Origin of the sequence: Halomonas sp. YLGW01 (assembly GCF_014840935.1) — a bacterium.
Taxonomy (GTDB): Bacteria; Pseudomonadota; Gammaproteobacteria; order Pseudomonadales; family Halomonadaceae; genus Onishia.
The window spans coordinates 2888453-2944139 of record NZ_CP062005.1; the positions used below are offsets into that span (position 1 = coordinate 2888453).

Below are 55687 nucleotides of genomic sequence, written 5' to 3' on the forward strand. Positions count from 1 at the left end.
CGCGGCGAATCAGCAGATGCGCCGAGACCCGCAGGCCGGCGACCTGGGCGAAATAGGGATGGGCCTGCGGATCCAGGCGATTGGTGAACAGCCGTTCGATGGCATCCCCCGAGAAGACACCCGGCGGCAGGCTGATCGAGTGCAGCACCAGCGCCGAGACCTCGCCCGCGGGACGGGCGTTGTGGTTGGGTGACAATACCCGGCGTGCCGGTGCCCAGTAGCCCTGTGTGATACTCATGCAATGCCTCTCGTCTGACGGTTCTCCAGCGCGACCGGGGGACGCGCGCCGGGCGAGCAGCCTCATGTGACGCTCGAGGCCCGGATTCCCTATAATGGGGCATTGTCGCATCGATTCATCCGTCAGGCACCGCTGCCCCGCGCCGGTGCTGCCCACGCCAGGGAGCCCAGGCCCGCCATGCATTACCACGAAGCCCTCGCCGAAGAGATCCGCACCAGCGCCGCCCGGCTGTTGGCCGAGGACGTCGGCCCCGGCGACATCACCGCCCAGCTGATTCCCGAACGCCAGTGGGCCACCGCCCGGGTCATCACTCGCGAGCCCGCCGTGCTGTGCGGCGTGGCCTTCGTCGATGAGCTGTTCCGCCGCCTGGATTCCCGGGTGACGCTTCACTGGCAGCATGCCGACGGCGACCGGCTCGCCCCCGGCGATACCCTGCTCGAGCTCGAAGGCCCGGCCCGCAGCCTGCTGACCGGCGAACGTGCCGCCCTGAACCTGCTGCAGACGCTCTCCGGCACCGCCACCCGCACCCGCGCCTACGTCGATCTGATCGAGGACACCGGCGTGCGCCTGCTGGATACCCGCAAGACCCTCCCCGGCCTTCGCCTGGCCCAGAAGTACGCGGTGACCTGCGGCGGCGGCCACAACCACCGGGTCGGCCTCTATGACGCCTTCCTGATCAAGGAAAACCACATCGCCGCCTGTGGCGGGATCGCGGCGGCGGTCAAGGAGGCCCGCGGCATCGCCAAGGAGCTGCCGGTCGAGGTCGAGGTCGAGACCTTCGACGAGCTCGACCAGGCGCTGGCGGCCGGCGCCGACGTGGTGATGCTCGACAACTTCTCGCTGGACGACCTGCGCGAGGCGGTCAAGCGCAACGACGGTCGCGCCACCCTGGAAGCCTCCGGCAACGTCAGCGACGCCACCCTGCGCGCGATCGCCGAAACCGGCGTCGACTGCATCTCCAGCGGCGCCCTGACCAAGGACGTTAAGTCCATCGACCTGTCGATGCGCGTCCTGGACAGCGAGACCCGCTGAGGCGACCGCCCGCACCGCCCCCACTTCGGGTCTCGGCGCGGCAGGCTCCATCTCGGCCTGCCCGCCGCCCATGACGGGGCCCGCCATATGACCGAACCTGTCACATGACCGAGTCCGTAATAAGAAAGACCCCGTCCGGCGATACCGGGCGGGGTCTTTCGTGAGACGACGGCACAGGTATCGGGCCGGCTTCCGCCCGCGCGCTAACCGGTCGAGAGGAGGCCGCTCAGGTCTCCAGCAGTTCCAGCCGCTTGACCAGGCGAACCCGCGGCAGACGCTCGCCGCCGCGCTCCACCCACTCCTCGCCCTCCTGCTGCCAGCCGCGCTGGGTGAGGCGGGCGGCGAGCATCAGGCTCGCCTCGATACGCAACCGGTCAAGCCCCTGTTCCCGAAACACCCTCTCCGCATGCTGAAGCAGGGTGCTGCCGATGCCCCGCCGGCCAAGCGACGGCCAGACGTAGAGCGTCTCGATGCGCCCCTCGCCGTCGCCGCCCTGACCCAGCTCCAGAAAACCTACGCAGCGCCCGTCGCAGGCCGCCACCAGGGTCGGATGGAGCAGCTGGCGGGCGGCCCAGGCGCTGCCTTCCCGGGGCAGCGCCGAGGCCCAGGCGCGGCGCTGCTCGACGCTGTAGTGCTCGGCCGCACCCTGCATCACCGCGTGATGAAAGACCTCGGCCTGATCGGCGCCGTCGGCGGGCAGGGCATCGCGGTAGACGATGCGCGCCTTCCCGGCGCGGGGTCCCGTCTCAGCCACGCTCATCGTGTCCTCCTGTCGTGCGTCTAGTCCTGTCGTCCCTGGCGTCAGGCGACGCCCCGTCGAGGCGCACCTCGTCGAAGCTCGCCGCCAACGGGTGATCGCCGGTGGTCATGCCGCTCTCTCGTACCAGCTGGCAGGTGACGAGCCCGGCCACGCGGGCGGCGTCGAGCTCGGCGACCACATCCGACAGAAAGAGGATCTCCTCAGGCGCCCTGCCGATCGCCTCGACGATGCGTGCATAACTCGCGGCCTCGCGTTTGGGGCCGGTGGTGGTGTCGAAGTAGCCCGCGAACAGCCCCGTGAGATCGCCCAGGTCGCTATGGCCGAACAGCAGTTGCTGGGCCTTCACCGATCCCGAGGAATAGACGTAGAGGTCGCGCCCGGCGGCCTGCCAGCGCGTAAGCGCCTCGGCGGCGTCGGGATAGACGTGCCCGGTGAAGTCGCCGGCCCGGTACCCCGCCTCCCAGATCATGCCCTGCAGTGCCTTGAGCGGCGTGGCCTTGCGATCCTCATGGATCCAGCCCTCGAGAATGACGATCAGCCGATCGAGATCCGCATCCGGCTCACCGGCCTCCTCGCGGGTCGCCTCGAGCTGCTTGGCGACCTCGTCCTCACGATGGTGACGGCGCAGGAAATCGCCGAGATGCCGGCGGGCATAGGGGAAGAGCACCTCATGGACGAAGGCGATGGAGCCGGTGGTGCCCTCGATGTCGGTGACGATGGCGCGAATCATGCCACGCCTCCCTGAGCCTTTTCCGCGGCCTCGGCCTGGCCGGTCGGCAAGGCCTCGAAACGCGGGAAGCGCGCGGCGATGGTCTCACCGGTGAAGTTCGCCACCCAGCCCTCGGGGTTGGTGAACAGGCGAATGGCGGTGAAGTGTGGCGCCGGCCCCATGTCGAACCAGTGCGGCGTGCCTGCCGGCACCGACATCAGATCCCCCTGGGCGCAGCCCACCGCATAGACCCGTTCGCCGAGGTGCAGGTAGAAGATGCCCTCGCCACGCACGAAGAAGCGCACCTCGTCCTCGCCGTGGCGATGCTCGTCGAGAAACTTGGCGCGCAGTGCATCCTTGTCCGGATGCTCCGGGGTCAGGCCGATCACGTCGGCGGTGGCGAAGCCGTTCTCGGCCTTGAGCCGATCGATCTCCTCGGCGTAGGCGGCGAGCACCACGTCGGGATCGGCGTCGGGCGCCAGGTCGGCCTTGGTGGCCCAGCGCTCGAAACGGATGCCGTGCGCCGCGAGCTCAGCGGCGATGCGCTCGCCGTCACGGGTGGTCAGCAGCGGCTGGTCGGGGTCATGATCGGAATAGACGTTGAGAAAGCTCATGGCAGTGCTCCATCGGGCAAGGCGAGCGGGCAGGCCGTGGCTTGCCGTATCGCGGACCGCCCCGGTTAGCGGGCGCGGCGCATCATCAGTTCACAGTCGAAAAGGAAATCCAGCGCCTCGACCTGGCGCAGGCAGCCGGTCATGTCCCGGGCCCAGGTGTAGAGGCCGTGGCCGCGGATCAGGTAGGCGCGGGTGTCGAGGCCCTCCAGGCGCTCGCGCACGATGTCGGCCAGCGCGGCGATGTCCTGGCTGTTATCGACGATCGGCACCGCAAGCGCCGTGTCATGGCTGCTGACGCCCTCGATCGCCTTCTGCAGCTCGAAGCCCTCGAGCCACAGGGTTTCACCCCCGACCAGGCGCGACAGCACGGTCGCCGCCCGGGAATGGGTGTGCAGCACGGCGCCGGCTTCGGGCCGGTCCTCGTAGAGCTGGCCGTGCAGGCGCGCCTCGTCGGAGGGCTTCTGGGGGCTGCCGACGGGCGTGACGGCGAAGTCGGTGACCATGACGTCGGCCGGCGTCAGCCGCCCCTTGTGGCGGCCCGAAGCGGTCACCGCCATGTGAGTCGCATCCAGGCGCACCGAAAAGTTGCCGCCGGTGGCCGGCACCTGGCCGGCCCGGTACAGCTCGTCTCCGGCGGCCACGATGGCCTGCTGGGCGCGGGCCAGTTGCTCGAGATCGATCACCGCTTTCTCTCCTGTGATTAAGCCGCCAGCCTACCGAAGCCGCGCGCCGTCGCCAATCTTCCCGATACCGCAGGACGCGCCGTGCGCCGCCCGGGCAGGCACGGCATAATGGCGCCCATGACTGCTCATCCCGCCTCCCCCGCCAACCGCTTCGCCCTCACGCCCATCGGACGCATCGAGAGCGACTACCCGGACAAGTTCGGCATCCCTCGCCAGCCGGGACTCGCCCCGGCCGCCCGCGCTCGCCTGGTGCTGCTGCCGCCCTATGACGACCCGCTCTCGGTGCGCGGCCTCGAGGCCTTCAGTCACCTGTGGCTGACCTTCGTCTTTCACCACAGCCCGGAGCGCTGGACGCCGCTGGTGCGCCCGCCACGCCTGGGCGGCAACGCCAGGGTCGGGGTCTTCGCCAGCCGCAGCACGCACCGTCCCAACCGCCTGGGGCTGTCGCTGGTCGAGCTTCGGGGCATCGACACCGGCAACGGCGGCGTGGCGCTCGAGCTTTCCGGCCACGACCTGCTCGACGGCACCCCGGTACTCGACATCAAGCCCTATCTGCCCTGGGCGGAGGCGCGGCCGGAGGCCAGCGCCGGCTTCGCCCCTGCCGCCCCTGCCCGTTGTCCGGTGGCCTTCTCCGACGAGGCCGCGGCGGCGCTTGAGCGGCGCGATGATGCCGCCTCGCTGCGCGCGCTGATCACCCAGGTCCTGGCCCAGGACCCGCGTCCCGCCTATCGCCGTGGCGCCGAGGCGCGGGTCTACGGGGTGCGGCTTCGCGATGTCGACGTGCGCTTTCGCGCCGAGGAGCACGAGGGCGGCACACGCCTGCGGGTGGTGGCGCTGGTCGAGGACGGCGGCTCCCCATGACGACCGCGACCGGGGTGGCGACACCGGCTGAGGCGGGTAAGGGCTTCCCCGCCGCACCTCGCCTCCCCCTCGCAGACGACGGCCACACAGGGGCTCCGTCAAAGTGTGATGAACCAAAAAAGGGGCCCGCGGGCCCCTTGCTCTGTCTTGCTCTACTTGCGTGCTATCGCTCGGTTCGCCGGACTCAATCGAAGCTGACACCGATGCGACGGCCGACTTCCTCGTAGGCCTCGATCACGCCGCCCAGGCCTTGGCGGAAGCGGTCCTTGTCGAGCTTCTCGCGGGTCTTGGCGTCCCACAGCCGGCAGCCGTCCGGCGAGAACTCGTCGCCGAGCACGATCTGGCCCTTGAAGACGCCGAACTCGAGCTTGTAGTCGACCAGCAGCATGCCACCCTCGGCGAACAGCGCCTTGAGCACATCGTTGACCTTGAAGGTCAGCGCCTTCATTTCCTTGAGCTGCTCCTGGGTGGCCCAGCCGAATGTCTCGGCCAGCGACTCGTTGATCATCGGGTCGTGCTGGGCGTCATTCTTCAGGAACAGCTCGAAGGTCGGCGGCGTCAGCGTCTGGCCTTCCTCGACGCCGAGGCGCCGGCACAGGCTGCCGGCGGAGATGTTGCGCACCACGCACTCCACCGGCAGCATGTCGAGCTTCTTGACCACGCATTCGGTGTCCGAGAGCAGGCCATCGAAGTGGGTCGGAATGCCGGCGTCCTGCAGCTTGCCCATGATGAAGGCATTGAACTTGTTGTTGACCATGCCCTTGCGCGCCAGGGATTCCATGCGCTCGCCGTCGAAGGCGCTGGTGTCGTCGCGGAATTCGAGGATCAGGCGATCCGGGTCATCGGTGTGGTAGACCGACTTGGCCTTGCCGGCGTAGAGCTCTTGACGCTTTTCCATGAGGGGTCTCCGAATGGGGAGGTGGCTTGAAGGGGCTGCAAACAGGGATGGTGAAACGGTGCCATGAACGAATACTAGCGGATGGTCTGCCAATCCAGGCCCTGGTCCTGGGCGGCCACCACCAGCCGTGATTCATCGCCATCGAGCAGCGGCACCAAGGCCTCCAGGGCAAGCTCGGGGCGGTTGTTGTGTTCGGACAGGTGCGAACAGACGATGCACTGCAGCCGGTCGAGCCCGACCCCCGCCAGCAGCGTCGCCGCCTGCGGGTTGGCCAGGTGCCCCCAATCACCGCCGACACGGCGCTTGAGACGCGGCGGGTAGGGGCCATCGGCCAGCAGCTGCCGATCGTGATTGCACTCGAGGATCAGCGCATCGCACCCCACGAAGGCCCGGATCACATGGGCACTGGGATGGCCCAGATCGGTCACCACGCCCAACCGCCGCCCGTGGGCGCTGAGGTGGAATTGTACCGGTTCCCGGGCATCGTGGGGTACGGTCACCGGCATGACCTCGATCCCGCCGACGGCGAAGGCCGCCTGGGGCGTGATCCACTCGTGGCGCGGCACCTGCTTGAGGCGCCCGGACAGCCAGGTGCCCGGGGTCAGGTAGACCGGCATGCCGTAGCGTCGCGCCAGGGGCCCGACGCCACCGATATGATCGCCGTGCTCGTGGGTCACCAGCACCGCCGCGACCTGCCTGGGATGCAGGCCCAGCCGGGCGAGCCGCCGCTCGGTCTCGGCCAGGCCGAAGCCGCAGTCGATGAGCAGGTGGGTCTCGCCGTCGCTGACCAGGGTGGCATTGCCCTTGCTGCCGCTGCCCAGCGACGCGAAGTGCAGGGCGCGTGATGCCGGTGGCATCAGCGCAACAGCGAGGCCAGCCGGCCCAGCAGGTCACGCTCGCCGGCATCGTCCAGCGAAGGCTCACCGGCACTCTCGACCGTGAGGCGCGCCTGGCCCTCGGCCGCCGGCACCACGCTGAGTCGCGCCCGTCGCGGCGTCTGGTCGCCGAACAGCCGACCGAGGATCCCGGCATGGCGCTCGGCCAGCGGCAGGTAGGCGACCAGGAAGGAACCGGCGCCGGCGTCCTGATCCAGGAGCTCCTGCTCGGGCCGGTCGAAGTCCCGCTCGAACAGGTGGCTGAGCTCCGCCCAGGCCTGATCGGGGGCGGCATCGATCAGCAGCGCACGCTCGCCGGCACTGCCGACCAGGCGCGCCGCTGCCGCGCCCACCGTCTCCTGACGGGACAGGTTCGAGGCCATGGCGGTCTGACCGCGGGCGCTCAGGTAGCCGGCCAGAGCATCCAGGCAATCGTCGAGGGCCGACCCGTCCTGCTCGCAGCGCACTTCGCTGGTGGCCCCCAGGCCTTCACGCACCGCGATCACGCCCTCGGGCGTGGTCAGCCGGCGCGCCTGGTCGTCGCGCTCCCTGACGCTCAGCCGCTGGCGCTCGCCGAACTCGACGATCCGAGGCCAGACCTGGGCGGGCGGCTCGTTGACCACCAGCCAGCTCGCCTCGCCCATGCGGCGACGCTCGATATAGTCGCGCACCGCCGGCAGGGGCCTGGGCGCGGTGAAGTCGTCATCCCTCTGGCGGAAGGGCCGGTTGGCCTGGGGCACCGGCATCGCGGCGCGGCCGTCGCGGAGTTCGCTGTCGGCCGGCAGCGTCAGGGGCGTGATGCTCTCGGCCTCGACATAGGCGTCACTGCGGTCGTCGTAATAGCCGCCACTGGTGCAGCCGGCCGTTGCCAGAGCAACGGCCGCCACCAGCGGCATCCAGTTCGTGGCAGCTCTCATGCATCCACCTTGGTTGTCAGTCAGCGAAAGCGCGTTCAGTCGTCGCTGGCACCGGCCAGCTGCAGCGCCTCGCCGACCGTGGAATGGTATTTCTCGGACAGCCAGGTCAGCGGCAGACGGATGCCCTGCTCGGCATAGCCCATATGATGGAGAGCCCACTTGACCGGAATCGGGTTGGCCTCGATGCCGAGCTGGGTGTGCAGCGGCATCAGTCGGGTGTTGATCTGATGCGCCTTGTCCGCATCGCCAGCCACCGCAGCGGCACACAGCTCGTGCATCGCCTTGGGCACCACGTTGGCCGTCACCGAGATGTCGCCGTGGCCGCCCATCAGCATGAAATCACAGGCAGTGGCGTCGTCGCCGGAATAGAGCATGAAGCCCGTGCCCTTGAGGCGCTCGATCAGATCCTCGGCGCGCTCCAGGTTGCCGGTGGCGTCCTTGAGGCCGACGATGTTATCGACCTCGGCCAGACGCACCACCGTCTCATTGTAGATGTCCGAGCAGGTGCGGCCGGGCACGTTGTAGAGGATCACCGGCAGGTCGCTGGCCTCGGCGATGGCCTTGAAGTGCTGGTACAGCCCTTCCTGGGTCGGCTTGTTGTAGTAGGGCGCCACCGTCAGGCAGTAGTCGGCACCGACCTCCTTGGCGTAGCGAGTCAGCTCCACCGCCTCGGTGGTGTTGTTCGAGCCGGTACCGGCGATGACCGGGATACGGCCGCCGACCTCTTCCACCACGGTACGAATGACATCGAAATGCTCGGCGAAGGACATGGTGGTCGGCTCGCCGGTGGTGCCGGCGGCGACGATGGCATCGGTGCCGTTGTCGAGATGGAAGGTCACCAGGCGACGCAGCGCCTCCCAGTCGATCTCTCCGTTGGCCTTCATCGGCGTCGCCAGGGCGACGATACTGCCTGTGATCATCTTCTTTCCTCTACAAACGCCTGAGCATCAGCCGCCGCAGATGATGGCGCTGATGGGTCTACCGGGAAATGGAGCCAGGGGTTAGATGGTACTCAGGCCGCCAGAGCCTGTACAGAACCCAGCGCAAGGACTTTGCCCCCGGCCGCCTCGCCTTCGACACGCCTTTACAGCGCCGCCACGCTGGCGTGTAATCCTTGCACAAGTTATGGGCGCGGCCACGCCAGTGACCGGCGCCGCCCGTCCGGCCCCGCCGGATCCACGACACCACTCAAGGAGCCCCTCATGAGCCTAAGCCTCGGCCAGCCCGTGCCCGACTTCACCGCCACCGCCACCGGCGACACCACCGTGACCCTGTCCGAACTGAAGGGCAGGCAGGTGGTGGTCTACTTCTACCCCAAGGCCAGCACCCCGGGCTGCACCACCGAGGGCGGCGACTTTCGTGATCGCAAGGACGCCTTCGACGCCGCCAACACCGTGATCCTCGGGGTCTCCCGGGACGGCATTCGCGCCCAGGAGAACTTCAAGGCCAAGCAGGCCTTCAACTTCGAGCTGATCTCCGACAAGGACGAGACGGTCTGCCGGCTGTTCGACGTGATCAAGCTGAAGAAGCTCTACGGCAAGGAGCACCTGGGGATCGAGCGCAGCACCTTCCTGATCGATGCCGAGGGCAAGCTCGCCCGGGAATGGCGGGGCGTCAAGGTCAAGGGCCATGTCGAGGAGGTACTCGAGGCGGCAAAGGCCCTGCACGCAGGCTAAACCCTGGAAAGCCCCCGCCACTTCCTTCGAAGCCCCCGCCGCCTCTCAGGGGCGGCGGGAAGCCCTGGCGGGCTGTCCTCACGGCTCGGGCAGCTCACCGCTCAGCGGCTGCTCGACGTGTTCCTTGATGCCCCGCGGCCAGGCATAGACCAGCGCCTTGAGCAGGGTCGCCAGCGGAATCGCGAAGAAGATCCCCCAGAACCCCCAGATGCCGCCGAAGAACAGCACCGCCAGGATGATCGATACGGGGTGCAGGTTGACCGCCTCGGAGAACAGGATCGGCACCAGCACGTTGCCGTCCAGGGCCTGCAGCACGCCGTAGGCGAGGATCACGTACAGGAACTGATCACCGATCCCGAAGTGGAAGCCCGCGACCGCCGCCACCGGCAGGGTCGCCACGGCGGCGCCGATGAAGGGGATCAGCACCGACAACCCCACCAGCATGCCCAGCAGCGCCGAGTAAGGCAGGCCGAAATAGGCGAAGGTCAGGAAGCCGGCGCTGCCGACGATCACGATCTCGATGAACTTGCCGCGCACATAGTTGGCGATCTGGGCATCCATCTCGTGCCAGATGCGAGTCATCAGATCACGCTTGCGGGGCATCAGCCACAGGGTGAAGCCGACCAGCCGCTCCCGGTCCTTGAGCATGAAGAACACGAGTATCGGCACCAGCACCAGGTAGATGATCAGATCCATCAGGTTGCCCAGCGAGGCCAATGACAGGGTCAGGGCCCGCTGGCCGACCTGGGTCAGCTCGCGGCCGGCGGCGTCGATCCAGGCCTGGATCTGGTCCGGGGTGACCAGGTTGGGGTAGCGCAGCTGCAGCTCGTCGAGGAAGCGCTGCCCGCTGGCGAACATGCGCGGGATCTCCTGCACCAGGCTGACCAGCTGATTCCAGATCAGCGGCATGACCACCAGCGCCATCGCCAGCAGGATGCCAAGGAAGCCCACGAACACCACCAGCACCGCCATGAAGCCCGGTACATGGCGCCGGGTCAGCCAGTTCACCGCCCCCTGCAGCAGGAAGGCGATCACCAGCGAGGTAAGGAAGGGCGCCAGCATGCCGCCCAGCCACACCACCGCGGCGGTGCCGACGATCAGCAGCATCAGCAGGATCACCGCTTCCTCGTCGGAGAAGTAACGTTCGAGCCAGCCCGAGAACAGCGTCTTCAGCGTCATGCCGAGCGCTCCCGGTCGCCCTTGCGCAGCCAGTAATGATAGACCTCGCCGCGGGCTTCCCGGGCGGGCATCTCGTGGGCGCTCTGAGCAACAAAGGACTCGAAGTCCCGCCAGGAACCGGCATCGGTCGCGAGCACCTCGAGCACCTGCCCCGCCGTCAGCCGCGACAGCGCCTGCTTGGCCTTGAGCAGCGGCAGCGGGCAGGGCAGGTCACGGGCGTCGAGTACATCGTCTGCTTGCAAGGTCATGCCGTCTCCCGAAACAATGGGAATGAAGGTCGGGCCGCCCGACGGCCCTCAGTACACGGCACTTTAGCGGATCGGCGGCGGTCGGAGAAGGAGGCACGCCTCACCCGAGCGCCCACGCACAAGGAACATCATGCCATTACCCCGGAAGGCCTGGCGACACGCCACCACCGCACTGATCCTTGCCGGCGCCCTGATCACGACGCCGGCCCCAGCCATGGCGTTCGATCTGCCACAACTGGGATCGGCCACCAGCGGCGTCAACCCGAGCGAAGAATACCGCCTGGGTCGGACCTGGCTCCGGCAGTTCCGTGCCCGGGCGCCACTGTGGCAGGACCCGATCAGCCGCGACTACGTCGATGCCCTGATCGCAAGGCTGCTGCCCGACAGCGGCTTCCAGGGCGGCCGGCCGCTGGTCACCCTGGTCGACAGCCGGTTGCTCAATGCCTTTGCGGTGCCCGGCGGCGTGATCGGCGTCAACGCCGGCCTGTTCGCCTTCGCGGAGGATGAGGCCGCCCTGGCCTCGGTGCTGGCCCATGAACTGGGCCACCTCTCGCTGCGCCACTACGCCCGTCAGCAGGCCCGAGTCGAGGAGACCCAGCTGCCGACCATGGCCGCGATGCTGGCCGGCATGCTGATCGCCGCCGGTGGCGGCGGCGACGCCGGCATCGCCGCCGCCATGGGTTCCCAGGCCGCCTTCATCCAGGATCAGCTGGCCTACTCCCGGCGCTTCGAGCAGGAAGCGGATCGCCAGGGCCTCCAGGTGCTGCGAGACGCCGGCTACGATCCCCAGGCGATGGTGGAGATGTTTCGAGCCATGCAGCGCCAGTCCGCCCTGCAAGGCGGCAACCCGCCGGAATTCCTGCTCACTCACCCCGTCACCGAATCGCGCATCAGCGACGCCCAGGCTCGAGCCGCGGGCCTGGGCGCCGGCGAGCTGCGCGACCCGGGGCCCCTGTATGACATGGTACGGGCCCGTGCCCTGCTGACGATTCACCGGGACGCACCGCCCCAGGCCGCCAGCCTGCTCGCCCAGGGCGACGCCGCTCCGGCGGCCGAGCGCTATCTGGCGGCCCTGATCCGCGCCCGCGGAGGCGATCTCGCCGGCGCCCTCGCGACCCTCGACACCCTGACCCGGGAGTGGCCGGATCTGCCGCTGATCCCGACCAGCGCCGCCGAACTGGCCCTGGACGCCGGCCGGCACGGCGAGGCGCTCAGGCGCAGCCAACACCTGCTGCGCCTGATGCCGGACTACCTGCCGGCGCGACTGATCGAGGCCGAGGCCCTGCTGCAACAGGATGCCCGGGCCGCTTTCGAAGCGCTTCGCGATCTCGCCGAGGCGCACCCGGAGGACCCGCAGGTATTCACCCTGCTCGCCGAGGCCGCCGGACGCAGTCAGCGCGCGGCCTGGAGCCACCTGGCCCGCGCCGAACAGCTCCAGCTGACCGGGCGCATCACCCAGGGAATCCGCCAACTGGACATCGCCGAGGAGCTGGCCAAGCAGGAAGGCGAGATCGGCATCGGTGGACGTATCAGCGAGCGTCGCGAGGCCTTCGAGACGTATCGCGAGGCCATGAAGGAGTTCCAGTAGCCCTCCTCCAGCGAGCCCCTGCGGCTGCACGGCAGGCCCACACGACCAGCGATGGCTCGCCACCGGAGCGCCTCCCCCGGCTTCATTCGGCCGAGAAAAAGGCTATGTCCCCGTTACGTGTTGCACGGGACGCCCGACCGCTTCCTGAAGACAGTGAACAGGCTGTATCGCCGTTGCATAGCGCTCCAGCAGGCGCCGCCAGCCGAGATAGTTGACGAGATACTTGGTGGCGACGCCATGAAACCGGGCGATCCAGCGCTTCAATCGGCTGTGGTAGGCATTCACGTTCTGGATATGAAAAGCGCCCGCCTGGACTCGCTGCCCGAGCTTGGCATGCACCACCCGATGGGTGATACCGCACTCTCTGGCAAAGGCCGCATATACACTGGCACCGTCGGTGCACAACACGGATTCGCGATCGACCAGGGGCGTTAGCGCCTCCCGCACATGCCGCGCGTCGAGTTTTTCCAGCTGGAAATCGGCCGTGTGGCCTGCTCGGTCGCGCACCACCATGACTGGAATCTGGTCCGGTCCAATGCCTCTTGTCGCCCCGACACCCCCTCGCTTACGCGAGGGGCGTGGCAGATGACGCTGGCCTTTGAAGGATTCCAGGAAGAAGGTTTCGTCCGCCTCGACGATGCCGGCTTCGCGTGTGTCGCTATGCTCAGCGACCCGTGTCAGAAAACGATGTCGCCATCGGAAGGCCGTATTCTTGCTTATCCCACAGCGGCGCGCGGCCTCTCTTACCGTGTGCCCTTCGATCAGGGCCTGGGAATAGTCCAGCCAGCACTCGGCATGACGAAGGCGCGCCAGTGGCGTGGCCGTCAAGGCATTGCAGGTACGATGGCACTCCCGGCACCGGTAGCGGCGCAACCCGCGGCTCCAGCCCCACGGAGCTAACGACGCGGCATTGGCTGCACAGTGTGGGCAGGCCCGGTGCGCTGGCAAGGTATCGAGGAGTGCGTCTTGCTGGGGTCGCTTTTGAAGCTGACACCGAAGAAGGTGCTTTTGCCTGGTGTTGAGTTGGGTCAGCTGACCAAGCCAGTGCTGGAAGGCGTGAGCATCCATGAGCAGGTACCTCTTCAAGGCATCTACTAACAGGATAGCTTTCCAACACGTAACGGGGACATAGCCGAGAAAAAACCCGCGACGGTGTCGCGGGTTTTTCGATGGAGGCATGGCTCAGGCGTTGAAGTTGAGCATCCGCTCCAGGGGCCTCAGCGCCTTCTCGCGCAGGGCATCATCGACCAGAATCTCGCCGCTCTGCTCGCGCAGGGCACCGGCCAGGTTGTCCAGAGCGTTCATGGCCATCCACGGACAGTGAGCGCAACTCTTGCAGGTCGCGCCGCGCCCGGCGGTAGGGGCCTCGAACAGGGTCTTCTCCGGCACCGCCTGCTGCATCTTGAAGAAGATGCCGCGGTCGGTGGCCACGATCAGCTTGTCCTGGGGCAGCTCCCTGGCGGCCTTGATGAGCTGCGAGGTGGAACCCGCCACGTCGGCCAGCTCGACCACAGACGCCGGGGACTCCGGGTGCACCAGCACCGCGGCCTCCGGATAGAGCGCCTTCAGATCCTCGATGCCCTTGGCCTTGAACTCCTCGTGAACGATGCAGGCACCGTCCCAGAGCAGCATGTCGGCACCGGTCTGCTTTTGGATGTAACCGCCCAGATGCTTGTCCGGGGCCCACAGGATCTTCTCGCCGCGGGCCTTGAGGTGCTCGATGACATCGACGGCGATCGAGGAGGTCACCACCCAGTCGGCGCGCGCCTTCACCGCCGCCGAGGTGTTGGCATAGACCACCACGGTGCGGTCGGGGTGAGCATCACAGAACGCCGCAAACTCGTCGGCCGGGCAGCCCAGGTCCAGCGAGCAGGTCGCCTCCAGGGTCGGCATCAGCACGCGCTTTTCCGGAGAGAGGATCTTGGCGGTCTCGCCCATGAAGCGCACGCCGGCCACCACCAGGGTCGAGGCCTCGTGGCGGGCGCCGAAGCGGGCCATCTCCAGGGAATCGGCCACGCAGCCACCGGTTTCCTCGGCGAGTTGCTGGATGGCGTCGTCGGTGTAGTAATGGGCGACCAGCACGGCATTTCGCTCGTGCAGCAGGCGCTTGATTTCATCGATACGCACTTCGTCCTCGGCGGGAATCCGCGTCGGGCAGTACGCTCGGGCCAGATGCTCGCGCACCTCGGCTCGGGAGGTCATGATCGTCATCGTGTCTACCACTGTGACTGGCAGGGGCTCCCCCTGCATGGCACCAGATGCCTCGGCAGGCTTGTTCACAACAGGCACCGAGACTCCAGAGGGCATGGACGGTGCGTCTCCCGCACGGCCTGCCCAATACGTCATTCTAGCCCGAAAGACGGCGACTGTCGTCGCTCATACATCCCAGGGTCAAGCGGTGACTGGGACCGGGACGGCGGAAAGCGGCGCATCGGCGGACCCTGCATAACAAAACGCCCCGATCTCGGGGAGATCGGGGCGCTTCGTCGTAATCTGGTGGGTCGTGTAGGATTCGAACCTACGACCAATTGGTTAAAAGCCAACTGCTCTACCAACTGAGCTAACGACCCGCAGTCATATCCCGAACGGGGACATGCAGCGGCGGTGATGGTGGGTCGTGTAGGATTCGAACCTACGACCAATTGGTTAAAAGCCAACTGCTCTACCAACTGAGCTAACGACCCGCCGCCGGGCCGTCGAGATGGTGGGTCGTGTAGGATTCGAACCTACGACCAATTGGTTAAAAGCCAACTGCTCTACCAACTGAGCTAACGACCCGCTCGACAGGGCGCATAGGTTACTCGTATGACCCTGTCTTGGCAAGCCTTTTCAGGCAATTTTTCAGCGCTTGCGCTGTCCGCCCGGCTTGCGCATGCCCTGCACCGGGCGACGCTTGCGCTTGTCGCGACTCCAGCGGTTCTTCTCGTCCGGGGTCAGCTCCGGCACCTTGCGAGATTCGAGGCCGGCCAGGGTCGACAGATCATCGACCTCGGCCTGGGTCAGCTCGGTCCACTCGCCGGCCTTGGCCCGCTTGTCGAGGAAGATATTGCCGTAGCGCACCCGCTTGAGGCGGCTCACGGTCAGCCCCTGGGATTCCCACAGGCGGCGTACCTCACGGTTACGGCCTTCCATGATCACCACATGGAACCAGGTGTTGATGCCTTCGCCGCCGAACTCCTGCACGTCGGTGAAGTGGGCGGGGCCATCGTCGAGCATCACGCCCTCGACCATCGCCTTGACGTTGGCCTGGGTGACCTCGCCCATCACGCGCACCGCGTACTCACGCTCGATCTCGGTGGAGGGATGCATCAGGCGATTGGCCAGCTCGCCATCGGTGGTGAACAGCAGAAGGCCGCTGGTGTTGATGTCCAGGCGGCCGACGGCCACCCAGCGTTCGCCCTTGAGACGCGGCAGGCGCTCGAAGACGGTGCGACGACCCTCCGGGTCCTTGCGGGTGCACAGCTCGCCCTCGGGCTTGTTGTACATGATCACCCGCCGGGTGCTCTCGGCGGCGGTCTTGAGATTGACCGGCCGGTCGTCGAGGCTGACCCGATCCCGGGGCTCGATGCGATCGCCGAGGCTCGCCACCTGGCCGTTGACCTTGACGCGCCCGGCACTGATGGCGGTTTCCATCTCGCGGCGCGAGCCGAAGCCGGCACGGGCCAGCACTTTCTGCAGTTTTTCGCTTGTGGTGTTCATGACTCTGAGGGTGTCTCGTCAGATGAGTGATCCGTTCCCGCGCGGCCGTCGTCGTCGACGGTCGACACTTGGCGGGCACGGTCGGCCAGGCGTGCTTCGAGATCGGCGAAGCTGAGCCCGGCCTGCGTGGACGCCTTCCCGGCGTGTGGGTCCGCGTCGGCCATCCCGACCGTCGCGTGTTCGTCGTCGGACGCCGTGGCGTCCGCATTGGAGGCCTCGGCCCCCGAATCCTGTTCCGGCTCCTGGGCTTCTGCCGACGCGGCGACGCCCGAACCCTCGTCGCCGTCCGCGCTTGCATCCTCCGACTCTGGCGACCCGGCCTCGTCATCGTCAGGCGAGGAGGCCTTCGGGGCCGTCTCGCTCTGGGCACCGGCGGCGCGCTCGAGCTCGCCCAGCCGCGCCTCGAAGTCCTTCAGCTCGTGCATCGGCGGCAGACCATCCAGGGTCTTGAGGCCGAAGTCATCCAGGAAGGCGCGGGTCGTGGCATACACCGACGGCCGCCCAGGCACGTCCCGCTGCCCGACCACCCGGATCCAGCCCCGCTCGGTCAGGGTACGCATGATCGAGCTGGAGACCGCCACCCCGCGCACCTCCTCGATATCGCCGCGGGTCACCGGCTGACGATAGGCAATCAGCGCCAGGGTTTCCAGCAGCGCCCGGGAATAGCGCTGGGGACGCTCGTCCCACAGTCGCGACACCCAGGGCGACAGGCGCTGTCGAATGCGTACCTGGAAGCCCGAGGCGGTCTCGATCAGCTCCAGGGCACCGCTCTCGAGACGCTCGCCGAGCCGGGTCAGCGCCGCCCGCAGGTCGCGGCGCGGTGGCCGCTCGTGCTCATCGAACAGGCTCTCCAGGCGCTCCGTCGACAACGGCTCGCCGGCGGCCAGCAGGGCCGCTTCGAGAATCTGATCGAGATGGTGGCGCTCGTTCATGGCGCGGGCTTACTCCTGCTCGGCATCGGTGAGCGGCGATGGGCGCCGCCCAGGTCATTCGGATCAGTGGTCATTCGGGTCATCGGCGGCCTCGAAGGGGCTCTCCCCCGCCGCCTCGGCACCCTCTGGTGCATCATCGCCCTCGTCAGCCTGATAGGCCTGCTCCGGCTCGGCGAGTCGCGCCCGGACGTGAATCGGCGACAGTGGCGCATTCTGCACGATCTCGATCATCGCCTCCTTGGCGAGCTCGAGCAGCGCCATGAAGGTCACCACCACCCCGGCCTTGCCTTCTTCCAGGGTAAAGAGCGCCTCGAAGGGGGTGTAGCGCTGATGGTCAAGCGCCTCCATGATCCTGAGCATGCGCTCCCGGGTCGACAGCACCTCGCGGCTGATGTGGTGTTCCTGGGTCAGCTCGGCGCGCTTCATGATGCCTGCCAGGGCGCCGAGGAGCTCCTCGAGCTCGACGTCCGGATGCACCACCCGCGTCTCGAGATCGGGCAGCGCGGCGGTGGCCGGAAACCAGTCGCGACCGACGCGAGGCAGCTCGCCCAGCGACTCGGCGGCCTCCTTGAGGCGCTCGTATTCCTGCAGGCGGCGGATCAGCTCGGCCCTGGGGTCGCCCTCATCGTCCTCGTCGTCGCCCTTGGGCGGGCGCGGCAGCAGGGTACGCGACTTGATCTCGGCGAGCATCGCCGCCATCAGCAGGTATTCCCCGGCAAGCTCGATCTGCATCGCCTTCATCAGCTCGACGTACTCGATGTACTGACGGGTGATGGCGGCCACATCGATGGCCAGGATATCCAGGTTCTGGCGGCGGATCAGGTACAGCAGCAGGTCCAACGGGCCCTCGAAGGTCTCGAGGAAGACCCTGAGCGCCTCGGGAGGAATGTACAGATCCTCCGGCAGCTCGGTGATCGGCTGGTCGAACAGCCGCGCGAGGATATCCGCCTGATCGGCGGCGGCAGCTGGCTCGTCGGCACGCGCCGTCTCGGACATCTCGCTCACACCCTGGGGGCTCTCCTGCCATCGTGGGGCCGACCCGGGGGCCAGCAAGGTCGCGCAGTCTACCAAGAGTCATGCCCTGGACGTAAGCCAGCTATGGGCTTTCATCATGGCCCTTGGTGGCGCTAACGCACTACCAAGGGCGACATCAACGATCGGGACCTGCCGCCTCGGCCTTGCGGTAGCGCCCCTGATAATCGAAGAGCTTGTCACGCACCTGCCAGAAGCGGCCCACCTTGCGCCCCACCACGAAATCGGGCGCCTTGAGCCGTGCCTCACCCTCGAGCACCTCCTGGATGCTCGTCGGCCGCCAGTCGGTCCCCGGGGCCCGCAGATGCCGGGCGAGGAACGCATGCCTGAAGGCGTGGCGCTGCGCCGGGGTCTCCAGCGCGAACCATTCGGCGAGCGCGGTGCCGTCTTCATCGTAATAGCTGATCTTGAGTCGCTCCAGGCCCCGGCCGTTGCGCGCCGCCTCGAGCTGCATGGCGCTGACCCGCAGCACCCGGGCATCGCGCAGCTTGAGAGCCTCGCGCAGCTTGTCGTCCGGGTCGACCAGCCGCGCCCGGCAGGCGTTGCAGTGCCTCGCAGCAATGTCGTTGGCCTCGCCACATTCGGGGCAGGCCTTGGCCCGATAGCGGAAATCACATTGGCGCTTTTCTCCCTGATCGTTCTCGACCAGACCTTGGCAGCGCCGGCCGAAGTGCTCGATGACCAGCTCGCCGTCCATGCGTCCCCAGAACAGATTGGCGTGGCCACACTCGGGGCATTCCACCTGCACCGGCTCGGTGTCGCCGGCCGGGCGGGGCGCGGCGACCTCGGGGGCATAGATATCCCAGGGGTTGCCGGCATAGTCGAGGATCAGGCAATCGCGTTTGCCCGGCGCCAGGCGCAGGCCGCGGCCGATGATCTGCTGATAGAGGCTCACCGACTCGGTGGGGCGCAGGATGGCGATCAGATCCACATGGGGCGCATCGAAGCCGGTGGTCAGCACCGAGACGTTGACCAGGTACTTGAGCGCGCGAGCCTTGAAGGCCGCGATCAGCCGCTCCCGCTCCTCCGAGGCCGTGGTGCCGGTGATCAGCGCCGTCTCGGCGCCGGGCAGCAGCCCCGTCACCTCCTCGGCGTGCTCGACGGTCGAGCAGAACAGCATCACGCCCTGGCGGTCCTCGGCGCGGGCCATGACATCGGCGACGATGCCGGGGGTGGCCCGGGAGCCCTTGACCACCTCGTTCATCTCCCGCTCATCGAAGCTGCCGCCGGTGCCCGGCGCCAGCGCCGAGAAGTCATAGCCCTCGATCGCCACGTCGATGCGCCGGGGCTCGCTCAGGTAGCCCTGGCGCACCATCAGCCGCAGCGGCTGCTCGAAGACGCAGTCCTTGAAGAAGCAGTCCTCGTCGCCGCGCACCATGCCATGGTGATGGCGATGGAAGATGAAGCCCTGCCCGAGCCGGTAGGGGGTGGCGGTCAGGCCCAGCACCTTGAGGCGCGGGTTGGCCTCGGCCATGGCGCTAATCACCCGCCGGTAGCTGGCATCCTTCTCGAGCGAGACCCGATGGCACTCGTCGATCACCGCCAGGGTGAAGTCGCCGGCCGAGAAGGCCTCGAGGCCGTTGATCACAGACTGCACCGAGCCGAACACCACCTGGCGCGATGCCTCCTTGCGCTTGAGCCCGGCACTGAAGATGTCTGCCGATAGGCCATAGGCCTCGTACTTGGCGTGGTTCTGCTCGACCAGCTCGCGCACGTGGGCGAGCACCAACACCCGGCCCCGGGCGATACGGGCGAGCTCGGCGATCACCAGCGACTTGCCGCTGCCGGTGGGCAGCACCACCACGGCGGGATCGTCGCTGCCACGGAAATGGGCAACGGTTCGCGCCACCGCCTCGTGCTGGTAGGGGCGCAGGGTGGGCACATCGGATGCGGGTGATGTCGCGGGGGGAGCGGTTGGCGTCATGGCGCGCATTCTACCTTAGCGCCGGGCCCAACGTAGAGAAACCGCGAGCCAGCGAGCATGGTCGTAGGCGTACGTAGACGTGGCCGTTGACGATACAAAAAAACGCCGCCCCTCGGGGCGGCGTTTTCTGGCAAAGGTCGGGCCGGTGCCTGACTGACTGTAACTTATAGGCCGAGCCTGACTGGCCGTACCCTTCGGCTCGGCGCGTCAGCGCACCCCTGACCGGGCTCAGCCCAGCCAGGTGCGGGCATTGCGGAACAGCCGCAGCCAGGCGCCGTCCTGGGTCCACTCGGCCGGACGCCAGGAGTTGGTCACCGCGCGGGCCACCCGCTCCGGGTGCGGCATCATGATGGTGACGCGCCCGTCCGGGGTGGTCAGGCCGGTGATCCCCGAGGCGGAGCCGTTGGGGTTGGCCGGGTAGCGGCTGGTGACCTGGCCGTAGTTGTCGACGTAGCGCAGGGCGATCTGATCGCTGCCCTGCATGGTGCGCAGGTGGCCCGCGTCGCGGAACTCGGCGCGGCCCTCGCCGTGGGCCACGGCGATCGGCAGCCGCGAGCCTTCCATGCCGGCGAGCAGGATGGAGGGGCTCTTCTCGACCTGCACCATCGACACCCGCGCCTCGAACTGCTCGGACTCGTTGCGCACGAAGCGCGGCCAGTTCTCGGCGCCGGGGATAAGCTCCTTGAGCTGGGAGAGCATCTGGCAGCCGTTGCACACGCCGAGCGAGAAGCTGTCCTCGCGCTCGAAGAAGGTGGCGAACTGCTCCCGGGCGCGCTCGTTGAACAGCACCGACTTGGCCCAGCCACCGCCGGCACCCAGCACGTCGCCGTAGGAGAAGCCGCCGCAGGCGACCAGCCCCTTGAACTCATCGAGGCTGACGCGGCCGGCGAGGATGTCGCTCATGTGCACGTCCACCGCCTCGAAGCCGGCGCGATCGAAGGCCGCCGCCATCTCGACGTGGCCGTTGACGCCCTGCTCGCGCAGGATCGCCATCGGCGGCCGGGACAGGTTGACGAACGGCGCGGTGATGTCCTCGTCGACGTCGAAGCTCGGAGTCGCCGACAGGCCCGGGTCACGGGCGTCGAGCAGGCCGTCGAACTCGCTCTTGGCACACTCCGGGTTGTCGCGCAGCGCCTGCATCCGGTAGCTGGTCTCGCTCCAGGTGCGCTGGGTCAGCTGACGGGTGGTCTCGAGCAGCGGCTCCTCGAACAGCGTCACGCGGACCTGGTCGTCGTAGCGCGGGCGGGCGATGACACCGCAGGTATCGATGCCGGCGGCGGCGAACTGCGCGAGCACCGCCTCGGTGTCCTGGCGGTTGACCTGGATCACCGCGCCGAGCTCTTCCGCGAACAGGGCGTCCACCGCCTCGCCCGGCTCGTCGATCAGCCAGTCGAGCTTGATCTCGAGGCCGGCGTGGGCGGCGAAGGCCATCTCCAGCAGGGTGGTGATCAGGCCACCGTCGCTGCGGTCGTGATAGGCCAACAGCTTACCGTCGGCATTCAGGCCCTGGATGACGCCGAAGAAGGCCTTCAGGTCTTCGGGGTCGTCGACATCCGGGCAGGCATCGCCGACCTGGCCATAGACCTGAGCCAGCGCCGAGCCGCCGAGGCGATTGTGGCCACCGCCGAGGTCGATCAGGATCAGATCGGACTCGTCCTGCTCCAGGTTGATCTGCGGGGTCAGGGTGGCCAGCGCATCGGTGACCGGCGCGAAGCCGGTGATGGCCAGCGACAGCGGCGCGGTGACGCTCTTGTCCTCGCCGTCCTCGTCCTGCCAGGCGGTGCGCATGGACATCGAGTCCTTGCCCACCGGGATGGCGATGCCCAGCGCCGGGCACAGCTCCATGCCCACCGCATGCACGGCGTCATACAGCGCCTGGTTCTCGCCGGTGTGGTCGGCGGCGCTCATCCAGTTGGCGGACAGCTTGATGTCGGAGAGCTTCTCGATCGGCGCCGCGGCCAGGTTGGTGATGGCCTCGGCCACCGCCAGACGGGCGCTGGCGGCCGGGTCGATCAGCGCCACCGGCGGCCGCTCGCCCATCGCCATGGCTTCACCCTTGTGGGTGTCGAAGCTCGCGGTGGTCACGGCGACGTCCGCCACCGGCACCTGCCAGGGACCGACCATCTGGTCGCGGGCGACCTGACCGGTGATCGAGCGGTCGCCGATGGTGATCAGGAAGCTCTTGGAAGCCACGGTGGGCAGCCGCAGCACCCGGTCCAGCGCTTCGCGCAGGTCCAGGTTGTCCAGCGCCACGCCGGGCATCTCGCGGTCTTCGCGGCTGAACTCACGCTGCATCTTGGGCGGCTTGCCGAACAGCACGCTCATCGGCAGATCGACCGGCTTGGTGTCGAAGTGGCCGTCGCGCACCTCGAGGTGATGCGGCTCGGTAGCCTCGCCGACCACCGCGAAGGGGCAACGCTCGCGGGCACACAACGCCTCGAAGGTGGCGAGCTGCTCGGGCGGTACCGCCAGCACATAGCGCTCCTGGGCCTCGTTGCACCAGATCTCCAGCGGGCTCATGCCCGGCTCGGCGTTGGGCACCGCGCGCAGTTCGAAGACGCCGCCGCGCTCGCCGTCCTTGACCAGCTCCGGCAGGGCATTGGACAGGCCGCCGGCGCCGACGTCGTGGATGAAGCAGATCGGGTTGTTCTCGCCCAGCGCCCAGCAGCGGTCGATGACCTCCTGGGAACGGCGCTCGATCTCGGGGTTGTCGCGCTGCACCGAGGCGAAATCGAGATCCTCGCTGGAGCTGCCGGAGGCCATCGAGGAAGCCGCGCCACCGCCCAGGCCGATCAGCATCGCCGGGCCACCCATCACGATCAGCTTGGCGCCGACGGGGATCTCGCCCTTCTCGACGTGGCCGTCACGGACGTTGCCGTAACCGCCGGCCAGCATGATCGGCTTGTGGTAGCCGCGGCGCTCGATGCCGCCGGCGCCCAGGGCGTCCTGCTCGTAGGTACGGAAGTAGCCGGCGAGGTTGGGGCGGCCGAACTCGTTGTTGAAGGCGGCGCCGCCGATCGGGCCCTCGAGCATGATGGAAAGCGCCGACTGGATGCGCTCGGGCTTGCCGTAGTCGAAGGCTTCCCAGGGCTGCACGAACTCGGGGATGCGCAGGTTCGAGACCGAGAAGCCCGTCAGGCCGGCCTTGGGCTTGCCGCCGAGCCCGGTGGCGCCCTCGTCGCGAATCTCGCCGCCGGCGCCGGTGGCCGCGCCGGGATGCGGAGCGATGGCGGTCGGGTGGTTGTGGGTCTCGACCTTCATCAGGATCTGGATCGGTTCCTGATGGCTCGCGTAGGTGGCCCGCTCATCGGCCTTGCCGGTCAGCGGCGCGGCGAAGAAGCGTCCCGCCTCGCTGCCACGGATCACCGCGGCGTTGTCGCTGTAGGCCGAGAGGGTGTCCGTGGGCGAACACTGGTGGGTGTTCTTGATCATCTTGAACAGCGAGCGCTCCTGCGCCTCGCCATCGATCACCCAGTCGGCGTTGAAGATCTTGTGGCGGCAGTGCTCGGAGTTGGCTTGGGCGAACATCATCAGCTCGACGTCGGCCGGGTTGCGTCCCAGGCCCTCGAAGGCCTCGAGCAGATAGTCGATCTCGTCCTCGGCGAGTGCCAGGCCGAGGGCCTGGTTGGCCTCGACCAGGGCCAAGCGGCCCTTGCCCAGCACATCGACCTGGCCAAGCGGCGCCGGCGACTGATGGGAGAACAGCTTGGCCGCATCGGAGGCGTTGGTCAGCACCGACTCGGTCATGCGGTCGTGGAGCACGCCGACGATGGCCTCGAAGGCCTCCTCGGACAGGGTAGCGTCGAGCTGCACCCGGTAGGCGATACCGCGCTCCAGGCGCTGGATCTTGTCCAGGCCGCAGTTGCGCACAATATCGGTGGCCTTGGAGGACCAGGGCGACTGGGTGCCGATACGCGGCACCACCAGGAACAGATGCCCCTGGCGGGCACCGGCCGGGGCCGCGGCCCCGTAGTCCAGCAGCCGCTCGAGGGTCGCGGTTTCCTCGGCGGACAGGTCGCCGTCGTGATCGATGAAATGGACGTAGTCGGCCGTGAGGGAAGCGACCTCCGGTACCTGAGTACGCAGGGCGGCCATCAGCTTGGCATGACGGAAATCAGAGAGGGCGGGCGCACCTCGCAATTCGAGCATGTCGTTCGAGCCTCGGGGACAAAGCATGAAATGGTGGCCGCGGCCTGCGGCAACGAGCCACTATGATACTGGAAAGCCCGCGCCACCGAAATCCGCGAGGTGACAGCCCGCTTGAGGGTCGTTAAGGTTAGCGCTCCTGCCGCCGACAGAATCCGCTAATGCTCAAGGCCGTCGCCCGACATCTGCTGCACTACCATCGCTGGTACCTGTCGCTGGGCGTTGCCGTGACCCTGGCCCTGCTGCCCCACCGTCAGAGCCAGGCCCCGAACCGCCACCTGGAGGAAGTCCGCGAGCGCGATTTCCTGGCCGTGGTCAGCCGCAACACGCCGACCAGCTACTACGAGGGCCGACGCGGGCCGACCGGCTTCGAGTACGAGCTGGCGCGCCGCTTCGCCGATCACCTGGGCGTCAGCCTGTCGATGGAGACCAAGAGCGACATCGCCGGGGTGCGCGAGGCCGTCGCCAGCGGCGCAGGCGACCTGGGTGCCGCGGCACTGACCCTGGCACCGGGCAGCCCCGATCTCAACTTCAGCACCGCGATCCTCGAGCTGCAGCCGCAGGTGGTCTATCGGCGTGGCCTGCCACCGGTGGAGACGATCGAGGACCTGGTGGGACTCAAGATCGCCACCATTCGCGACTCCGGCATCGGCGACGTGCTGCGCGCGCTCCAAAAGACGCTCCCCGAGCTTGGCTGGCGGGAAGCCGCCGAGCTCGAGGTCGCCGACCTGCTGCAGCGGGTCGAGGAGGGCGAACTGGATGCCGCGGTGATCTTCAGCCATCAGTTCAAGCTCAACCGGCTGTTCTTCCCCGGCGTGGAGGATGGTCTCACCCTCGGCGATCCCCTGAGCATGGTCTGGGCCTTCCCCGCCGCCTATGGCCTCGGCCTGCAACGCGAGGCCAACGCCTTCCTCTCAAGGCTTCGCCGCAGCGGCACCCTCGGGCGCCTGGTCGAGCGCTACTTCGGCCACGAGGACTATCTCGAATACGTCGGCGCCCGCACCTTCATCCGCCAGCTCCACGAGAAGCTCGACGACTACGACGAGCTGTTTCGCGAGGCGGCCCGGGAGACCGGCTTCGACTGGAAGCTGCTGGCCGCGCTCGGCTATCAGGAGTCGCACTGGGAGCCCCGCGCCACCTCCCCCACCGGGGTGCGGGGCCTGATGATGCTGACCAACGCCACCGCCGCCGAGATGGACGTCGCCAACCGCCTCGACCCGGCCCAGAGCATCGACGGCGGTGCCCGCTACCTGCGCAAGACGATGGACCGGCTGCAGGAAGAGATTCAGGGCGATGATCGACTGTGGATGGCGCTGGCCGCCTACAATGTCGGCCTCGGCCACCTCTATGACGCTCAGAAGATCGCCGAGATGCGCGGCGGCGATCCCTATGCCTGGCCGGACGTGCGCGAGGCGTTGCCCCTGCTGCAGAACCGAGCCTGGTACAGCAAGGTCCGTCATGGCTACGCCCGCGGCGGCGAACCGGTGGTCTATGTGCGCAACATCCGCCGTTACTACGAGATCCTCAACTACGTCGATCGCAGCCAGCAGCAGTTCTTCCAGCTCAGCGAGCGCGATGACGACGAGGAGCGCGACGACAGCCCGCAGTACGATCAAATCCCCCCGATCCTATGACGCCACGCCTGCTCACCCCCACCGCTCGGCTGCTATGCGGCCTGGCACTGCTCGCCCTGACCGTGGCCGGGCTGTCGGGAAGCGTCGAGCTCCGGGATCCCGGCCTGTTGGCCACCACCGCCCTTCTCCTCGGCAAGCTGGCCTGGCTTGCTCGCCGGCCAAGGCTTGCCCGCGGCATCGCCGGGGTGACCCTTGCCGGCCTGTCGCTCGGCCTCGCGAGCTATCTGCTGCCCGAATACTGGATGCCCACCGCGCACTGGCACGCGGCGGCCGACGCCCTGGTGTCGGGCACGAGCCTTATCGACTGGCGCCCACCGCTGCTGGCGACCCTGTGCCTGATCCTGCTCGGCGGCGCCCAGCTGACCGGCCGGCGGACCGCCTTGGGCAGCCCGATGCTGCTCTGCCTGGCGCTACTGATATGGCTCGCGCAGTTGGGCCTCGGCGTCACGCCGACGACCCGCTGGGTGCTGGACTACGCGGCGGCCCCGGCCCCGCTGACGGCCATGGGCTGCCTGCTGATGGCGCATGCCTTGCCCCTCATCGGCCTGCCCGCCGAGGAGCGCCGTCTGCTGATTCGCCCGCTACTGCCTTCCCTGCTGCTCGCCGGCATGGCCCTGGCGCTCTCTCAGCATCTCCAGCTCCACGAGGACCGCCGACTGCATCGTTTCTTCCTCGAGCACAACCAGCGACTGGCGGACCGGCTCTCCGGCGAGGTCTCGGATCATCTCGCCGCCATGCGCCGCTTCGTCAACGGCTGGCGACTGATCGAAACACCGCCAGATGCCGCCACCTGGGCCCTGATGGCCGAGCCGCTGTCGCGGGATTTCGGCTACTTCGTCAATATCGCCTTGATCGAGCCGGACACGCGCATCCGTTATGTGCACCCCATGAGCGAGGCCAATCGGGGCATACTCGGCATGAAACTGTCCGAACGCCAGCCAGCCGGCCGCCGCCTCCAGCGCCAAGCCCTGGTCGAGCATCGGGAGGCCGCCACCGATGTCATCCCCTTGCTGCAGGGGGAGTACGGCATCATCTACTACCTGCCCACCCGCATCGCCGATGGCCGCTTCATCGGCGCCAGCGCCATGGTGCTCAGCCTGCAGGCCCTGATCGACACCCTCAGGGCGCCCATCGACGAACAGAAGACCCGGCTCGAGCTGCGCCAGGCCTCGACCCCGCTGGCCATCCTGGGAGCCAAGGATGGCAACCGCCACTGGGCACACACCGCCCAGATCGATATCGGCCGCCGGCCGCTAGAGCTGACCACTCAGCCCTCCCGGCAGCATCTGCTGGAGGCCCACGCCCGGCTGCCGGCGGTCACCCTGGCGACGGGCCTGGGGCTCGCCTACCTGCTGTTCCTAGTGCTGTACGCGCATCGCCATCTGGCCGTCCAGCACCGCCTGCTGCATGACTCACATGCCCGGCTACGCCGGGAGAGCGAGGCCCGAAGCCGGCTGCAGCAGGAGATCGAGTGGCTTGCGCGCCATGACGAGCTGACCAAGCTGCCCAATCGACGCCTGCTGATGGAAACCCTCAGGGCTCATCACGATACCCGGCCGCTGTGCGTGATGCTCTGCGACCTCGATCACTTCAAGCGCATCAACGACACGATGGGGCACCTGGCCGGCGACGCCTGCCTGAACCGAATGGGCGAACTGGGCCAGACCGTGGCGGAGCGCGCCGGTGGCCTCTTCGCCCGCTACGGCGGCGAAGAGTTCGTGCTGCTACTGCCAAATTGCGATACCGCGCGAGGGAGAGAGGTCGCCGAAGAACTGCGCCGCGAGCTCCAGGCCGCCAGGCTTCGCCATCACGATGGCAGCCTGTTGACCGTGAGTATCGGCCTGGCGGAGCACGCGCGAGGGCCACTCGCGATCGCCCCCCTGATGCAGGCCGCCGACGAGGCGCTCTATCGGGCCAAGGCGCAGGGACGCAACCGGGTCGTCAGCGCCCCGCTATCGGCCTAGCCCCCGCTTCGACCATCCACTCGCCCTCGCTCATGCCCCTGTCCATCACTGCCGGCGCTCGGCGAAGAAGGCCTTCAACAACCGCTTGGCCTGGGTCGCCAGTAGCCCGCCCTCCACCGCGACGCGATGGTTGTACCAGGGCTGGGCAAAGAGATTGGCCCGGGATTCCACCATCCCGGTCTTGGGCTCGGCGGCGCCGTAGACGATCCGTGCCAGGCGCGCGTGAATGATCGTGCCGGTGCACATCAGGCAAGGCTCCAGGGTGACATAGAGAGTGCAGCCATCGAGGCGGTAGTTACCGAGCCGCCGCGCAGCATCCCGCAGGGCACATACCTCGGCATGGGCGCTAGGATCCTTCCCCCCCACCGGGGCATTGAAGCCCTCGCCGATGATCTCTCCGGCCTCATCCACTACCACGGCGCCCACCGGCACCTCCCCCGCCGCCAGGCCCAGGCGTGCCTGGTCCAGGGCACGGTGCATGTAGAATTCATCGCTGCGCATCGGCGAGCCTCTCGGGTATGCTGTGACGATTGAAACAAGCGTATGGCGCCCGCGGCGCCCGATCAGAGGATGGCATCATGTCGGCACTGGACAATCTGGTGGCCCTGCTGGGGCTGGAAATGATCGAGGAAAATCTCTTCCGAGGCCATAGCCAGGACCTGGGCTTTCCCCAGCTATTCGGTGGCCAGGTGCTCGGCCAGGCGCTTTCCGCCGCCACCCGCACCGTGCCCAGTGAGCGCCGCGTGCACTCTCTGCACGGCTACTTCCTGCGCCCGGGCGATGCCCAGATGCCGGTGGTCTATCAGGTCGACCGGGTCCGCGACGGCGGCAGCTTCACCACCCGCCGCATCACCGCCATCCAGAAGGGCAAGCCGATCTTCTTCTGCAGCGCCTCCTTCCAGGGCGACGAACCGGGCTTCCACCACCAGCTGGCCATGCCCGACGTCGACGACCCGGAGACCCTGATCGCGCGCGGCGCCAAGGTGCAGCGCTTCAACGGCCACCCCATCGAGTTCCTGCACTTGGACGACGAGGCGCCCGGCGAGAACGGCGCGCCGCGCAAGCGCCTGTGGTTCCGGCTGGCCGGCGCTCTCCCCGACGACCCGGCCCTGCACCGTTACCTGCTGGCCTACAGCTCGGATTTCCATCTGCTGACCACCTCGCTGGTCTCCCACGGCATCGCCTTCGGCGACCCGCAACTGCAGATCGCGAGCCTCGATCATGCGTTGTGGTTCCATCAGGACGTCACCGTCAACGACTGGCTGCGCTACGAGATGGACAGCCCCTGGGCCGGCGGCGCTCGCGGCTTCGCCCGCGGCAGCCTCTACGACCGCAAGGGCCGGCTGGTCGCCTCCTCCGCCCAGGAAGGCCTGACCCGGGTGCGCGATCTCGACGGCTAGGGGCCGGGGCACTATGCTCCACCTGTCCCTCATGCCGGTGTAGCTCAGTTGGCAGAGCAGCGCATTCGTAATGCGCAGGTCGGTGGTTCGAATCCACTCATCGGCACCAGAAAACCGCACCAAAGCCATCAACTGTGGCAGGCGACAGACACCAGCGCCTTATGCCTCCGCTCCCAGATGACATTCAGGTGGCCATGTACGAGCCCCCAAAGGCCAGCCTCCACTGGAAGAGCCCTGCTCCCGAAGGGGGTACTCTGAGTGGCTGCCAAAATGGCTGCTCTGGTATCGCCGCATAAAAAAGCAGCCCCTCGGGGCTGCTTAGTCTGGTCATCGAATCACTTCTGATCCTCAGAAGTTGAGACCCATGCCGAAGGTATAGGCCCAGACACCATCGTCGAAGTTTTCCTCGGCACTGTCGCCGCTCTCGAACAGGAACTGGTACTCGGCTCTGGCCAGAAGGAAGGTAGTGGGCAGCAGATAGTACTTGAGGCCAGTTTCCAGGCCGGCGATGCCGGTGTCCTTCACGCCATCACCATAAATAGCGCCTAGCGAGGCGCCTACGAAGGGACGAGCCGCGCCCTGGCCAAAGTGGTAATCGGCAAAGCCACGAGTGCTGCCATTCCAGAAATCGTCAGACAGCCCCTCGCCTTCCACGTCAGCAAAATTGACACTCTGACGAATACCCGCCAGGGTCCGGTCGGACAGGTACCAGCCGTAGTCGCCGGAAATACCAAAGCTGCTGTTGTCGAAGTCTTTGTTACTGCTACCGGTACCGGAGAGAGAGAACTCCTTATCGCCCACACTGGGACCTACCTCTTGAGCCATGACATAGGGGGCGGACAGCAAGCAAGCACCTATCAGCACGGCCAGCGGAGCATTTCTGAGAATCTTCATGATAACACCTCGGATTAACACCAACGTTTAATCAAGCACCTTCGCGCTCTGGCGAGCCCATGTGTTCAAACTCTTGGTCATCCGCACCGATCTGCCCATAACGACCACTGCTTTGATACTGTCAATCCACGTTTGCCGACCTCTGCCAGAGAGCCTTTCGGCCATTACTAAGTATAGAAGGCATTGCAGCTTTGCGACCTGCAGTAAGGGCAGCATCAATTTCCACATGCAACGCCATTGCAGAGTGCCCGGGCCATCGACGGATTTCTTGAGCACCTCGGCATAGAATTCCAGTGGCGTTCGCCAGCCCAGTGGCTCGCGATGCCGTGTTCATCGAGTCAGCGAGCTCGTCGCGTGCTTCTTGGCTGTAGACCTCGGGGGCCGTGCCCTGCGGCAGGTACTGCCGCAACAGCCCGCTGGTGATCTCGTTGGAACCCCGTTGCCATGAGGGGGCAGTGAAGAGGGTCGCCGTCCCGGACCTCTGGCATTCGCGCAGGGATACTGACCAGCTCAGGAATCTGGTTGCGTCGATCCGACCCGCGATTGCATAGAGCGGCGCTTGCCGCTGCCCTGCTGCAGCCAGGCGAAGAGCTCTTTCTTTAGGCTGCCGCGGGGCATGACATCGAGCGCGTTGTTGATGGTCTCGTGCGCGACCTGACGACGTGAATCGGTGGGAAACATGCGCCTCAATGTGTAGGGGCTACCTGCTCAAGGAGCCAATACCTGGGAAGCAGGTAGATCACTTTTCGCAGCTCAAGTGAGCGGCAATATCACAGAGAGAATGAGAGGCCCCATCATCATGATGGCGGCTCGGTGTTCAGCAACAAGAGGTCTATACCACTTGGTCATGGCAACATCGCACCAGATAAGTCATGCGTTGCAGTGGCCGTTGAGACCCAAACCGCAGGTGCTGCGTTTATTACTTGAACTCAGGCGCCATCACCTCTTGGGAAAGAAGAAGATCCTTTCAAACAGGTTGCCACCTCGGACATCCGACAGCAGGAGCTTGATGCCTAATTGCCCCAGAGCCAGCACGGCAATGCCGGCATAGGTCGTCCACACATTCCAATCGTACTCAAAGCCGATCATACCGACTCCGAGGAGTAGAAGCAGCGTGGGAAGGCATACCACCATAGCGGTCAACAGGTACCCGAGGCTTCTAATTACCACCTGCACAGCCAGGGCCTTAAGAGAAGAAGACTTATTATGTCTCATGGTTTACGTCATCAGCATTGCAACGGAGATCAACATAATTCCCAGATAGGTCTTCCAGGTGCTCCAGTCGAGATCAAACCCGATTAAGGTAAAGGCGGCTGCCAACATACCAGGCATAATAAGCAGGGCCGAAACTCCCAGCATCAGGTAGAAGGCAGGGCTTGTCACCTTGACGAGCTTCGATATCAATTTCACATCTCCCCCCCGGCACTTAAGGAATGTTGCCTGCCACCGGCGAGCTGCAGCTTTTCTTGCTTGAACATGATGCTCCCTTCCCGGGGTGCTGACCATTAATCCAAGCCATGATCAGACCACTCACAGCTTGGAAGACACGACAGATGATTATTTCAAGAACCCCGCATCAAGCTTGCTTTCTGCGGAGGTAAGGTAAAAAAATCAACAATGCCATCGTGCTTATGATAAGTCCTGAGATCAGACGATAACCTTGCTCAGGAATAAGCGTCAATGCCATATAGTAGAAAAAATCAAGCAGCAAGTACACTGACAAGGCAGTCTTAACCCAGACCTTATCCTTCCAGAGCGCGCCCAAAATAACCAACTGAAAGGGAACAAAGAAAAGCAACTTCCACGGCCAGCTGAAAACAATAAACTTCTCCAGGCTATCGGCATCCATAATGGCCGAAAAAGCCATGCCATAATCCATAAAAAGACCAATGGAAAACATGCCATAATAAAAGAAACTTACTGTATAAAGCACATTAATCAACATGTATGAAATAATGAGCTTTTTAGGCTTATGGTATTTAGATTCGGGCGACCCGGCCGAGTCTCGAACTGCCTGACGCGTGGCAAAAACCAATATCGAAATTACATAGAAAATCTCTGATGCGATATATAGGCCTGCGCCGAACAGGCCCACACCAACCTGCCCCGTCAGCATTTGTCGCGCAGGGAACACATCACCCGAGTTAAGCCCCACCAGATACATTAGGCTGGTGATCATCACGCCTATGTCGTAGACCACCATATCTATCCACCGCATGGGATATATCAGGTAATCGGCAAGGTAAATTTGCGACAGCGCACCGATGGTTACCGCGGCAGCCATCAAGGCCATCATGCCGGCAGCAGGAGGGAGTTGACGAGCAAAGGTAAAGTGCATGGCGATCATTTGAGGAAAACGTCCCTGTGTTTTTTTCAGGACTATACCTTATCTCGCAGCGCAGGTCTCAACGCCCCCCCACGTCAATCTTCTTTTCCAGAGCGGTCATCAGGGCAATGATTCTGCAGTCCTCATCATCATGATGCGGAGCCTGAATCACGAGACTCGTGATCAAGAGGCTCTGGATTAAGAGGACCTAGATGCATCGCTGCATGTGTTGCCGTCTCTTCTCCGCAAGACCGTCTTTTCCGACCGCTCCCCCGTTGAAGCGTTGATGCTTCGGAGGACGAGGCCACGGCGCCGACTCCGGCTAGCTCAGGGGTCGTGGTAAACTCCTGCCGTTTTCACTCCTTCACGGCACCAACAGAGACGGCATGCCCAAGACCTTGCACCTTCGCCTGCTGCTTTGCATCAGCCTGGGCTGGATCGCCCTGCTGGCGATCACGCTGCTCACCGTCTATGACAGCGAGCAGGAGCTGATTGCCCAGACCAACCGGGCCCATCTGGAATACGAAGCCAACCTGATCGCCCGGCAGATCCAGGGCTCGATCCACCAGCGACAGCAGGCACTCGAGACACTGGCAGACCGCCTGACGGCCAACGTCCGCCGGGGCGCTGCCTTAAACGCTACCGCCCTGCTTGCCTCACGCGCGGATGCTCCCCCCCTGTTCACCCGCTTGGGAATCATCTCGCCGACGGGCAAGGTCATCGCGCGACAACCCTACCAGGAGGGACTGCTGGGGCTCGATGTGGACCACAAGCTCTTCTTTCGTCAGGCCATGGACCTTAAGCGTCCCACGATCAGCGATCCCTTCATCAGCGAGCTCAGCGGTGATCCGCTGGTGATCCTGACCCATCCCCTGACGACTCCCGACGGGCGCTCACTCGGCATCTTGATCGGCGCGGTCAACGTCAGCAGCAGCAGCTTCTTCGATCGCATCGAGAGCGTGCGCATCGGCAACGATGGCTTCGCATCTCTGATGACCGACGAGGGGGTGATGCTGTCGCACCCAGATCGGTCGCTGATCATGCGGGAGGCCGATGCGGTCGTGCCCGACAGCGATCTCGACCTGGCCCTGCTGGGCTGGGAAGGCAGTGGCCGGGGACAGCAGCGTAATGGCGCCCCTGCCCTGCACGCCTATGCCCAGGTCAGGGTCGCCAACTGGATCGTGCGCGTCACGATGCCCCTGTCCCAGGCCGTCCTCCCCGCCCGACATCTCCAGCTCAAGCTGCTGCTGATCGGCCTGATCGCCACCCTGGCCATGCTGCCACTGCTGTGGTGGCTAATGCGTCTGGCGCTAAGGCCGCTGCACCTGCTCGAGGGCCAGATTGCCAGGATTCGCGACGGTCACGGTAGCTCCGTGACCCTTACGACCTCGATGGACGAGATGCAGCAACTCGCCGACACCTTCAATGCCCTGGAACAGGACCGACGGCACACCGCCGAGGCGCTGACCGAGCGCAGCGCCTTCCTCGATGGCGTGCTCAAGTCTTCTCCCATCGGCATCTTCATCACCGACCGCAGCGGCCGTCTGATCTATCGCAATACCGCCTTGGCACAGCTGACCGGCCGCCGCGCCGGCGCCCTGCGCGAGGAGGATGTGGCGAATCATCTCCACCCCGATGATCAGGCAGACTTCGCAGACCTCTGGCAGAGTGCCGTGGATACCGGCAGCGACTTCCGGCGCCAGGCCCGCTACCTTTCCGCGACGGGCGAGATTCACTGGGTCGAGGTACAGGCCCGGGGCATCTGGCACCAGGGAACCTTCCACGGCTACGCCGGCACCGTAAAGGACATCACCCAGCGGCTCGAGGAGGACGCCAAAAAACTCTGGCTGGCCGAGCATGACCCCTTGACCGAACTGCTCAACCGGCGCGGCTTCGAGCGCCGCCTGGATGAGCTGCTAGCCGACCGGCGTAAGACCCGGAAGCCTGCGGCACTGCTGCTGTTCGATCTCGATCACTTCAAGCCGGTCAACGATGACGGCGGGCATGACCTGGGCGATGCCATGCTCACCGAGGTGAGCATGGCCATGGAAGAGGTCTTCCGTCGGGGCGACTACCTGGCTCGACCAGGGGGAGATGAGTTTGCGGTATTGCTCCCCGGCTGCGCGATGTCGGATGCTCACCGCCTGGCCGAGCGCTTGCGCACCGCCGTGTCGGAGCGCCGCGTCATGGCCAGCGACAAGGCCTATGCCGTCACCATCAGCCTCGGCATGACCGAGATCCGGCCCGAAGATCATGACCGCGCCCAGGTCATCAAGCGTGCCGACGACGCCAGCTACCAGGCCAAGCGCGAGGGCCGTAACCGGGTCGTATCGGCCACCCCGGTGTGATCTCTCGGCAGGCAGAGATTCGACAGGCCGCAAGAGTTCAGCTCTAAGGTTGGCGCCAGGGTTAGCCATGGCGCCGACCACCCCTCATCGGTTAGGCTTTCCTTATAAAAGGTGAAACCAACGCTACTAAGGGGCGTGGCGATTCGATGGATGGCACCCTCGCCGATGGCAACGGGTTGCTGGTGGATCGCAGTAGCCGCGCCCCCAAGCCGGAAGGCGTGTTTCTGCTGCTGGTTCACGGCTAGCGGCGTATAAAGCGCGTGCTGCGTGTGGCTGGAGGGGTCTGGCTGCTGATCAGCGACAACCCGCGCTACGAGAAAGAACTCATCAGGCCCGAAGATATGAAGGACGTGAAGATCCTAAGGCGGTGTGAGATTCGGATTAGGCGAGTGTTATAAAAATAAGGCTTTTATTGGATTTTTTATTTAACCACGAGGTTTCCATGGAAGGTGTTTCTTTTATCTCGCGTGGCTGGACGGCTGCTTTTCAGGAAAAGGCCTATGAAGCCTAAATCATTTGGCAATGTTATCTGGTCGAGCCTTATGAGCTCTTCTAGTGGTTATGCTGTTTTCTTGTCTTTGATTATAGGTGTAGTGAGCTGGACTTCCACACCTGACTCTTACACCGTTGCTTTTAAGTTATTGTGCATTGCTATTATATTTTTTGCTTTTTTATTTTTGGTTGCTTTGGTAGCAGCATGGCAGTTGTATGTGAAGCTCGAAAATGACCCAAGATTGACGCCTCCAAAAGTAATTCATGCACGTAAACCTTCTAAAGCTCACCCAACGGGGTTTGCCTTGCTTCTTCTGAACCCCACCCCAATTTTTTCATATCAATCCTTGGCATCAATATACTATGTTGAGGATGGTGTTGAGCACTTTGCTGCATTGGGAAAGGTGGTTAATATCCAACAGGATGAAAAGATCCAGGTCCTTCTTATAAAGGATTGCGATATAGAAGACAGGTTACCTGATATATTAAAAAACTCCAAAGATGTTTTGAGCAAGTTGATTGTAAAGACTTCAGTTCCAGTTTTTCTTTTCGAGGGTGCGGAATGAGTGACTTAGATAAAGGGAGAGAATTCCCGGCCACCGTTGCTAAAATCGTTGATGAGTTCACACTAGTAATCAATAGAGGGCGAGCTGACGGTGTCTCAAAAGGCGATTTGTTTTTAGTCTATTACACGGAAGATGATGATATTATTGATCCAGACACTGGTGAGAGCCTAGGAAATTTGGAGGTCGTTAGAGGCGTTGGAAAGGTTGTCCATCTGCAAGAAAAAATGAGCACTATTAAGTCTACTAGAAAAGCTGCAAGAGGGAAGACCATTAGAAAACTAGCCCCAAAAGGGTTGCTAGGAATGGCAATGGCTGGTGACTTTAAGGAGGAAATAATCGAAGAACCAGAGCAGGGCTTGTTAGAGTTTGATGATCCGAATATAAAAGATAAGGCAAAACCTGTTTGAATACGATAAAGAATGTGCGGCCGCTTCGCTCTTTATAGCCCATACCCCAAGCTCGCCAAGGCTCTGCGCCTGCCGCTGGAGCCTCGGGAGCTGAAGCCACAATACAACGTGGCGCCGGGCACCTGGATCAGCGTGGTGCGTCACCCAAGCGATGAAGTGCCGCTGGTGATGGACGAGGTGTGGTGGAGCTATCGGCCACACTGGGCGAAGGAGAAGGCGTCAGAGCCCATCAACGCCACCGTCGATAAGGTGGCTACCTCCCACTACTTCCGCGGGGCTTTCGCCCACCATCGGTGCCTGGTGCCAGCGGATGGCTGGTTCGAGTGGGTGCCGGTAGACGGCTAGAGGCAGCTGTACTTCCTGTGCCGGCGAGGTAGTGCATCGACTTGCTCGGTACGGTTTGTGTGCGAATGGGCGCTATCCGCACATCACTCGCTGCTATGCCGCGTGGTCAGAAGATTGTCCGCAGGATCTACAGCTTATCCTGTAGCGATAATTATCCAGCCAGCGCAGGTCGAACAACGACCAGTATTTTTCATCCCGCTTATGAAGCTCTGAGATACCGCAGGCACATGCCATCACCCAGCCGCCATCGGGGTGGGGGTACATATCGATCTTGTCCATGATCAAAGCCTCCTTGTTATCGCCTTAATGTAGCCAAAAAGGAGGAAGCCCGGCTGTAGGAAATAGCCGCCAATCGGTGTGCTGTTGTGGCCTCGCCGCTCTCAGGCCTTGGCGCTGGGCAGCTCGCCCCATTGGGTCGTCCAGCGCGGGGTGCGGTGGGCACAGCGCAACTGCCAGGCGGCGTTCTGACGGGGCACGCCCAGGCGCACGGTGCCGCGGCCCATCTTCTGGTTCAGCTCGTCCAGGGTGCTCATCAGGCGTTCGCTGCGCTCGCGATCGGCGGCGTGGTCGGGGGTATCGAGCAGCGAGAGCTGTTCTCGGTTGGCGTCCACCAGATCGAGCAGCATCACGCCGGCCTTCATGAATCGATAGCCGGGGCGGTAGATGGCATCGAGTGCCTGCTGGGCGGCGGCGAGGATGGAGCGGCTGTCGTCGGTGGGCTCGGGCAGCTCGGTGACGATGCTGGGGGAATACTGGGCCAGGTCCTTCCGGTGGCGGTTGGTCTTCAGGAACACCAGCACGGCGCGGGCGTGACTCTGCTGGGCGCGCAGCTTCTCGGCGCCGCGCTGGGCGTGCTGGCGAATGGCTTCCTGCAGCTCGCTCGGTTCGCCGGTCAGGCGACCGAAGGAGCGGGAGGTCATGATGCGCTGGCGGGGCTCGTCACTATCGTTCATCTCGATGCAGGGCGTGCCCTGCAGCTCCCGGGCGGTGCGCTCGAGCGTCACCGAGAAGCGTCGGCGGATCGCCTTGGGGTCGGCGCAGCGCAGCTCCCAGGCGGTCTCGATGCCTTGAATGGCCAGCCGCTCGACCAGTCGCCGCCCCACCCCCCACACATCGCCTAGCGTGGTCTGCTCGAGCAGGTGGCGCGTCTCGTCGTCATCGCCTGCCAGCACGCACACGCCGCCGTACTCAGGCCGCTTCTTGGCGGCGCGGTTGGCGAGCTTGGCAAGCGTGCGGGTGGGGGCCACGCCCACACAGACGGGGATGCCGGTGAACCGGCGCACGTTGCGGTACAGAGTGCGGGCCAGGGCGAGGGTGGTGGCGTCATCGAAGCCGTCGAAGCGCACGAACATCTCGTCGATGGAGTACGGCTCGACGCCTGCCGAGTACTCTTCGAGCACCTCGCGCACCCGGGCGGACATGTCGCCGTAGAGCTCGTAGTTGGACGACAGCAGGCGAATGCGCCCCTGGCGGACCCATTGCTGCAGCTCGAAAGCCGGGGTGCCCATCTCCACGCCCAGCGCCTTGAGCTCGTTGGAGCGGGCGATCACGCAGCCATCGTTGTTGGACATCACCCCCACGGGCACGCCTGCCAGGCGCGGTTGAAACACTCGCTCGCAGCTCACGTAGAAGTTGTTGCAGTCCACCAGGCCGATCATCGGCTGGCTCATACCGGGTACTCGTGGATCACCGAGCGCACCACGCCCCACACCTGGCAGTCCAGATCCGAGACAGGGATCGGCGCATAGCGGTCGTTGCTCGAGCACAGGTAGGGCCGCTTGCCGAGGATCTCGTAGCGTTTGACGATCACCTCGCCATCCACCAGCGCCACCAGGATATGGCCCGGCTTGGCATCCACCGAGCGATCGACCACCAGGGTGTCGCCATCCTGAATGCCGAAGCCCTCCATGCTGTCGCCGGTCACGGTCATGAAGAAGGTCGCCGCGGGGCGCTTCACCAGCCGCTGGTTGAGATCCAGCGTGCGGCCCACGTAGTCCTCGGCCGGTGAGGGAAACCCGGAGATGCCCGCGCGGATGGTGGTCTGCGGGTGTGGCAGCCCCTGGGCGGGCGGCGCCGGGTGCGCCAGGAAGATCTCGGAAGCTCGCATGGCGGTGCCTCTTGCTGAATACTGTTTGTTTATACAGTATTCAGCAAGAGGGCCGGCCTAGGCAAACACTAATATGTCGCCTCACATCCGGTAGGAGTGGCTAAAGCCCGTCACGGCGCGCCCGCGCCCTCTCGTATCGGCTCGCCGCAAGCAACGACGCCGACCGCGAACGGTCGGCGTCAGAGCGTACGAGACGAGTTGGGCCTGGCCCGAGAACAGAAAGGATCAGCTCGGGCTCATGCCACGCAGTCGCTCGTTACGACGGCGCAGGAGCTCCAGGGTCGCCAGCAGCAGCATCGACAGCAGCACCAGCATCGTCGCCACGGCAAGGATGGTCGGGCTGATCTGCTCGCGAATGCCCGACCACATCTGGATCGGCATGGTGCGCTGCTCGGGCCCGGCGATAAACAGCACCACCACCACCTCGTCGAAGGAGGTGATGAAGGCGAACAGCGCCCCCGATACCACCCCCGGCGTGACCAGCGGCAGCACCACCTTGAAGAAGGTGCGGGTCGGGTTGGCCCCCAGGCTGTGGGCGGCCCGGATCAGGGTGGTATCGAAGCTCGACAGGGTCGCCGTCACCGTGATCACCACGAAGGGAATCCCCAGCGCCGTGTGGGCGAGGATCACCCCCAGGTAGGTCTGGGCCAGCTGGATCTTCGAGAAGAAGAAGAACATCGCCGCCGCCGAGATGATCAACGGCACGATCATCGGCGAGATCAGCAGCGCCATGATCAGCCCACGGGCCGGCATGTGCCGGCTCGACAGGCCGAGCGCGGCGACGGTGCCGAGCACCGTGGCCAGCAGGGTCGAGGAGATCCCGACGATGAAGCTGTTCTTGATCGAATTGAGCCACTCGCTCGAGGTGAAGAAGTCCTGGTACCAGCGCAGCGAGTAGCCCGCCGGGTCTAGACTCAGCATCGCCTCCGAGAAGGTGAAGTACGGCTCGGCATTGAACGACAGCGGGATGATCACCAAGAGCGGGCCGACCAGGAACAGGAAGATCAGCGCACACAGGCCGAGAAAGACGTAATGCCAGATGCGCTCGCCACGGGTGGCATAGGAAGGAATCGCCATCACATTACCCCAGTTTGACTTTGTCGACGCCGATCAGGCGGTTGAAGACCATGTAGAACACGATGACCACGGCGAGCAGGATCGAGGCGATCGCCGCCGCCAGGCCCCAGTTCAGCGAGGTCTGCATGTGGTAGGCGATGTAGTTGGTGATGAAGCGCCCCGACTGGCCGCCCACCAGTGCCGGCGTGATGTAGTAGCCGATCGACAGGATGAACACCAGGATTCCGCCGGCGGCGATGCCCGGAATGGTCAGCGGGAAGTAGACACGCCGGAACGACAGGAACGGCTTGCCGCCCAGCGAGCGCGCGGCCCGCATGTAGCTTGGGGGTATCGTCTTCATCACCGAGTACAGCGGCAGGATCATGAACGGCAGCAGGATGTGGGTCATGGCGATGATAGTGCCGGTCTTGTTGTGGATCATCTGCCATCGCGCCTCGTCCGCGACCACCCCGAGCGCCACCATCATGTCGTTGAGCACCCCCTGGGACTGCAGGATGGCGATCCAGGTGGTGGTGCGCACCAACAGCGAGGTCCAGAACGGCAGCAGCACCAGGATCATCAGCAGGTTGGCGCGCCGCGCCGGCAGGTTGGCGAGCAGGAAGGCGATCGGGTAGCCGAGCACCAGCGTCAGCAGGGTAATCAGCCCGCTCATCCAGAAGGTGCGCCAGAACAGCGCCAGATGGATCTGCAGGTAGTCCGGCACCTCGACGATCTCGCCGGCGGGGGTGTACTGGAGATCGACCGCCGCCAGGTAGTACGAGAGGGTATAGGGCGAGGACTCACGCTCGATCAGCTGCCAGGTATCGAGCTCGCCCCAGGCATCGTTGGCATCGATCAGCGCCGCCTTGTAGGGCGGTTCGATGCGCGACAGGCGTCGGGCGGTGCCCATCATCGCCGAGCGCATGCCCGACTTCTCGTAGTTCAGGCGACTCGATACCAGGCCCAGGTTGCGCGCCTCCTGGCCAGTCTTCAGGTCTTGTGCCAAGGCGGCATAGACCGGCTCGTCGGGCAGCGAGGCGCCGTCCCAGTGCTCGAGGGCCGCCACGGTGCGCGGCAGGGCATTGGAGACCTCGGGGTTGTCGACGCTGCGCCAGAGCATGTCGAAGATCGGCATGACGAAGGCGATGATCAAAAAGGCCAGCAGCGGCGAGACCAGCAGCAGGGCCTTGAGCTTCATCCGGCGCGAGGCGCGGCGCAGACTGACTTTCAGCGGCACGCCATCGGCGGTGGTCAGCGGAGCAGAAGGGGAATCGGACACGCGTGCCTCTCCATTCGGGTCACCGGTGAACGGCTCACCGGCTGGTCGCGCTCCCGCCTCGCGTCACGGCAGACGTGGCGCGCAGGCGAGGCACGGGGAAAGCGGTGCGCCGCCCGAAGGCGGCGCTGAGTCTTACATGGCGAGCCAGGCGTCGAAGCGGCGGCTCAGCTCGTCGTTGTTGTCGGCCCAGAACTCGTCATTCTTGGGAATGGCGGTGGCGAAGTTGGGCGGGAAGGTCGGCATGTGCGGGGTCATCTCGATGCCGGTCTCGGCGTGGGTCGAGACCATGTTCGAGGACGACTTGCGGGCCGGGCCGTAGGAAATGTAGCGGGCCTGGTCGGCGAGGCGCTGGGTGTCGGTGGCGAAGGTCAGGTAGTCCTTGACCTTGTCGAGCTTGCCGTACGGCACCACCCAGCCGTCGAGCTCGAAGACCTGGGCGTCCCAGATGATCTCGAAGGGCTGGCCCTCGCTGAGCATGGCGTTGAAGATCCGCCCGTTGTAGGCCGAGCCGAAGGCGACCTCCTCGTCGGCCAAGAGCTGAGGCGGCTGGGCGCCTTCCTGCCACCAGATCACCTGGTCCTTGATGGTGTCGAGCTTGGCGAAGGCGCGCTGCACGCCTTCCTCGGTATCGAGCACGTCATAGACGTCTTCCGGCGCCACACCGTCGGCGACCAGCGCCCACTCGAGGTTGTTGATCGGCTTGCGCATCAGGGTGCGCTTGCCCGGGAAGTTCTCCAGATCGAAGACATCGGCGATGGTGCTCGGCTGCTTGTCTTCGGGGAACATCTCGGTGTTGAAGGCGACGATGTTGGAGTAGACGATCGAGGGCACGAAGCACTCGCCCAGCGAGCCCGCGAGGAAGTCCTCGGTGGCCGGGGTGCCGTCCGGAGCTGCCGACAGCAGGGCGTCATGATCCAAGGGCTCGATCAGGCCCTCGGCGCAGGCGATCAGGGCATCGGAGGGCAGCATGTCGACCAGGTCCCAGGTCACGTTGCCGGCCTGAGTCTGGGCGCGCAGCCCGGCCAGGCCATTGGCGCTGCGGTCGATGTTGACGATCTCGTCGCCGGTCTTCTCCATCCAGGGCTCGTGATAGGCCTTCTGCTGGCTCTCGCTGTAGGCGCCGCCCCAGGAGACGATATTGAGGGTCTCGGCCTGGGCGCTGACGGCCGCAGCCAGGGCACTGAGGCCGACCAGGGTCAGCGAGGCGCGCTTGATGCCCACCGAACGACGACCGGCCGCCTGCTTCATGACGTTGTACATGACACTCTCCATTTATTGTTGTGCTTAGTTTGTCGGTACTTGTTTTTCGGTACTTAGATTTGCGGTACTTGTTTTCCGGTACTTAGTTTGTCGGTACTTAGCGATTGAGACGTTGTGAATGATGCCGCGCTGCCACGCCTCGCGCGGCCCACGGCGCCCCTGCGGGGGGAGGCCCCTCCCCCGAACTCTGCCTAGGCATCCAGCGCACGGCAGTCGACGCTGCACCAGCCGATCTGGATGTCCTGACCCGGCCGCAGGCTGTCATGGCCGGCGGCATTGGGCGTCTTGAGAATGAATTCGTCGTTGCCGCACACCGACAGGCGGGTGCGCAGATGATCGCCCAGGTAGATCACCTCCTGGACCCGGGCGGTGAAGACGTTATCGAAGCGCTCGGCGTCACTCCCCTGGAGGATCGAGACCCGTTCCGGGCGCAGCGACAGCGTCGTGCGCGAGCCGGGGCCATCGACGGCCACCGACATGGCGGTCACCGTCTCGCCACTGTCCAGGCGGACCGTGCAGGTCTTGCCGTGCTGCTCGGCCACTTCGCCGACCAGGCGGTTGTTCTCGCCGATGAAGTAGGCCACGAAGGCGTTATCGGGCTCCTCGTAGAGGGTCTCCGGGCTCGCCAGCTGCTGCACCACGCCGTCGTTGAAGACCGCGATGCGGTCCGACATGGTCAGCGCCTCGGTCTGATCGTGGGTCACGTAGATCATGGTCACGCCCAGGTCGGCGTGAATGCGCTTGATCTCGTACTGCATCTCCTCGCGCAGGTTCTTGTCCAGCGCCCCCAGCGGTTCGTCCATCAGCACCAGCTCGGGTTCGAAGACCAGCGCCCGGGCCAGTGCCACGCGCTGCTGCTGGCCACCGGAGAGCTGGGCGGGGCGACGGTCGCCGAAGTCACCGAGGCGCACCATATCCAGCGCCCGCTTGACCTTCTGCTGGGTCTCGTCCTTGGACAGGCCCCGCACCTCGAGGGGAAAGGCCAGGTTCTCGGCCACGCTCATGTGCGGAAAGAGCGCGTAGTTCTGGAACACCATGCCGATGCCGCGCTTGTGGGGCGGCAGGCCGTTGATCGGCGTATCCTTGAGCAGGATCTCGCCGTGGGTAGGGGTCTCGAAACCAGCCATCATCATCAGGCAGGTGGTCTTGCCCGACCCGGACGGCCCCAGCAGGGTCACGAACTCCCCCTGGCGGATATCGAGGTTGAAGCCCTTCACCACCAGATTGACGCCGTCATAGCTCTTCTGGACATCGATGAAACGGGCGAATAGCGATTCGTTGTCGGACTCGGCCGGGGCACTGGGCTCTGCTGCGAGGGTCTGGGTCATGCCGGGTTCCTGTGCGTCGCCGTGATTGTCATTGTTGTGATTGTCGGTGCACGGCTGCGGAGTGCGGCGTCCAAGGAATGAAAGAACGCCTCATACTTTTCCGCGCCTCGCCTCGACACTAGAGCGGATAGCGCGCCCAAGACAAGGCAGCACCGGGACAACCAGCGTTGAAAAGCACCAGTGCCGATGCCGATGGTTTCTGATAACTGAATATCTAATAAACGATGGCTGGCATCGCATCGCCAGCGACGAAGCCGAACGCCTCGGGGCGAGTTGTGTGCCCCGAGCGGGGCGGCGAGGAGGGGCGTCCATGGACGAGGTCACCCGGCAATTCCTGACCAGCCACCACCTGGCCATCCGGCTGGCCCTGGCGCTGCTGCTGGGTGCGCTGATCGGCCTGGAGCGGGGCTGGGAGGCTCGCGATGAGGCCGCCGGTCGGCGCATCGCCGGCATCCGCACCTTCGCCCTGGTGGGCCTGCTCGGCGGCGTCGCCGCCCTGCTCGCCGAGCGCATCACCGCCTGGGCCTTCCCGGCGATCTTTCTCGGCGTCGCGGTGACCAGCCTGATCGCCTACCAGGCGCGGGTCCGCGAGGTCCCCAACTACAGCATCACCGGCATGGTCGGCATGCTGCTGACCTTCTGCTACGGCGCTCTCGCGGTCGCCGTCGATCCCGCCCTGGCCGCGGCGGCGGCCGTGATCACCGCCCTGATCCTCGACAACAAGCACGAGATCCATGGCCTGCTGAAGAAGCTGCAGCGCCACGAGCTGGATGCCGGCTTCAAGCTGTTGCTGATCACGGTGGTGATCCTGCCCCTGCTGCCCAACCAGAACCTGGGCCCGGGCGGCGCCATCAACCCCACCACCATCTGGTGGCTGGTAGTGATGATCGCGGCGATCTCCTTCGTCGGCTATTTCGCCATGCGCCTGGGCGGCACCCGCCGAGGCATCCTCTTCACCAGCCTGTTCGCCGGGCTGAGTTCCTCCACCGCCCTGACCCTGCACTTCGCGCGCCTATCGCGGCGCTCCCCGGGGCTCGGCCCCCTGCTGGCCGCCGGCATCCTGATCGCCTGCGGCACCATGTTCCCGCGCATCCTGCTCTATTGCCTGGTGATCCACCCGGCCCTGCTGGCCCCCCTGATCGCACCGGTGACGGTGATGGCGGCGCTGCTGTTGTTGCCGGCCCTATGGCTGTGGCGCACCCACCGTGACGGCGCCACGCTGGAGGAGCCGACGCACACCCAGAATCCTCTGGAGCTCACTCCGGCGCTCTTGTTCGGCGCCCTGCTGACGGTGGTGATGCTGCTCGGCGAGTGGCTGCGCGGCTGGCTTGGCGATACCGGCATCTACCTGCTGTCGGCGGTCTCGGGCATCGCCGACGTGGATGCCATCACCCTGTCGCTGACCCGGATGGCCGACCACGGCCTGGCGGTCCCCACCGCGGTGCTCGGCATCGTGCTGGCGGCCTCGGTCAACAATCTGGTCAAGGCGGGGCTGGCGGGTGCCATCGGCAGTGCCACACTGGGCTGGCGAGTGGCCGGGCCGATGGTCGCCTCGTTGGTAGGCGGGCTGGCGGTGGCCTGGCTCGGCTAGCGGGCTGAACGATCTTCCGGCGCCACCTTAGCGGGCCATCTGACTGAACTGCCTAACCGAACCACGCCATACGGGGCCAGAAGGCCTCGTTACAAGGCCACCTCGATGGGATTCACCAGCCTCGCGAATACTGCATAGGGCAGTTGCAGCACGTCGGTATGCGAGCCGGCATTGAAGGCGATCAGGTCGGCGGCGGTGAGATGAGGCGACACGAAGACCTCCATCTCGAAGAGGTTGCCGAAGGGCGGTACCGCCCCGGGCTCGCAACCCGGCAGGCGATCCTCGAACTCCTCCTCCCTTGCCAGCTCGACGGCGCTGGCGCCGACGGACTTGGTCAGGCGAGACAGATCGACCTGATCGCTGGCCGGCAGCACGACCATTGCCAGGCGGCCATCGATCTTCACCACCACGCTCTTGGCGTAGTGGCGGCCGGACACATGGATGGCCTCGGCGATCTCCTGCGCGGTAAAGGCGGGGGAATGCTGCATGATGACGTACTTGACGCCCTGATCATCGAGATAGTGTGTCACGCGCTCCATGGACATGGCGATCACCCCTGGAATGGCCATGCGTGGTGCATGGCGCTCCCTTCAGCATAGTCAGCGGTGACGATTCTGTTGAGCCTCCGACTCACATGTCCGCGGCGTGACGTGGCGACACCGGCGCCAGCCGGCACTAGTCCTGCGACTCGTCCCAGGCACGCTCCCGGCGCTCATCCTCTTCCTCGATGACATCGTCGATCACCGCCATCAGGTCGTCGACATCGACCCGGGTGGTGTCGTGCTGGAAGGTGCCGGTCAGAGGGCTGTCGGGGGTGAGCTCGCCGGCCTCGAAGCGGGCCCAGATCTCGTGGCCGTACTCGGTGTCCAGCAGCGATGGAGCGAAGCGGCCGAAATAGGCACGCATGCGATCCACGTCGCGGCGCAGCATCATCGCCGCGCTGTTGTTGCCGGCGGCATCCACCGCCTGGGGCAGGTCGATGATCACCGGCCCCGTGGGGTCGAGCAGGACGTTGAACTCCGAGAGGTCGCCGTGCACCAGGCCGGCACACAGCATGCGCACCACCTCGCGGATCACCTGATCGTGGTAGGCCAGCGCTTCGGCCTCGCTCAGCTCGCAGTCATCCAGACGCGGCGCCGCACTGCCCTCGGCATCGGCGACCAGCTCCATCAGCAGCACGCCGTCGATGAAGCCATACGGCGTGGGTACGCGCACGCCTGCCGACGCCAGGCGGTAGAGAGCATCCACCTCGGCGTTTAGCCAGGCCGACTCCTGCTCCTGCTGACCGTAGCGGGTCTTCTTCGCCATCGCCCGGGCGCGGCGACTGTTGCGCACCTTGCGGCCCTCCTGATACTGCACCGCCTGCTTGAAGCTTCGCTTGCTGGCCTCCTTGAAGACCTTGGCGCAGCGCAGGGTATCGCCGCTGCGCACCACATAGACGTTGGCTTCCTTGCCACTCATCAGCTGGCCGACCACGGCATCGATCATGCCGTCGTCGACGAGCGGTTGCAGTCTCTTGGGTATCTTCATAACGCCTGGCCGGTGCTCCACGGTAAAGGGGCGACCGGCGCTCCGGACGACGGTCTATGGTTGGTCATCATACCCCAGGCTACGCATCGAACTCTCGAGTTCCAACATCATGGTCTGGGTATCCTGATAGGGTTCGAGTGCCAGGCTGTCCTGCTGGCCATAGGCCCCGGGTGCCGGCTGGTTGTAGTCGACCGCCTGCTCGAGCATGGCGCCCTGGATCGCCTGGTGGTGATAGGCCGAGGACCCGGCGAAGTCGGGATAGGGCTCGTTGGCGCAACCGGTCAGGGCGCTCGCGCCCAGCGCCAACCCGGCCAGGGCAAGACGGAAAAATGACATGAGAGATTCCTGAGCGAGGTGATGACCACAGGCTAGCGGATCTTCCGGCGCCGCCAGCCCGCGAACAGGCGCCGGGACGGGCAGCAATTCAATGGCAGGACATTGACGACAACGCCCGCCCTTCCAGGTGGAGGGGCGGGCGTCGTCGCTGGTGGCTATCTCACCTCATCGGCTCAGGCCGGCGGAGCATCCTTGAGGGTGGCCATGTCGATGACGAAGCGATACTTCACGTCACCCTTCTGCATGCGCTCATAGGCCTCATTGATGTTCTTGATGTCGAGCATCTCGATGTCGCAGGTGATGTCGTGCTCGGCGCAGAAATCCAGCACTTCCTGGGTTTCCGCCATGCCGCCGATCAGCGAACCGGCCAGCACGCGGCGCTTCATCACTAGGTTGCCGCCCATCAGCGCCGGGTCCACTTCCTGCATCAGGCCGACCAGGATGTGGGTCCCGTCGTACTTGAGGGTCGCCAGATACGGGTTGAGGTCATGGGGCACCGGCACGGTGTCGAGCAGGAAGTCGAAGTGCTCGGCAGCGGCCGCCATCTGCTCATCATCGGTGGAGACGATGACGTGATCGGCGCCCTGCTTCTTGGCCTCGGCGACCTTGGCCTCGGAGCGGGTGAACAGCGTTACCTCGCAGCCCAGCGCCTTGGCGAACTTGACGCCCATGTGACCGAGGCCACCCATGCCGATGATGCCGACCTTGTCACCGGCCTTGACGCCATAGTGGCGCAGCGGCGAATAGGTGGTGATGCCGGCACACAGGATCGGGGCCGCCACGGCTGGGTCGAGCTTGTCGGGAATCGAGACCACGAAGCGCTCGCTGACCACCACCGAATCGGAGTAACCGCCCTGCGTCAGGGAACCGTCGTGACGATCCGGGCTGCCGTAGGTCATGGTCATGCCTTCCAGGCAGTACTGCTCCAGGTCATCTTCGCAGGCACTGCAGTGGCGGCAGGAATCCACCATGCAGCCGACCCCGACCACGTCGCCGACCTTATATTTGGTGACATCGCTACCCACCGCGGTGACGCGGCCGACGATCTCGTGGCCCGGCACGATCGGGTACTGGGAGAAGCCCCAGTCATTGCGGGCGACGTGCAGGTCGGAGTGACAGACGCCGCAGTAATCGATCTCGATGGACACGTCGTCCGGGCGCGGGGTGCGACGCTCGAAGCTGAACGGGGCGAGGTCCGACTCGGCCGAATGGGCGGCATAAGCGTTGGCTTGATGGCTCATGGGTTGCGTGTCCTCCTGAGAGAAATGGGGTTCATCACACGATAAGGTCGGTCATTGTGCGCTGCCCGCCGATGCACCGCGACAGACGTTCCTGCGCCATTTTTGCCTATTCCTCCAAATAATCATGGCAGACAGCGCATTTTCTGGCCAAAAACGACATGATCCCATCTTCACAAGACAATAGAATGGTCGAACTAGCCGACCGCTTCAGACGCCCGCTCCGACTCGCCCTCTCCGATTCACCATCGACAGGACATCGCCCATGTCGCTCTCTTCCCGCCTGATGGCGCTGATCACACCGCTGATCGACCGCGACGGCTTCACACCGGGCGCCGTCCCCGGGGTCTCGCTGATGGCCTGCCACCACCGGGTGCCGCGCACCCCGCTGATGTATGAACCGAGCCTGGTGATCGTCCTGCAAGGCCGCAAGGTGGGCTACCTCGGGGATCGCGAGATCCACTACGACCCCGGCCAGTACCTGGTCCAGAGCCTGCCGCTGCCCTTCGAGTGCGAGACCTTCGCCACGCCCGAGGCGCCGCTGCTCGGGCTTTCCGTGCGCATCGACCCGGCGATGCTCAGCGAGCTGGTGCTCGAGAGCGGCCTCGACGTCGCACCGGCCGAGGGCGAGCCACTGCCGATGGCCTCGGTGGCGATGACCGCCAGCATGCAGGAAGCGGTGGTGCGACTGCTGCGCGCCCTGGGCGACCCGCTGGATGCGCGGGTGATGGGAGAGACGCGGGTGCGGGAGGTTATCTTCGAGGCGCTCAAGGGCGATCAGGGCCCGGCGCTGCGAGCCCTGGTGCATCATCAGGGCCACTACTCGCAGATCATCCGGGTGCTGGCGCAGATGCATGCCGATGTCACCCGGGAGGCCACGGTCGAGGCCCTGGCCCGGGAGGCCAACATGAGCGTCTCGTCGTTCCATCAGCACTTCAAGCAGGTCACCCGCGCCACGCCGCTGCAGTACCTGAAGCGGCTGCGACTGATCAAGGCGCGGCTGCTGCTGAGCCACGACGACCTCAACGTCGGCCAGACCGCCGAGGCGGTGGGCTATCGCAGCACGGCCCAGTTCAGCCGCGACTACAAGCGCGCCTTCGGCGCCAGCCCCCTGAAGGACCGTCGCCAGGCTGACCTCCCATCCGTGGCCGCCGCCGGCTAATGCCGAGCGATGCCAGCGCGAAGGCGCCTCGCCTAGGCTTTTTCCGAAAAATCGGCGCGCGAAGCTCAAAGCAAGGCAAAAATCCGCGAAAAAGCGGAGTTTACGTGGTGAAAAAGAGCATTTTGACCGGGTTTGCACACAAGCTGATTTTTAACGCGGCATGATCGAGCGCAGGCAGTTTTCAGACATAGTCTAGCGTTCGAGCCCCAGGCGCTGGTGCCAATCGGCGAGGCTCTCGTCCGGGTAGCCGTCGAAACAGCGATCGCGGGGGCCGGCATCGACCTCGACCCAGTCGGGCCTGGCCGCCAGCATCAGGTGAACATGCTCAGGCGGATGCGGCAGCGGTGTATCGATCGCCGAGGCGAAGGGGTGGAGCAGCGCCGGCCAGCGGGGATCATGCAGCCACAGACAGGAGGCGCAATGCTGGCAGAAGTGCCGCTCGGCGGGGCTGGTCGCCCCATCGATCACCGCATGGTAGACGCGGATATGCTCCTCGCCACAGACCACCAGAGAGTCGGCATCGGCGCCCAGGTTGACGGCATAGCCGCCGCCTCCGGCGGTCTTGCGACACACCGAGCAATAGCAGCGATTGAAGGGATAAGGGTGGCGCGCGTTCACCTTGAAGGTGACCGCGCCGCAGTGACAGGAGCCTTCCAACAGCATGGGCAGCGCTCTTGTGGGAGAAAGAAAACGATTCCGAGTACCGGGCATCGGCCCTGGCGGCCAATCGCACTTGACTCCGATCACATTGATGTCAGCGCATCTAGCCTACCATGAAGGCTGAGTCCCGCCATCGCCGGGTCCCCTTTTCCCATGCCCGGAGGAGATCGCCTTGTCGATCCGCAATCTGGATGCCCTGTTCACTCCCTCCTCCATCGCCCTGATCGGCGCAAGCAACCGCCCTGGCTCGGTGGGCGCGGTGCTGGCCAAGAACCTCTTCGAGGGCGGCTTCGCCGGCCCGGTGATGACCGTAAACCCGCATGAGACCGCGATCCGTTCGACCCTCAACTATCGCTCGGTGGCCGAGCTGCCGATCGCCCCGGAACTCGCCGTGATCTGTACGCCGCCGGACACGGTGCCGGGGCTTGTCGAGGAGCTGGGCGCCCGGGGCTGTCGCGCCGCGGTGGTGATCACCGCCGGTTTCGGCGAGGGCAATCATGCCGAGGGCCAGGCGCTCAAGCAGGCGGTACTGGACGCCGCCAGACCCTACCTGATGCGCATCGTCGGCCCCAACTGTCTGGGCATCATGGCGCCCCATGCCGGCATCAATGCGAGCTTCGCCCATGTGGCGCCGATACCCGGCCACCTGGCCTTCGTCACCCAGTCCGGTGCGGTGGCCACCTCGATGCTCGACTGGGCGGTCAGCCGCGGCATCGGCTTCTCGCACCTGGCCTCGCTGGGCGCGATGAGCGACGTCGATTTCGGCGACATGCTCTATTACCTGGCCCTGGACCCGCGGACTCACGCGATCCTGCTCTATGTCGAGGCGGTGAGCGAGGCGCGCAAGTTCCTGTCCGCGGCGCGCATGGCCTCCCGCAACAAGCCGGTCGTCGTGATCAAGGCCGGACGCAGCGATGACGGTGCCCGGGCCGCGCTATCGCATACCGGCGCCATGGCCGGGGCCGATGCGGTCTATGATGCGGCCTTCCGCCGCGCCGGCATGTTGAGGGTCCAGACCCTCGACGAGCTGTTTCAGGCCGTCGGCACCCTGGCCTCCGGAGTGCGGGTCAAGGGCGACCGGCTGGCGGTGCTCACCAACGGCGGCGGCATCGGCGTGCTGGCGGTGGACGAACTCGCCGAGGGCAACGGCCAGCTGGCCACACTTTCCCCCGAGACCCTCGCGCACCTGAACACCCGGCTGCCGGCCACCTGGTCCCACGGCAACCCGGTGGACATCCTCGGCGATGCCCCCGGCGAGCGCTATGTGGTGGCGCTGGAGGCGCTGATCGAGGCCGATGACGCCGACGCCATCCTAATCATCAACTGCCCAACCGCCGTGGCCGACAGCTTCGAGGCCGCCCAGGCGGTGATCAATACCCTGGGCACCCGCCGCCTGCCGGTGCTCAGCTGCTGGCTGGGCGAGGCCGCCGGCACCCGCGCCAGACGGCTCTTCGCCGACCGCCACCTGCCCTTCTACGACACCCCCGAACAGGCGGTGCAGGCCTTCGGCCACCTGTGGCAATACCGCCGCAACCATGAGCTGCTGATGGAGACGCCCCCGGCGGTGACGGACCTGCCCGACGACGCCCCGGCCACGGCCAATGCGATCATCGACACGGTGCTCGCCGAGGGCCGTGAGGTGCTCACCGAACCCGAGGCCAGCGCCCTGCTGGCCGCCTTCGAGCTGCCGGTGGTGCCTGCCCGCCAGGCGCGTGACGCCGAGGAGGCCGCCACCCTCGCCGCCGAGCTGGGCTTCCCGGCGGTGGTCAAGATCCTGTCGAAGGACATCAGTCACAAGTCCGATGTGGGCGGCGTGCAAATCGACCTGACCTCCGGTGAGGCCGTGCGCCGCGCCACCGAGGACATGCTGGCCCGAGTACGCGAATCGACCCCCGAGGCGCGTATCGAGGGCGTCAACGTGCAGCCGATGATCAGCCGTTCCGGCGCCTTCGAGCTGATCCTGGGCGTCGCCGAGGACCCGATCTTCGGCCCGGTGATCCTGTTCGGCCAGGGCGGCACGGCGGTGGAGGTGATCGGCGACCGGGTGATCGGCCTGCCGCCTCTGAACCCCCTGCTAGCCCGGGAGATGATCGAGCGCACCCGGGTGTCGCGGCTGCTCAAGGGCTACCGCGACCGCCCCGCCGTCGATATCGAGGCCATCGGGCTGGCCCTGGTCAAGCTCTCGCAGCTGGTCGTCAGCCTGCCAAGAGTGGTCTCGCTGGACATCAACCCCCTGCTGGCCGATGCCGGCGGAGTGATCGCCCTGGATGCCCGGGTGGTGGTGCGCGCCACCGCCAGGCCGCGTACACCGATGACCATCCGCCCCTACCCGAGGGAGCTCGCCCGCGACATCGTCACCCAGGCCGGTCAGCACTACCGGCTGCGGCCGATTCGCCCCGAGGACGAGGATGCCCTGGTCGAGATGCTCAGGCGCTCCGATCGCCACGACATCCGACTGCGCTTCTTCGCCGCCATCCAGCGCTTCGACCATGCCTTCGCCGCGCGCCTGACCCAGCTCGACTACGAGCGCGAGATGGCCTTTGTCGCACAACCCCAAGGGGCCGAGAGCATCCTCGGCGCCGTGCATCTGATCGCCGATCCCGACCAGGAGCGGGCCGAGTTCGCGGTGATGGTGAGAAGCGACATGAAGCAGTCGGGGCTGGGCTACTGCTTGATGCAGGCGATGCTCGACCACGCTCGCCGTATGGGCATCAGCAGCGTAGAGGGCGAGGTACTGCTGGAGAATGGGGCCATGCGCCGCATGGCCAAGGAGCTCGGCTTCATCGAGCAACGCCGGGAGCAAGGCGGCGACTCGGTGGCCATCGTGCTGACACTGGAGCCTCTCCAGGTGCCGACCGCCTGAACGCCGCCGGTGAGCGTCAGTCGCCCCCATGGGGGTCGGGGAGGCGCTTGAGGTGCAGGTGGCGCGCCAGGCGAATCGCCGGGCGCACCAGGAACTGGGCACTGCCGATGATGAACAGCCACACGGCCAGATGCTCCTGGCTGGGATACAGGAACAGGATGCTGCCGGCCAGGAACCACAACGCGATCAGCACGTCGTTGAAGATGCTCAGCGCCTCATAGCGCCGGCGGATGATCAGCTCTTCATGCCCCAGGCGCAGGATGAGGGTGTTGTCGGTACCTTGCGATGCCATCTGTGCTCCTGTCTCGAGATTCGTGCCCGGCCCCTCATCTCCCCCGGCGCGTCAGCGGCGCACCCGACGGGCGCGGAAGGAGCGGCCCTTGAGCTTGCCGTGGGCGAGCTGGTCGAGGGCCGCCTCGGCATGCTCCCGACGCACCGCGACGAAGGTGCTGCGATCCAGCACCTTGATCTTGCCCACCGCCTCGCCGGCGAGCCCGCCCTCGCCGGTCAGGGCGCCGAGGATATCGCCGGGGCGCACCTTCTGCTTGCGCCCGCCATCGATCTGCAGCGTCGCCATCGGCGGCGCGAAGGGCGTTTCATCGAGCCCGCGGCCAGACGGCAGCGGCTCGGGGGCGAAGGTCTCGCCCAGGCGCTCGCCGAGCTTCTCCAGCCGAAAGGCTTCCTTCGAGCCCACGAGGGTGCAGGCGATGCCGCTCTCCCCGGCCCGGCCGGTGCGACCGATGCGATGCACGTGCACCTCGAGCTCGCGGGCGATGCCGTAGTTGAAGACCGCATCCAGGGCGTCGATATCCAGGCCGCGAGCGGCCACGTCGGTGGCGACCAGGATCGAGGCGCTCCGGTTGGCGAACAGCACCAGGGTACGATCCCGGTCACGCTGCTCCAGATCGCCGTGCAATGCCAGGGCACTGAAGCCGTGCTCGCACAGCGCCTCGGCGACTTCCCGGGTCTCGCGCTTGGTGTTGCAGAACACCACGCTGGTGCCGGGCCGATGCGTCAGCAGCAGCAGGCGCAGCGCCTCGAAGCGCTCGTCTTCGTCGGCCACCCGGTAGAAGTGCTGGCGAATGCTCGCGCTGTCGTGGGTCGATTCCACTTCCACGGTGACCGGCTCGCGCATCAGCGACTCGGCGATCGGGCGAATGGCATCGGTGTAGGTGGCGCTGAACAGCAGGGTCTGACGATCCCTGGGCGCGGCGCCGATGATCGCCTCCAGGGCGTCCTTGAAGCCCATGTCGAGCATGCGATCGGCCTCGTCGAGCACCAGGGTCGAGAGCGCCTCAAGCGACAGCGTGCCCTTGCGCAGATGCTCCTCGACGCGCCCAGGCGTGCCGACGATCAGGTGAGCGCCGTGCTCCAGCGAGCCGCGCTGCGGGCCGAAGGGAGCGCCGCCACACAGGGTCAGCACCTTGACGTTGGGCAAGCCGCGCGCCAGGCGGCGCAGCTCGCCGGCCACCTGATCGGCCAGTTCCCGGGTCGGACACAGCACCAGCCCCTGGACGTCCAGGCGCGCGATCTCCAGCCGCGACAGCAGGCCCAGCCCGAAGGCCGCGGTCTTGCCCGAGCCGGTCTTGCCGCGCCCGATCACATCATGGCCGTCGAGGATCGGCGGCAGGCTGCGCGCCTGAATCGGCGTCATGGCGTGATAGCCCAGCGCGTCGAGATTGGTCAGCAGCGCGTCGGCCAGCGGCAGGCGCGCGAAGGAGGTGGCATCGGACACGGGGGACGATCCTTGGCAGCGGGAGAAACGAGGCCGGCAAGGATACCAGACCCTTGCCGTGATCGTCTGGAAACCGCGCGGCATCTTGCGGCCACAAATACCCCTGTTACCACTTTCGGTTGTTCAGTAAGATTTCTCCTTCGATCACGACGCAACAGGATGACACGATGGGCAGGGCCTTCCAGAACCGCAAGGAATCCATGGCCAAGACGGCCGCCGCGAAAACCAAGGTCTACAGCAAGTACGGCCGCGAGCTGTACGTGGTCGCCAAGCAGGGGGGGACCGACCCCAGCAGCAACCTGACGCTGCGCGGCCTGATCGAGCGCGCCAAGAAGGATCAGGTGCCCTCGCACGTGATCGACAAGGCGCTGGACAAGGCCGCCGGCGCCGGCGGCGAGGACTTCTCGCCGGCCCGCTACGAGGGCTTCGGGCCGGCCAGCTGCATGATCATCGTCGAGTGCCTGACCGATAACCCCAACCGCACCTTCGGCGACGTGCGCAACGCCTTCAACAAGGGCAAGGGCAAGATCGGCACGCCGGGCAGCGTCAGCCACATGTTCGATCACTGCGCGATCCTGCGCTTCGCCGGCGAGGACGAGGAAGGGGTGCTGGAGTCGCTGATGGAGGCCGATGTCGATGTCACCGACATCGAGAACGAAGACGGCCAGATCACCGTCTTCGCCCCGCACACCGAGTACGCCAAGGCCAAGCAGGCGCTGATCGACGCCTTCGGCGAGCTGGACTTCGAGGTCGACGAGATCCAGTTCCTGCCCCAGACCCATACGCCGGTCGAAGGCGACGACGTGGCCTCCTTCGAGAAGCTCCTCGACATGCTCAACGAACTGGACGACGTACAGAACGTCTACCATAACGCCGAGCTCTGAGCCGACGAGCGCCGGGCCGAGGCCCGGCGCTCGCTTTTCTCACTCGCCCCTCTCCCGCCCTTCTCCACCTTCCCTTCCCGGTGCTGGCCTCGTGGGTTGGTCGATCTCGCGGAACAGGATCACATGGCGCTGCCGACCATCACGCCTGAGGGCATGGACGGTGACCGCCACCCGCTCCAGCCCGCCATCACGCCGCTCGAACTCGCAGGCCTGCTCCCAGTGTTCTTCTCGGGTCAGGCTCTCGAGCAGGCCCGGATGTGCCATCAGGAAC

54 protein-coding genes and 4 tRNA genes (2 of these 58 cut by a window edge) are annotated in these 55687 nt (G+C 65.6%); 16 read left to right on the forward strand and 42 right to left on the reverse strand.

The genetic code is table 11. The annotated features are described in order from the left end of the window. Positions 1–238: the beginning of a 1,6-anhydro-N-acetylmuramyl-L-alanine amidase AmpD gene (gene ampD / locus IEJ03_RS13220; protein ID WP_192035292.1), read on the reverse strand. Its footprint begins 323 nt before the window's first position; only the first 238 of its 561 coding nucleotides appear in the window; the start codon lies at positions 236–238; its stop codon lies off the left edge, out of view. Positions 239–415: 177 nt separating this feature from the next. On the opposite strand from ampD, the gene nadC reads away from it, so the two are divergent. Then, positions 416–1270, forward strand: a complete 855-nt coding sequence (gene nadC, locus IEJ03_RS13225) for a carboxylating nicotinate-nucleotide diphosphorylase (protein ID WP_192035293.1) — start codon at positions 416–418, stop codon at positions 1268–1270. Between the two features lie 226 nt (positions 1271–1496). Here nadC and IEJ03_RS13230 read toward each other — a convergent pair whose 3' ends face one another. The 4 genes from IEJ03_RS13230 to IEJ03_RS13245 all read right to left on the reverse strand — a co-directional run bounded on the left by IEJ03_RS13230 (position 1497) and on the right by IEJ03_RS13245 (position 4036). Next, complete coding sequence (locus IEJ03_RS13230; RefSeq protein WP_192035294.1) at positions 1497–2030, reverse strand: GNAT family N-acetyltransferase; 534 nt, start codon at positions 2028–2030, stop codon at positions 1497–1499. Next, positions 2017–2760, reverse strand: a complete 744-nt coding sequence (mtnC, locus tag IEJ03_RS13235) for an acireductone synthase (RefSeq protein WP_192035295.1) — start codon at positions 2758–2760, stop codon at positions 2017–2019. Before mtnC ends, IEJ03_RS13230 begins: the two co-directional genes overlap by 14 nt. Next, positions 2757–3353, reverse strand: a complete 597-nt coding sequence (locus IEJ03_RS13240; protein WP_192035296.1) for a cupin — start codon at positions 3351–3353, stop codon at positions 2757–2759. Before IEJ03_RS13240 ends, mtnC begins: the two co-directional genes overlap by 4 nt. 65 nt (positions 3354–3418) lie before the next feature. Continuing rightward, positions 3419–4036, reverse strand: coding sequence for a methylthioribulose 1-phosphate dehydratase (locus IEJ03_RS13245; RefSeq protein WP_202884375.1), 618 nt, complete (start codon positions 4034–4036; stop codon positions 3419–3421). 117 nt (positions 4037–4153) lie between these two features. Here IEJ03_RS13245 and tsaA point away from each other — a divergent pair, with 117 nt between their 5' ends. Then, complete coding sequence (gene tsaA, locus IEJ03_RS13250) at positions 4154–4897, forward strand: tRNA (N6-threonylcarbamoyladenosine(37)-N6)-methyltransferase TrmO (protein ID WP_192035297.1); 744 nt, start codon at positions 4154–4156, stop codon at positions 4895–4897. 184 nt (positions 4898–5081) lie between these two features. On the opposite strand, the gene purC is transcribed toward tsaA, so the two are convergent. The 4 genes from purC to dapA form a co-directional block, all read right to left on the reverse strand. Further along, complete coding sequence (gene purC, locus IEJ03_RS13255) at positions 5082–5795, reverse strand: phosphoribosylaminoimidazolesuccinocarboxamide synthase (RefSeq protein ID WP_192035298.1); 714 nt, start codon at positions 5793–5795, stop codon at positions 5082–5084. 74 nt (positions 5796–5869) lie between these two features. After that, positions 5870–6652, reverse strand: a complete 783-nt coding sequence (locus IEJ03_RS13260) for an MBL fold metallo-hydrolase (protein WP_192035299.1) — start codon at positions 6650–6652, stop codon at positions 5870–5872. After that, the gene (locus IEJ03_RS13265) at positions 6652–7587 is read right to left on the reverse strand and encodes a lipoprotein-34 (protein WP_192035300.1); all 936 of its coding nucleotides are present in this window, start codon (positions 7585–7587) and stop codon (positions 6652–6654) included. Before IEJ03_RS13265 ends, IEJ03_RS13260 begins: the two co-directional genes overlap by 1 nt. A 35-nt stretch (positions 7588–7622) precedes the next feature. Then, entirely contained in the window at positions 7623–8507 is an 885-nt protein-coding gene (dapA, locus tag IEJ03_RS13270) for a 4-hydroxy-tetrahydrodipicolinate synthase (RefSeq protein WP_192035301.1), read from the reverse strand. A gap of 282 nt (positions 8508–8789) precedes the next feature. Here dapA and IEJ03_RS13275 point away from each other — a divergent pair, with 282 nt between their 5' ends. After that, the gene (locus IEJ03_RS13275; protein ID WP_192035302.1) at positions 8790–9263 is read left to right on the forward strand and encodes a peroxiredoxin; all 474 of its coding nucleotides are present in this window, start codon (positions 8790–8792) and stop codon (positions 9261–9263) included. A 78-nt stretch (positions 9264–9341) separates the two neighbouring features. Here the strand turns inward: IEJ03_RS13275 and IEJ03_RS13280 are convergent, their stop codons facing one another. Together IEJ03_RS13280 and IEJ03_RS13285 are read right to left on the reverse strand one after the other, a co-directional pair. Next, entirely contained in the window at positions 9342–10442 is a 1101-nt protein-coding gene (locus IEJ03_RS13280; RefSeq protein WP_192035303.1) for an AI-2E family transporter, read from the reverse strand. Then, entirely contained in the window at positions 10439–10690 is a 252-nt protein-coding gene (locus tag IEJ03_RS13285) for a sulfurtransferase TusA family protein (RefSeq protein WP_192035304.1), read from the reverse strand. The genes IEJ03_RS13280 and IEJ03_RS13285 overlap by 4 nt, the downstream gene beginning before the upstream one ends. Before the next feature lie 130 nt (positions 10691–10820). Between IEJ03_RS13285 and IEJ03_RS13290 the strand changes: the two genes are divergently transcribed. Then, the gene (locus tag IEJ03_RS13290; protein WP_192035305.1) at positions 10821–12278 is read left to right on the forward strand and encodes a M48 family metalloprotease; all 1458 of its coding nucleotides are present in this window, start codon (positions 10821–10823) and stop codon (positions 12276–12278) included. A gap of 102 nt (positions 12279–12380) precedes the next feature. On the opposite strand, the gene IEJ03_RS13295 is transcribed toward IEJ03_RS13290, so the two are convergent. The 10 genes from IEJ03_RS13295 to purL all read right to left on the reverse strand — a co-directional run bounded on the left by IEJ03_RS13295 (position 12381) and on the right by purL (position 24014). Then, positions 12381–13346, reverse strand: coding sequence for an IS1595 family transposase (locus IEJ03_RS13295; protein ID WP_192035306.1), 966 nt, complete (start codon positions 13344–13346; stop codon positions 12381–12383). A gap of 114 nt (positions 13347–13460) precedes the next feature. After that, positions 13461–14489, reverse strand: coding sequence for a quinolinate synthase NadA (gene nadA, locus IEJ03_RS13300; protein ID WP_192035307.1), 1029 nt, complete (start codon positions 14487–14489; stop codon positions 13461–13463). Between the two features lie 283 nt (positions 14490–14772). Then, positions 14773–14848: transfer RNA gene (locus IEJ03_RS13305), tRNA-Lys, on the reverse strand. A gap of 38 nt (positions 14849–14886) precedes the next feature. After that, positions 14887–14962, reverse strand: a tRNA-Lys gene (locus IEJ03_RS13310). 18 nt (positions 14963–14980) lie between these two features. Further along, positions 14981–15056 (reverse strand) — tRNA-Lys (locus IEJ03_RS13315). Positions 15057–15119: 63 nt separating this feature from the next. Then, positions 15120–15977 carry a 23S rRNA pseudouridine(2605) synthase RluB gene (gene rluB, locus IEJ03_RS13320; RefSeq protein WP_192035308.1) on the reverse strand — a complete coding sequence of 286 codons (858 nt, stop codon included), beginning with the start codon at positions 15975–15977 and terminating at the stop codon, positions 15120–15122. Further along, positions 15974–16909 carry an SMC-Scp complex subunit ScpB gene (gene scpB / locus IEJ03_RS13325; RefSeq protein WP_192035309.1) on the reverse strand — a complete coding sequence of 312 codons (936 nt, stop codon included), beginning with the start codon at positions 16907–16909 and terminating at the stop codon, positions 15974–15976. Before scpB ends, rluB begins: the two co-directional genes overlap by 4 nt. Before the next feature lie 63 nt (positions 16910–16972). Beyond that, positions 16973–17905: a ScpA family protein gene (locus tag IEJ03_RS13330; RefSeq protein WP_192037323.1), complete on the reverse strand. Its 933-nt coding sequence runs from the start codon at positions 17903–17905 to the stop codon at positions 16973–16975. 154 nt (positions 17906–18059) lie between these two features. Then, positions 18060–19865 (reverse strand): DEAD/DEAH box helicase, encoded by a 1806-nt coding sequence (locus tag IEJ03_RS13335; RefSeq protein ID WP_192035310.1) that lies wholly within the window; start codon positions 19863–19865, stop codon positions 18060–18062. A 228-nt stretch (positions 19866–20093) separates the two neighbouring features. Continuing rightward, positions 20094–24014, reverse strand: a complete 3921-nt coding sequence (purL, locus tag IEJ03_RS13340) for a phosphoribosylformylglycinamidine synthase (RefSeq protein ID WP_192035311.1) — start codon at positions 24012–24014, stop codon at positions 20094–20096. 158 nt (positions 24015–24172) lie between these two features. Here purL and mltF point away from each other — a divergent pair, with 158 nt between their 5' ends. Beyond that, the gene (gene mltF / locus IEJ03_RS13345) at positions 24173–25645 is read left to right on the forward strand and encodes a membrane-bound lytic murein transglycosylase MltF (RefSeq protein WP_192035312.1); all 1473 of its coding nucleotides are present in this window, start codon (positions 24173–24175) and stop codon (positions 25643–25645) included. After that, complete coding sequence (locus tag IEJ03_RS13350) at positions 25642–27609, forward strand: diguanylate cyclase (RefSeq protein WP_192035313.1); 1968 nt, start codon at positions 25642–25644, stop codon at positions 27607–27609. The genes mltF and IEJ03_RS13350 overlap by 4 nt, the downstream gene beginning before the upstream one ends. A 45-nt stretch (positions 27610–27654) precedes the next feature. Here the strand turns inward: IEJ03_RS13350 and tadA are convergent, their stop codons facing one another. Further along, complete coding sequence (tadA, locus tag IEJ03_RS13355; protein ID WP_192035314.1) at positions 27655–28110, reverse strand: tRNA adenosine(34) deaminase TadA; 456 nt, start codon at positions 28108–28110, stop codon at positions 27655–27657. 74 nt (positions 28111–28184) lie between these two features. Here tadA and IEJ03_RS13360 point away from each other — a divergent pair, with 74 nt between their 5' ends. Both IEJ03_RS13360 and IEJ03_RS13365 read left to right on the forward strand, forming a co-directional pair. After that, positions 28185–29009 carry an acyl-CoA thioesterase II gene (locus tag IEJ03_RS13360; protein WP_192037324.1) on the forward strand — a complete coding sequence of 275 codons (825 nt, stop codon included), beginning with the start codon at positions 28185–28187 and terminating at the stop codon, positions 29007–29009. Between the two features lie 33 nt (positions 29010–29042). Beyond that, a tRNA-Thr gene (locus tag IEJ03_RS13365) sits at positions 29043–29118 on the forward strand. A 239-nt stretch (positions 29119–29357) separates the two neighbouring features. Here the strand turns inward: IEJ03_RS13365 and IEJ03_RS13370 are convergent. The 5 genes from IEJ03_RS13370 to IEJ03_RS13390 form a co-directional block, all read right to left on the reverse strand. Next, entirely contained in the window at positions 29358–29903 is a 546-nt protein-coding gene (locus IEJ03_RS13370; RefSeq protein WP_202884376.1) for a hypothetical protein, read from the reverse strand. Between the two features lie 510 nt (positions 29904–30413). Next, positions 30414–30584, reverse strand: a complete 171-nt coding sequence (locus IEJ03_RS13375; protein ID WP_192035315.1) for a hypothetical protein — start codon at positions 30582–30584, stop codon at positions 30414–30416. A gap of 258 nt (positions 30585–30842) precedes the next feature. Continuing rightward, on the reverse strand, positions 30843–30992 hold the full coding sequence (locus tag IEJ03_RS13380; RefSeq protein ID WP_192035316.1) for a hypothetical protein: 150 nt from the start codon (positions 30990–30992) through the stop codon (positions 30843–30845). Between the two features lie 129 nt (positions 30993–31121). Further along, positions 31122–31313, reverse strand: a complete 192-nt coding sequence (locus IEJ03_RS13385; protein ID WP_207116424.1) for a hypothetical protein — start codon at positions 31311–31313, stop codon at positions 31122–31124. A 166-nt stretch (positions 31314–31479) separates the two neighbouring features. Next, a complete protein-coding gene (locus IEJ03_RS13390; RefSeq protein WP_192035318.1) occupies positions 31480–32250 on the reverse strand; it encodes a hypothetical protein in 771 nt (256 codons plus the stop codon). A 365-nt stretch (positions 32251–32615) separates the two neighbouring features. Here IEJ03_RS13390 and IEJ03_RS13395 point away from each other — a divergent pair, with 365 nt between their 5' ends. The 4 genes from IEJ03_RS13395 (at position 32616) to IEJ03_RS13410 (ending at position 36387) form a co-directional block, all read left to right on the forward strand. Beyond that, a complete protein-coding gene (locus IEJ03_RS13395; RefSeq protein ID WP_192035319.1) occupies positions 32616–34577 on the forward strand; it encodes a diguanylate cyclase in 1962 nt (653 codons plus the stop codon). Positions 34578–35077: 500 nt separating this feature from the next. After that, positions 35078–35635: a hypothetical protein gene (locus IEJ03_RS13400; RefSeq protein WP_192035320.1), complete on the forward strand. Its 558-nt coding sequence runs from the start codon at positions 35078–35080 to the stop codon at positions 35633–35635. After that, a complete protein-coding gene (locus tag IEJ03_RS13405; protein ID WP_192035321.1) occupies positions 35632–36042 on the forward strand; it encodes a hypothetical protein in 411 nt (136 codons plus the stop codon). The genes IEJ03_RS13400 and IEJ03_RS13405 overlap by 4 nt, the downstream gene beginning before the upstream one ends. 12 nt (positions 36043–36054) lie before the next feature. Next, positions 36055–36387 (forward strand): SOS response-associated peptidase family protein, encoded by a 333-nt coding sequence (locus IEJ03_RS13410; protein WP_192035322.1) that lies wholly within the window; start codon positions 36055–36057, stop codon positions 36385–36387. Positions 36388–36480: 93 nt separating this feature from the next. On the opposite strand, the gene IEJ03_RS13415 is transcribed toward IEJ03_RS13410, so the two are convergent. The 7 genes from IEJ03_RS13415 to IEJ03_RS13445 form a co-directional block, all read right to left on the reverse strand. Further along, positions 36481–36666, reverse strand: coding sequence for a hypothetical protein (locus tag IEJ03_RS13415; RefSeq protein WP_192035323.1), 186 nt, complete (start codon positions 36664–36666; stop codon positions 36481–36483). 101 nt (positions 36667–36767) lie between these two features. Continuing rightward, entirely contained in the window at positions 36768–38045 is a 1278-nt protein-coding gene (locus IEJ03_RS13420) for a Y-family DNA polymerase (protein WP_192037326.1), read from the reverse strand. Positions 38046–38053: 8 nt separating this feature from the next. Continuing rightward, positions 38054–38494, reverse strand: a complete 441-nt coding sequence (umuD, locus tag IEJ03_RS13425; protein ID WP_192035324.1) for a translesion error-prone DNA polymerase V autoproteolytic subunit — start codon at positions 38492–38494, stop codon at positions 38054–38056. A gap of 225 nt (positions 38495–38719) precedes the next feature. Beyond that, on the reverse strand, positions 38720–39571 hold the full coding sequence (locus tag IEJ03_RS13430; RefSeq protein ID WP_192035325.1) for an ABC transporter permease: 852 nt from the start codon (positions 39569–39571) through the stop codon (positions 38720–38722). Positions 39572–39575: 4 nt separating this feature from the next. Further along, complete coding sequence (locus IEJ03_RS13435) at positions 39576–40829, reverse strand: ABC transporter permease (protein ID WP_242457977.1); 1254 nt, start codon at positions 40827–40829, stop codon at positions 39576–39578. A 132-nt stretch (positions 40830–40961) separates the two neighbouring features. Beyond that, on the reverse strand, positions 40962–42089 hold the full coding sequence (locus IEJ03_RS13440; protein WP_242457978.1) for an ABC transporter substrate-binding protein: 1128 nt from the start codon (positions 42087–42089) through the stop codon (positions 40962–40964). Positions 42090–42280: 191 nt separating this feature from the next. After that, positions 42281–43417 carry an ABC transporter ATP-binding protein gene (locus tag IEJ03_RS13445; RefSeq protein ID WP_192035326.1) on the reverse strand — a complete coding sequence of 379 codons (1137 nt, stop codon included), beginning with the start codon at positions 43415–43417 and terminating at the stop codon, positions 42281–42283. Positions 43418–43727: 310 nt separating this feature from the next. Here IEJ03_RS13445 and IEJ03_RS13450 point away from each other — a divergent pair, with 310 nt between their 5' ends. Continuing rightward, positions 43728–45008: an MgtC/SapB family protein gene (locus IEJ03_RS13450; RefSeq protein WP_192035327.1), complete on the forward strand. Its 1281-nt coding sequence runs from the start codon at positions 43728–43730 to the stop codon at positions 45006–45008. Between the two features lie 89 nt (positions 45009–45097). Here IEJ03_RS13450 and IEJ03_RS13455 read toward each other — a convergent pair whose 3' ends face one another. From IEJ03_RS13455 to IEJ03_RS13470, 4 genes are all read right to left on the reverse strand, one after another. Next, complete coding sequence (locus IEJ03_RS13455; protein WP_242457979.1) at positions 45098–45577, reverse strand: YbaK/EbsC family protein; 480 nt, start codon at positions 45575–45577, stop codon at positions 45098–45100. Between the two features lie 106 nt (positions 45578–45683). Continuing rightward, positions 45684–46538, reverse strand: a complete 855-nt coding sequence (locus IEJ03_RS13460) for a PA4780 family RIO1-like protein kinase (protein WP_192035328.1) — start codon at positions 46536–46538, stop codon at positions 45684–45686. 54 nt (positions 46539–46592) lie between these two features. Then, positions 46593–46874, reverse strand: coding sequence for a hypothetical protein (locus tag IEJ03_RS13465; RefSeq protein ID WP_192035329.1), 282 nt, complete (start codon positions 46872–46874; stop codon positions 46593–46595). A 173-nt stretch (positions 46875–47047) separates the two neighbouring features. Beyond that, positions 47048–48115: an NAD(P)-dependent alcohol dehydrogenase gene (locus IEJ03_RS13470; protein ID WP_192035330.1), complete on the reverse strand. Its 1068-nt coding sequence runs from the start codon at positions 48113–48115 to the stop codon at positions 47048–47050. Positions 48116–48377: 262 nt separating this feature from the next. On the opposite strand from IEJ03_RS13470, the gene IEJ03_RS13475 reads away from it, so the two are divergent. After that, positions 48378–49274: an AraC family transcriptional regulator N-terminal domain-containing protein gene (locus tag IEJ03_RS13475; RefSeq protein ID WP_192035331.1), complete on the forward strand. Its 897-nt coding sequence runs from the start codon at positions 48378–48380 to the stop codon at positions 49272–49274. 192 nt (positions 49275–49466) lie between these two features. On the opposite strand, the gene IEJ03_RS13480 is transcribed toward IEJ03_RS13475, so the two are convergent. Continuing rightward, the gene (locus IEJ03_RS13480; RefSeq protein ID WP_192035332.1) at positions 49467–49937 is read right to left on the reverse strand and encodes a GFA family protein; all 471 of its coding nucleotides are present in this window, start codon (positions 49935–49937) and stop codon (positions 49467–49469) included. A 169-nt stretch (positions 49938–50106) separates the two neighbouring features. Here IEJ03_RS13480 and IEJ03_RS13485 point away from each other — a divergent pair, with 169 nt between their 5' ends. Then, complete coding sequence (locus IEJ03_RS13485) at positions 50107–52797, forward strand: bifunctional acetate--CoA ligase family protein/GNAT family N-acetyltransferase (protein WP_192035333.1); 2691 nt, start codon at positions 50107–50109, stop codon at positions 52795–52797. Between the two features lie 16 nt (positions 52798–52813). On the opposite strand, the gene IEJ03_RS13490 is transcribed toward IEJ03_RS13485, so the two are convergent. Further along, positions 52814–53089, reverse strand: a complete 276-nt coding sequence (locus IEJ03_RS13490; RefSeq protein ID WP_192035334.1) for a YrhK family protein — start codon at positions 53087–53089, stop codon at positions 52814–52816. Positions 53090–53140: 51 nt separating this feature from the next. After that, the gene (gene dbpA, locus IEJ03_RS13495; protein WP_242457980.1) at positions 53141–54532 is read right to left on the reverse strand and encodes an ATP-dependent RNA helicase DbpA; all 1392 of its coding nucleotides are present in this window, start codon (positions 54530–54532) and stop codon (positions 53141–53143) included. 167 nt (positions 54533–54699) lie between these two features. Here dbpA and IEJ03_RS13500 point away from each other — a divergent pair, with 167 nt between their 5' ends. Next, positions 54700–55416, forward strand: coding sequence for a YebC/PmpR family DNA-binding transcriptional regulator (locus IEJ03_RS13500; protein ID WP_192035336.1), 717 nt, complete (start codon positions 54700–54702; stop codon positions 55414–55416). A gap of 39 nt (positions 55417–55455) precedes the next feature. On the opposite strand, the gene IEJ03_RS13505 is transcribed toward IEJ03_RS13500, so the two are convergent. Continuing rightward, on the reverse strand, positions 55456–55687 hold the 3' end of the coding sequence (locus IEJ03_RS13505) for a PAS domain-containing protein (RefSeq protein WP_192035337.1). 1544 nt of this gene lie beyond the right edge of the window; only the last 232 of its 1776 coding nucleotides appear in the window; its start codon lies beyond the right edge, outside the window; the stop codon is at positions 55456–55458.

Excerpts from the sequence above, each read along its gene's own strand:
- nadC (WP_192035293.1), top strand. The coding sequence starts at position 416 with ATGCATTACCACGAAGCCCTCGCCGAAGAGATCCGCACCAGCGCCGCC.
- IEJ03_RS13230 (WP_192035294.1), bottom strand. The coding sequence starts at position 2,030 with ATGAGCGTGGCTGAGACGGGACCCCGCGCCGGGAAGGCGCGCATCGTC.
- mtnC (WP_192035295.1), bottom strand. The coding sequence starts at position 2,760 with ATGATTCGCGCCATCGTCACCGACATCGAGGGCACCACCGGCTCCATC.
- IEJ03_RS13240 (WP_192035296.1), bottom strand. The coding sequence starts at position 3,353 with ATGAGCTTTCTCAACGTCTATTCCGATCATGACCCCGACCAGCCGCTG.
- tsaA (WP_192035297.1), top strand. The coding sequence starts at position 4,154 with ATGACTGCTCATCCCGCCTCCCCCGCCAACCGCTTCGCCCTCACGCCC.
- purC (WP_192035298.1), bottom strand. The coding sequence starts at position 5,795 with ATGGAAAAGCGTCAAGAGCTCTACGCCGGCAAGGCCAAGTCGGTCTAC.
- IEJ03_RS13260 (WP_192035299.1), bottom strand. The coding sequence starts at position 6,652 with ATGCCACCGGCATCACGCGCCCTGCACTTCGCGTCGCTGGGCAGCGGC.
- IEJ03_RS13265 (WP_192035300.1), bottom strand. The coding sequence starts at position 7,587 with ATGAGAGCTGCCACGAACTGGATGCCGCTGGTGGCGGCCGTTGCTCTG.
- dapA (WP_192035301.1), bottom strand. The coding sequence starts at position 8,507 with ATGATCACAGGCAGTATCGTCGCCCTGGCGACGCCGATGAAGGCCAAC.
- IEJ03_RS13275 (WP_192035302.1), top strand. The coding sequence starts at position 8,790 with ATGAGCCTAAGCCTCGGCCAGCCCGTGCCCGACTTCACCGCCACCGCC.
- IEJ03_RS13280 (WP_192035303.1), bottom strand. The coding sequence starts at position 10,442 with ATGACGCTGAAGACGCTGTTCTCGGGCTGGCTCGAACGTTACTTCTCC.
- IEJ03_RS13285 (WP_192035304.1), bottom strand. The coding sequence starts at position 10,690 with ATGACCTTGCAAGCAGACGATGTACTCGACGCCCGTGACCTGCCCTGC.
- IEJ03_RS13290 (WP_192035305.1), top strand. The coding sequence starts at position 10,821 with ATGCCATTACCCCGGAAGGCCTGGCGACACGCCACCACCGCACTGATC.
- IEJ03_RS13295 (WP_192035306.1), bottom strand. The coding sequence starts at position 13,346 with ATGGATGCTCACGCCTTCCAGCACTGGCTTGGTCAGCTGACCCAACTC.
- nadA (WP_192035307.1), bottom strand. The coding sequence starts at position 14,489 with ATGACGATCATGACCTCCCGAGCCGAGGTGCGCGAGCATCTGGCCCGA.
- rluB (WP_192035308.1), bottom strand. The coding sequence starts at position 15,977 with ATGAACACCACAAGCGAAAAACTGCAGAAAGTGCTGGCCCGTGCCGGC.
- scpB (WP_192035309.1), bottom strand. The coding sequence starts at position 16,909 with ATGAACGAGCGCCACCATCTCGATCAGATTCTCGAAGCGGCCCTGCTG.
- IEJ03_RS13330 (WP_192037323.1), bottom strand. The coding sequence starts at position 17,905 with ATGTCCGAGACGGCGCGTGCCGACGAGCCAGCTGCCGCCGCCGATCAG.
- IEJ03_RS13335 (WP_192035310.1), bottom strand. The coding sequence starts at position 19,865 with ATGACGCCAACCGCTCCCCCCGCGACATCACCCGCATCCGATGTGCCC.
- purL (WP_192035311.1), bottom strand. The coding sequence starts at position 24,014 with ATGCTCGAATTGCGAGGTGCGCCCGCCCTCTCTGATTTCCGTCATGCC.
- mltF (WP_192035312.1), top strand. The coding sequence starts at position 24,173 with ATGCTCAAGGCCGTCGCCCGACATCTGCTGCACTACCATCGCTGGTAC.
- IEJ03_RS13350 (WP_192035313.1), top strand. The coding sequence starts at position 25,642 with ATGACGCCACGCCTGCTCACCCCCACCGCTCGGCTGCTATGCGGCCTG.
- tadA (WP_192035314.1), bottom strand. The coding sequence starts at position 28,110 with ATGCGCAGCGATGAATTCTACATGCACCGTGCCCTGGACCAGGCACGC.
- IEJ03_RS13370 (WP_202884376.1), bottom strand. The coding sequence starts at position 29,903 with ATGAAGATTCTCAGAAATGCTCCGCTGGCCGTGCTGATAGGTGCTTGC.
- IEJ03_RS13375 (WP_192035315.1), bottom strand. The coding sequence starts at position 30,584 with ATGTTTCCCACCGATTCACGTCGTCAGGTCGCGCACGAGACCATCAAC.
- IEJ03_RS13380 (WP_192035316.1), bottom strand. The coding sequence starts at position 30,992 with ATGATCGGCTTTGAGTACGATTGGAATGTGTGGACGACCTATGCCGGC.
- IEJ03_RS13390 (WP_192035318.1), bottom strand. The coding sequence starts at position 32,250 with ATGATCGCCATGCACTTTACCTTTGCTCGTCAACTCCCTCCTGCTGCC.
- IEJ03_RS13395 (WP_192035319.1), top strand. The coding sequence starts at position 32,616 with ATGCCCAAGACCTTGCACCTTCGCCTGCTGCTTTGCATCAGCCTGGGC.
- IEJ03_RS13400 (WP_192035320.1), top strand. The coding sequence starts at position 35,078 with ATGAAGCCTAAATCATTTGGCAATGTTATCTGGTCGAGCCTTATGAGC.
- IEJ03_RS13405 (WP_192035321.1), top strand. The coding sequence starts at position 35,632 with ATGAGTGACTTAGATAAAGGGAGAGAATTCCCGGCCACCGTTGCTAAA.
- IEJ03_RS13410 (WP_192035322.1), top strand. The coding sequence starts at position 36,055 with ATGTGCGGCCGCTTCGCTCTTTATAGCCCATACCCCAAGCTCGCCAAG.
- IEJ03_RS13415 (WP_192035323.1), bottom strand. The coding sequence starts at position 36,666 with ATGGACAAGATCGATATGTACCCCCACCCCGATGGCGGCTGGGTGATG.
- IEJ03_RS13420 (WP_192037326.1), bottom strand. The coding sequence starts at position 38,045 with ATGATCGGCCTGGTGGACTGCAACAACTTCTACGTGAGCTGCGAGCGA.
- umuD (WP_192035324.1), bottom strand. The coding sequence starts at position 38,494 with ATGCGAGCTTCCGAGATCTTCCTGGCGCACCCGGCGCCGCCCGCCCAG.
- IEJ03_RS13430 (WP_192035325.1), bottom strand. The coding sequence starts at position 39,571 with ATGGCGATTCCTTCCTATGCCACCCGTGGCGAGCGCATCTGGCATTAC.
- IEJ03_RS13440 (WP_242457978.1), bottom strand. The coding sequence starts at position 42,089 with ATGTACAACGTCATGAAGCAGGCGGCCGGTCGTCGTTCGGTGGGCATC.
- IEJ03_RS13445 (WP_192035326.1), bottom strand. The coding sequence starts at position 43,417 with ATGACCCAGACCCTCGCAGCAGAGCCCAGTGCCCCGGCCGAGTCCGAC.
- IEJ03_RS13450 (WP_192035327.1), top strand. The coding sequence starts at position 43,728 with ATGGACGAGGTCACCCGGCAATTCCTGACCAGCCACCACCTGGCCATC.
- IEJ03_RS13455 (WP_242457979.1), bottom strand. The coding sequence starts at position 45,577 with ATGGCCATTCCAGGGGTGATCGCCATGTCCATGGAGCGCGTGACACAC.
- IEJ03_RS13460 (WP_192035328.1), bottom strand. The coding sequence starts at position 46,538 with ATGAAGATACCCAAGAGACTGCAACCGCTCGTCGACGACGGCATGATC.
- IEJ03_RS13465 (WP_192035329.1), bottom strand. The coding sequence starts at position 46,874 with ATGTCATTTTTCCGTCTTGCCCTGGCCGGGTTGGCGCTGGGCGCGAGC.
- IEJ03_RS13470 (WP_192035330.1), bottom strand. The coding sequence starts at position 48,115 with ATGAGCCATCAAGCCAACGCTTATGCCGCCCATTCGGCCGAGTCGGAC.
- IEJ03_RS13475 (WP_192035331.1), top strand. The coding sequence starts at position 48,378 with ATGTCGCTCTCTTCCCGCCTGATGGCGCTGATCACACCGCTGATCGAC.
- IEJ03_RS13480 (WP_192035332.1), bottom strand. The coding sequence starts at position 49,937 with ATGCTGTTGGAAGGCTCCTGTCACTGCGGCGCGGTCACCTTCAAGGTG.
- IEJ03_RS13490 (WP_192035334.1), bottom strand. The coding sequence starts at position 53,089 with ATGGCATCGCAAGGTACCGACAACACCCTCATCCTGCGCCTGGGGCAT.
- IEJ03_RS13500 (WP_192035336.1), top strand. The coding sequence starts at position 54,700 with ATGGGCAGGGCCTTCCAGAACCGCAAGGAATCCATGGCCAAGACGGCC.